51 protein-coding genes, 3 tRNA genes and 2 pseudogenes are annotated in these 43,824 nt (G+C 69.3%); 18 read left to right on the plus strand and 38 right to left on the minus strand.

The features are described from left to right. The 4 genes from OQF71_RS02995 to OQF71_RS03010 all read right to left on the minus strand — a co-directional run. Positions 1-1,488: hypothetical protein (locus tag OQF71_RS02995; protein WP_280585718.1), on the minus strand; the 1,488-nt coding region annotated here is incomplete at its 3' end. Positions 1,489-1,580: 92 nt separating this feature from the next. Further along, on the minus strand, positions 1,581-2,483 hold the full coding sequence (locus tag OQF71_RS03000) for a Vms1/Ankzf1 family peptidyl-tRNA hydrolase (protein ID WP_280585720.1): 903 nt from the start codon (positions 2,481-2,483) through the stop codon (positions 1,581-1,583). Positions 2,484-2,732: 249 nt separating this feature from the next. After that, positions 2,733-3,077, minus strand: a complete 345-nt coding sequence (locus OQF71_RS03005) for a DUF5802 family protein (RefSeq protein ID WP_280585779.1) — start codon at positions 3,075-3,077, stop codon at positions 2,733-2,735. Between the two features lie 106 nt (positions 3,078-3,183). Further along, complete coding sequence (locus OQF71_RS03010; protein ID WP_280585722.1) at positions 3,184-4,101, minus strand: NADP-dependent phosphogluconate dehydrogenase; 918 nt, start codon at positions 4,099-4,101, stop codon at positions 3,184-3,186. Positions 4,102-4,221: 120 nt separating this feature from the next. Here OQF71_RS03010 and OQF71_RS03015 point away from each other — a divergent pair, with 120 nt between their 5' ends. After that, positions 4,222-4,698, plus strand: coding sequence for a cupin domain-containing protein (locus OQF71_RS03015; protein ID WP_280585723.1), 477 nt, complete (start codon positions 4,222-4,224; stop codon positions 4,696-4,698). A 245-nt stretch (positions 4,699-4,943) separates the two neighbouring features. Further along, the gene (locus OQF71_RS03020) at positions 4,944-5,699 is read left to right on the plus strand and encodes a helix-turn-helix domain-containing protein (protein ID WP_280585724.1); all 756 of its coding nucleotides are present in this window, start codon (positions 4,944-4,946) and stop codon (positions 5,697-5,699) included. A 27-nt stretch (positions 5,700-5,726) separates the two neighbouring features. On the opposite strand, the gene gcvPB is transcribed toward OQF71_RS03020, so the two are convergent. The 4 genes from gcvPB to fen all read right to left on the minus strand — a co-directional run bounded on the left by gcvPB (position 5,727) and on the right by fen (position 10,289). Beyond that, the gene (gene gcvPB / locus OQF71_RS03025) at positions 5,727-7,157 is read right to left on the minus strand and encodes an aminomethyl-transferring glycine dehydrogenase subunit GcvPB (RefSeq protein WP_280585725.1); all 1,431 of its coding nucleotides are present in this window, start codon (positions 7,155-7,157) and stop codon (positions 5,727-5,729) included. Beyond that, positions 7,158-8,486 carry an aminomethyl-transferring glycine dehydrogenase subunit GcvPA gene (gcvPA, locus tag OQF71_RS03030; protein ID WP_280585726.1) on the minus strand — a complete coding sequence of 443 codons (1,329 nt, stop codon included), beginning with the start codon at positions 8,484-8,486 and terminating at the stop codon, positions 7,158-7,160. Between the two features lie 172 nt (positions 8,487-8,658). Further along, positions 8,659-9,039, minus strand: coding sequence for a glycine cleavage system protein GcvH (gcvH, locus tag OQF71_RS03035; protein ID WP_280585727.1), 381 nt, complete (start codon positions 9,037-9,039; stop codon positions 8,659-8,661). Between the two features lie 272 nt (positions 9,040-9,311). Then, positions 9,312-10,289, minus strand: coding sequence for a flap endonuclease-1 (gene fen, locus OQF71_RS03040; protein WP_280585728.1), 978 nt, complete (start codon positions 10,287-10,289; stop codon positions 9,312-9,314). Positions 10,290-10,535: 246 nt separating this feature from the next. Between fen and fer the strand changes: the two genes are divergently transcribed. Further along, positions 10,536-11,183 (plus strand): ferredoxin Fer, encoded by a 648-nt coding sequence (gene fer / locus OQF71_RS03045; RefSeq protein ID WP_280585729.1) that lies wholly within the window; start codon positions 10,536-10,538, stop codon positions 11,181-11,183. 36 nt (positions 11,184-11,219) lie between these two features. Here fer and OQF71_RS03050 read toward each other — a convergent pair whose 3' ends face one another. Both OQF71_RS03050 and OQF71_RS03055 read right to left on the minus strand, forming a co-directional pair. Next, positions 11,220-13,361, minus strand: a complete 2,142-nt coding sequence (locus OQF71_RS03050; protein ID WP_280585730.1) for an OB-fold nucleic acid binding domain-containing protein — start codon at positions 13,359-13,361, stop codon at positions 11,220-11,222. A 149-nt stretch (positions 13,362-13,510) separates the two neighbouring features. Then, on the minus strand, positions 13,511-14,125 hold the full coding sequence (locus OQF71_RS03055) for a YIP1 family protein (protein ID WP_280585731.1): 615 nt from the start codon (positions 14,123-14,125) through the stop codon (positions 13,511-13,513). 139 nt (positions 14,126-14,264) lie between these two features. Between OQF71_RS03055 and OQF71_RS03060 the strand changes: the two genes are divergently transcribed. Continuing rightward, on the plus strand, positions 14,265-14,738 hold the full coding sequence (locus OQF71_RS03060; RefSeq protein ID WP_280585732.1) for a type IV pilin: 474 nt from the start codon (positions 14,265-14,267) through the stop codon (positions 14,736-14,738). 29 nt (positions 14,739-14,767) lie between these two features. Here OQF71_RS03060 and OQF71_RS03065 read toward each other — a convergent pair. Further along, positions 14,768-14,899: pseudogene (locus OQF71_RS03065) on the minus strand (gfo/Idh/MocA family oxidoreductase); the annotation flags it as partial. Position 14,900: 1 nt separating this feature from the next. Here OQF71_RS03065 and OQF71_RS03070 point away from each other — a divergent pair. Then, on the plus strand, positions 14,901-15,323 hold the full coding sequence (locus tag OQF71_RS03070) for a hypothetical protein (RefSeq protein WP_280585733.1): 423 nt from the start codon (positions 14,901-14,903) through the stop codon (positions 15,321-15,323). Here OQF71_RS03070 and OQF71_RS03075 read toward each other — a convergent pair. From OQF71_RS03075 to OQF71_RS03085, 3 genes are all read right to left on the minus strand, one after another. Continuing rightward, entirely contained in the window at positions 15,320-15,922 is a 603-nt protein-coding gene (locus OQF71_RS03075; protein WP_280585734.1) for a hypothetical protein, read from the minus strand. The genes OQF71_RS03070 and OQF71_RS03075 overlap by 4 nt on opposite strands. Before the next feature lie 264 nt (positions 15,923-16,186). Next, the gene (locus OQF71_RS03080; protein ID WP_280585735.1) at positions 16,187-17,362 is read right to left on the minus strand and encodes a Gfo/Idh/MocA family oxidoreductase; all 1,176 of its coding nucleotides are present in this window, start codon (positions 17,360-17,362) and stop codon (positions 16,187-16,189) included. 23 nt (positions 17,363-17,385) lie between these two features. Next, complete coding sequence (locus tag OQF71_RS03085; RefSeq protein WP_280585736.1) at positions 17,386-18,357, minus strand: sugar phosphate isomerase/epimerase; 972 nt, start codon at positions 18,355-18,357, stop codon at positions 17,386-17,388. A 165-nt stretch (positions 18,358-18,522) separates the two neighbouring features. Between OQF71_RS03085 and OQF71_RS03090 the strand changes: the two genes are divergently transcribed. Continuing rightward, positions 18,523-19,410, plus strand: coding sequence for a PspA/IM30 family protein (locus OQF71_RS03090; protein ID WP_280585737.1), 888 nt, complete (start codon positions 18,523-18,525; stop codon positions 19,408-19,410). 26 nt (positions 19,411-19,436) lie between these two features. Here OQF71_RS03090 and OQF71_RS03095 read toward each other — a convergent pair whose 3' ends face one another. The 3 genes from OQF71_RS03095 to OQF71_RS03105 form a co-directional block, all read right to left on the minus strand. Next, positions 19,437-20,486, minus strand: a complete 1,050-nt coding sequence (locus tag OQF71_RS03095) for a dipeptide epimerase (RefSeq protein ID WP_280585738.1) — start codon at positions 20,484-20,486, stop codon at positions 19,437-19,439. Then, a complete protein-coding gene (locus tag OQF71_RS03100) occupies positions 20,483-21,568 on the minus strand; it encodes a DUF1611 domain-containing protein (protein WP_280585739.1) in 1,086 nt (361 codons plus the stop codon). The genes OQF71_RS03095 and OQF71_RS03100 overlap by 4 nt, the downstream gene beginning before the upstream one ends. Positions 21,569-21,909: 341 nt before the next feature. After that, positions 21,910-22,227, minus strand: coding sequence for a DUF5785 family protein (locus tag OQF71_RS03105; protein WP_280585740.1), 318 nt, complete (start codon positions 22,225-22,227; stop codon positions 21,910-21,912). Positions 22,228-22,424: 197 nt separating this feature from the next. Between OQF71_RS03105 and OQF71_RS03110 the strand changes: the two genes are divergently transcribed. Then, the gene (locus OQF71_RS03110; RefSeq protein ID WP_280585741.1) at positions 22,425-23,594 is read left to right on the plus strand and encodes a glutathione-independent formaldehyde dehydrogenase; all 1,170 of its coding nucleotides are present in this window, start codon (positions 22,425-22,427) and stop codon (positions 23,592-23,594) included. A 63-nt stretch (positions 23,595-23,657) separates the two neighbouring features. Here OQF71_RS03110 and OQF71_RS03115 read toward each other — a convergent pair whose 3' ends face one another. After that, positions 23,658-23,795, minus strand: coding sequence for a hypothetical protein (locus OQF71_RS03115; protein ID WP_280585781.1), 138 nt, complete (start codon positions 23,793-23,795; stop codon positions 23,658-23,660). A gap of 190 nt (positions 23,796-23,985) precedes the next feature. Between OQF71_RS03115 and OQF71_RS03120 the strand changes: the two genes are divergently transcribed. Next, the gene (locus tag OQF71_RS03120) at positions 23,986-24,138 is read left to right on the plus strand and encodes a hypothetical protein (protein ID WP_004046465.1); all 153 of its coding nucleotides are present in this window, start codon (positions 23,986-23,988) and stop codon (positions 24,136-24,138) included. Between the two features lie 24 nt (positions 24,139-24,162). Here OQF71_RS03120 and OQF71_RS03125 read toward each other — a convergent pair whose 3' ends face one another. From OQF71_RS03125 to mvk, 5 genes are all read right to left on the minus strand, one after another. Beyond that, positions 24,163-25,284, minus strand: a complete 1,122-nt coding sequence (locus OQF71_RS03125) for a GTP-binding protein (RefSeq protein ID WP_280585744.1) — start codon at positions 25,282-25,284, stop codon at positions 24,163-24,165. A 723-nt stretch (positions 25,285-26,007) separates the two neighbouring features. Continuing rightward, entirely contained in the window at positions 26,008-26,334 is a 327-nt protein-coding gene (locus tag OQF71_RS03130; protein ID WP_280585746.1) for a hypothetical protein, read from the minus strand. After that, positions 26,331-27,386, minus strand: a complete 1,056-nt coding sequence (locus OQF71_RS03135; protein WP_280585747.1) for an Mrp/NBP35 family ATP-binding protein — start codon at positions 27,384-27,386, stop codon at positions 26,331-26,333. The genes OQF71_RS03130 and OQF71_RS03135 overlap by 4 nt, the downstream gene beginning before the upstream one ends. A gap of 46 nt (positions 27,387-27,432) precedes the next feature. Further along, positions 27,433-28,176, minus strand: a complete 744-nt coding sequence (locus tag OQF71_RS03140; protein ID WP_280585780.1) for an isopentenyl phosphate kinase — start codon at positions 28,174-28,176, stop codon at positions 27,433-27,435. An 89-nt stretch (positions 28,177-28,265) separates the two neighbouring features. Beyond that, on the minus strand, positions 28,266-29,282 hold the full coding sequence (gene mvk, locus OQF71_RS03145) for a mevalonate kinase (protein ID WP_280585749.1): 1,017 nt from the start codon (positions 29,280-29,282) through the stop codon (positions 28,266-28,268). A 130-nt stretch (positions 29,283-29,412) separates the two neighbouring features. Between mvk and OQF71_RS03150 the strand changes: the two genes are divergently transcribed. Together OQF71_RS03150 and OQF71_RS03155 are read left to right on the plus strand one after the other, a co-directional pair. Continuing rightward, entirely contained in the window at positions 29,413-30,018 is a 606-nt protein-coding gene (locus OQF71_RS03150; protein ID WP_280585751.1) for a mechanosensitive ion channel domain-containing protein, read from the plus strand. Between the two features lie 25 nt (positions 30,019-30,043). Beyond that, positions 30,044-30,388 (plus strand): DUF4870 domain-containing protein, encoded by a 345-nt coding sequence (locus tag OQF71_RS03155; RefSeq protein WP_280585752.1) that lies wholly within the window; start codon positions 30,044-30,046, stop codon positions 30,386-30,388. Positions 30,389-30,479: 91 nt separating this feature from the next. On the opposite strand, the gene rpsB is transcribed toward OQF71_RS03155, so the two are convergent. The 13 genes from rpsB to OQF71_RS03220 all read right to left on the minus strand — a co-directional run bounded on the left by rpsB (position 30,480) and on the right by OQF71_RS03220 (position 36,712). Further along, positions 30,480-31,283 (minus strand): 30S ribosomal protein S2, encoded by an 804-nt coding sequence (gene rpsB, locus OQF71_RS03160; protein WP_280585753.1) that lies wholly within the window; start codon positions 31,281-31,283, stop codon positions 30,480-30,482. A 16-nt stretch (positions 31,284-31,299) separates the two neighbouring features. After that, the gene (gene eno / locus OQF71_RS03165) at positions 31,300-32,502 is read right to left on the minus strand and encodes a phosphopyruvate hydratase (protein ID WP_280585754.1); all 1,203 of its coding nucleotides are present in this window, start codon (positions 32,500-32,502) and stop codon (positions 31,300-31,302) included. Next, positions 32,502-32,681 (minus strand): DNA-directed RNA polymerase subunit K, encoded by a 180-nt coding sequence (locus OQF71_RS03170; RefSeq protein ID WP_144796561.1) that lies wholly within the window; start codon positions 32,679-32,681, stop codon positions 32,502-32,504. Before OQF71_RS03170 ends, eno begins: the two co-directional genes overlap by 1 nt. A 2-nt stretch (positions 32,682-32,683) precedes the next feature. Then, positions 32,684-32,878 (minus strand): DNA-directed RNA polymerase subunit N, encoded by a 195-nt coding sequence (locus OQF71_RS03175; RefSeq protein ID WP_280585756.1) that lies wholly within the window; start codon positions 32,876-32,878, stop codon positions 32,684-32,686. Positions 32,879-32,890: 12 nt separating this feature from the next. After that, positions 32,891-33,289, minus strand: coding sequence for a 30S ribosomal protein S9 (locus OQF71_RS03180; RefSeq protein ID WP_280585757.1), 399 nt, complete (start codon positions 33,287-33,289; stop codon positions 32,891-32,893). After that, positions 33,283-33,732, minus strand: a complete 450-nt coding sequence (locus OQF71_RS03185) for a 50S ribosomal protein L13 (RefSeq protein ID WP_280585758.1) — start codon at positions 33,730-33,732, stop codon at positions 33,283-33,285. The genes OQF71_RS03180 and OQF71_RS03185 overlap by 7 nt, the downstream gene beginning before the upstream one ends. Then, entirely contained in the window at positions 33,729-34,082 is a 354-nt protein-coding gene (locus tag OQF71_RS03190; protein WP_007999944.1) for a 50S ribosomal protein L18e, read from the minus strand. The genes OQF71_RS03185 and OQF71_RS03190 overlap by 4 nt, the downstream gene beginning before the upstream one ends. Positions 34,083-34,121: 39 nt before the next feature. Continuing rightward, positions 34,122-34,206: transfer RNA gene (locus OQF71_RS03195), tRNA-Leu, on the minus strand. Between the two features lie 167 nt (positions 34,207-34,373). Next, the gene (locus OQF71_RS03200; RefSeq protein ID WP_280585759.1) at positions 34,374-35,126 is read right to left on the minus strand and encodes a DNA-directed RNA polymerase subunit D; all 753 of its coding nucleotides are present in this window, start codon (positions 35,124-35,126) and stop codon (positions 34,374-34,376) included. Position 35,127: 1 nt separating this feature from the next. Beyond that, positions 35,128-35,517, minus strand: a complete 390-nt coding sequence (locus OQF71_RS03205; protein WP_004046448.1) for a 30S ribosomal protein S11 — start codon at positions 35,515-35,517, stop codon at positions 35,128-35,130. Positions 35,518-35,523: 6 nt separating this feature from the next. Beyond that, complete coding sequence (locus tag OQF71_RS03210) at positions 35,524-36,051, minus strand: 30S ribosomal protein S4 (protein ID WP_280585768.1); 528 nt, start codon at positions 36,049-36,051, stop codon at positions 35,524-35,526. Continuing rightward, positions 36,048-36,569 (minus strand): 30S ribosomal protein S13, encoded by a 522-nt coding sequence (locus OQF71_RS03215; RefSeq protein ID WP_280585769.1) that lies wholly within the window; start codon positions 36,567-36,569, stop codon positions 36,048-36,050. The genes OQF71_RS03210 and OQF71_RS03215 overlap by 4 nt, the downstream gene beginning before the upstream one ends. Positions 36,570-36,626: 57 nt before the next feature. Beyond that, positions 36,627-36,712, minus strand: a tRNA-Ser gene (locus OQF71_RS03220). A 262-nt stretch (positions 36,713-36,974) separates the two neighbouring features. On the opposite strand from OQF71_RS03220, the gene OQF71_RS03225 reads away from it, so the two are divergent. From OQF71_RS03225 to OQF71_RS03250, 6 genes are all read left to right on the plus strand, one after another. Beyond that, positions 36,975-38,015 (plus strand): zinc-binding dehydrogenase, encoded by a 1,041-nt coding sequence (locus OQF71_RS03225; RefSeq protein WP_280585770.1) that lies wholly within the window; start codon positions 36,975-36,977, stop codon positions 38,013-38,015. Next, the gene (locus tag OQF71_RS03230; RefSeq protein ID WP_280585771.1) at positions 38,005-38,337 is read left to right on the plus strand and encodes a hypothetical protein; all 333 of its coding nucleotides are present in this window, start codon (positions 38,005-38,007) and stop codon (positions 38,335-38,337) included. Before OQF71_RS03225 ends, OQF71_RS03230 begins: the two co-directional genes overlap by 11 nt. 95 nt (positions 38,338-38,432) lie before the next feature. Continuing rightward, entirely contained in the window at positions 38,433-39,011 is a 579-nt protein-coding gene (gene cmk, locus OQF71_RS03235; protein ID WP_280585772.1) for a (d)CMP kinase, read from the plus strand. A gap of 65 nt (positions 39,012-39,076) precedes the next feature. Next, entirely contained in the window at positions 39,077-40,054 is a 978-nt protein-coding gene (locus OQF71_RS03240; RefSeq protein WP_280585773.1) for an RNA-guided pseudouridylation complex pseudouridine synthase subunit Cbf5, read from the plus strand. A 22-nt stretch (positions 40,055-40,076) separates the two neighbouring features. Next, positions 40,077-41,339: a succinylglutamate desuccinylase/aspartoacylase family protein gene (locus OQF71_RS03245; RefSeq protein WP_280585774.1), complete on the plus strand. Its 1,263-nt coding sequence runs from the start codon at positions 40,077-40,079 to the stop codon at positions 41,337-41,339. Between the two features lie 46 nt (positions 41,340-41,385). After that, positions 41,386-41,456, plus strand: a tRNA-Pro gene (locus tag OQF71_RS03250). A gap of 8 nt (positions 41,457-41,464) precedes the next feature. Here the strand turns inward: OQF71_RS03250 and OQF71_RS03255 are convergent. Next, positions 41,465-41,664, minus strand: a pseudogene (locus OQF71_RS03255) (hypothetical protein); the annotation flags it as partial. 151 nt (positions 41,665-41,815) lie between these two features. Here OQF71_RS03255 and OQF71_RS03260 point away from each other — a divergent pair. Continuing rightward, positions 41,816-43,321: a replication factor C large subunit gene (locus tag OQF71_RS03260; RefSeq protein WP_280585775.1), complete on the plus strand. Its 1,506-nt coding sequence runs from the start codon at positions 41,816-41,818 to the stop codon at positions 43,319-43,321. Positions 43,322-43,343: 22 nt separating this feature from the next. On the opposite strand, the gene OQF71_RS03265 is transcribed toward OQF71_RS03260, so the two are convergent. After that, the gene (locus OQF71_RS03265) at positions 43,344-43,568 is read right to left on the minus strand and encodes an ATP-binding protein (protein WP_280585777.1); all 225 of its coding nucleotides are present in this window, start codon (positions 43,566-43,568) and stop codon (positions 43,344-43,346) included. On the opposite strand from OQF71_RS03265, the gene OQF71_RS03270 reads away from it, so the two are divergent. Continuing rightward, positions 43,551-43,824, plus strand: a 274-nt coding sequence (locus tag OQF71_RS03270; protein WP_280585778.1) for a hypothetical protein, incomplete at its 3' end; no start/stop codon positions are given. The two genes, OQF71_RS03265 and OQF71_RS03270, sit on opposite strands and share 18 nt — an antisense overlap.

A 43,824-nucleotide genomic window follows, 5' to 3' on the forward strand; every position in this document is an offset into this window, starting at 1 on the left:
CTCGCCGGCCGGCGGGACGCCGGCGTCGGCTTGCGCGTAGCCCTCCGGCGCCGGCGTCTCGCTTAACGCCTCGGCGTGGGCCGCGCGGTCCCACGCCTCCGTCGTCTCCCGCGTCGTCGTCAGGCGCTCGGCCTCGACGCGGAGCGCGGCCGCCGTCTCGGCGTCGGCACCCTCGGCCGCGGCGGCCTCAATGGCGTCGAGCACGTCCTCGTTCGTGATCGGCTCCTCCGCCGCGTTCAGCTCGCGGAGGACCGTCGAGAGCGAAGCGCTCCCGTCGGTCGCCACCCGGAGGCGTCGGTCGATCTCCCCCGCGACGAGCGCGCCCTTCGTGTAGTCGGGGTTCCGTTCCCACGTGTCGGGGGCGGCGAGGACCGCCGAGGCGTCGGGGTCGCGCTCGCCGCGGGCCAGCGTCCGCTCGAACTCGTCGAAGTCGGCGGCGCCGCGGTCGAGCGCGAACAGCGCGGCGTAGTAGGTCGCGCTCGCCTCGGTGATCCACCGACCGCTCGATTCGGTCCGGTACGCTTGGCGGGTGTGGACGTACTCGTGGGTCCAGACATCGTCGGCCGTGCCCGCCGGCTCGGTGTCCCGGACCCATAGGTCGCCGGCGCCGACCTGAAGCCCGCGCACGCCCCACCCGACGCTGTCGGTGGGGGCGGCGACCGCGAACACCGTCTCGTCGCGGGGACCCACCTGCAGCGCGGTCGACGCCGATTCGAAGACGCTGAACACCGCCTCCGGAGTCGCTTCTAGGTCGGCCGCCGCGGGGACGATCAGCCGGTAGCGCTGCCCGCCCGCCTCGCGGACGTGCTCCTCGTAGGGGCCGAGAAACGCCATCGCCTGCGAGGCGGCCCCCTCGCCGTCGACGGCGTTCTCGCGCGTCAGCCGGACCTGGCCGTCGTACTGGCCGGTGTACGACCAGCTCGCGCTCGTCCGCGGCGTCCGGACGAGCGCCCATCTGCCGGTGTCGACGAACCGATAGGTCCCGCGGGCGCCGAGCGGCCCCGCCTCCTCGACGGTGTCGTTGGCGTCCATCGCGTAGGTGAGAGAGGGGGCCGCCGTCTCGCCGTCCCACTCCCACGTCGACCGGTCGGGGCCGGCGTCGGCGGCCGGCTCGAAGCCGTCGGCCTCGACGGCGGCGTCGTTCCCGCTGAGCAGGGTCACCCGGAGCGCCGTCACTCGGTCGGGGATCGCCGCCCGCGTCGTAACCCCGACCGTCCCGGGCTCGCCCGTCGTGTACAGTTCGTTTCGCAGGCGGATCGCGTCGGCGTCGCCGACCTGATCCGCGTCGGCGCCTCCGACCGCTCCGGACGAAGAGGGGCCGACGGACCCGTGAAAGGCGGTTCCCCCGATATCGGCGGGGGCGTCCGCGGTAGAGCGGTTGTTGACCGCTGCGCCTCCGGCGACCCCCAGCGCGGCGACGAGCAGGACGGCGACGAGCATGACCGCGGCGACGGACCGAATCGCGAGGTCAGAGCCCGACCGTATCATGGATCCACTACCGTGCGACGCGGACATAGGCCTGTTCCTCGCGGTCGCGACCGACTCCGTGTCGGCCCGGACGAATCAGGGAAGGGTCCGCGTCAGATCGCGTGGATCCGGGCGGTCCAGAAGTCGCGGAAGGCGTCGTCGAGCGCGGCCTTCGGCTTTCCCGTCGCGTCCGAGACGTCGGTCAGGTCGGCGTGGTCGCGGACCTCGCCGAGCACGCTGCGCTCGCCGACGACGATAAGACGGTCGACGTCGTCGGCGACGGCGGCCAGTTCCCGGTTCGCCTTCTTCAGGTGGTCGTCGATCTGGCCCTCGCGGCGGCGCTCGAAGCGCCCCTGTGAGAAGCCGCCCTTCGAGTGCGCCTCCTTCACGTCGGAGGTGAACCCCTCGAAGGCGACGCGCTCGGCGCCATCGTACGTGCCGAGCGCGAACGTGTCCGAGCGGACCACCGCGAAGGCGAACCGGCCCGTCGGGCGGAACCACGCGTCCTCCAGTCGGAAGGCGTCGTCCCACCGATCGAAGGAGTCGGGCTCGATCGGAGTCGAGAGCGCCGCGCTCACGGCGCCCGAATCGTCGGCGAGGAGGATCGCGGGCGCGGCCCGCCGGACGAGACGAGTGCGGTCGCCGAACCACTCGGAGACGGTCGTCGGGACCGCGTCGTCGCTCGGGACGAACGCGGTGAGCAGTCCCTCCGGGTCGTCGCTCTCGAGCGCCCGGAAGCGGTCGAGGATGTCGGCCAAACGCGGGCCGCGGGCGTCGCTCACGCGGCGGAACTCCACGGACGCCTCCTCGCTCTCCGCCCGACCCAGCCGCTCCTCCAGCGACTCGATCCGGTGTTCGAGCTCGTTGACGCGCTCCTCGGCGCGCTGGCGGTCGGCGACCGCGTCCGATCGGCGCTCCTCCTCGGCCCGGGCGCGGCGTTCGAGGTGGCGCTTCTCCTCCTCTACCTCCGCAATCTTCTCTTTCAACTCGGCGCGCCCGAGCAGCCTGTCGATCATACCGAATCCGCGACCCGCGACGACCTAAAAGGTGCGTCTGTGGCGAGACGAACGCCGGAACTGTTTATAAGCCGTCGCGGTGGCGCGTGAGGCTGCGGTACCGTGCAGTGCTGGGTGCGACTCAAAAGGGAAGCCGAGCGCGGCCGAGGCTTTGGAAGTGCTCACCGTCGGTCAGTACCCAACCGCTTATAAGCGATCGATCGGGGCGCAGACGCCACGCAAACCAGAATCGACAGAACCGTTCCCGTACTACGCGTTCGTGTGCGGCTCCCAACCCTCCCACCGCAACAGCGTCTCCGCCCGATCCGCGTCCGCCAACAGGACGTTCTTGCGGTCCGGGAGCGTCTCGTCGGCGAGCTCCTGGGGGAGCGCGAGGGTCCCGCTCGGCACGTCGGCGTCGCCGCCGACCGGGATATGCCCGCCGCCGACCTTCATCACGAGGGGTGCGTCGAGTCGCTCTACCCCGTCGCCGTCGGCGTAGAGCTGCTCGTTGACGTGCTCGTGGTCGGCCCGCTGGATGACGGCGCGGTCGCCGCCGTGGGGCTCGACGTACAGTTCCCCCAGGTAGTATCCGCTCGAAAATCGCTCGAACATGCTGTGCGTGATATCCTCTGGCACGGTAGTATATAAGCGTTGCCCGACACGCGATCGGATCTGAGAATCGGCGACGAACCGTGTGAAAACCGAAGACGGCCGACCGCTACTCCCCGTCAGATTGCCGCGCGACCTCGTGGCGCCCGAAGCCGTATCGGAGGCGGTTCGCGAGCCGTCGCGAGAACCGGCCCTCGTTCCGCGAGTCGAACCGCTCGGCGAGCGCCTGATAAATGAGGGGCACCGGCACCTCCTGTTCGAGCGCCTCCTCGACCGTCCACGTCCCGGTGGACCCGCCGGCGACGTGGTCCGCGACGTCGCCGAGGTCGGAGCCCTCCTCGCGGAACGCCTCCTCGCAGAGCTCCAGCAGCCACGACCTGATCACGGCGCCGTTGTTCCACGTCCGCGCGATCGACTCCATGTCGAGGTCGAAGCGGCCCTCGGTGAGCAGCTCGAACCCCTCGCCGTACGCCTGCATCAGCGCGTACTCGACCCCGTTATGGACCATCTTCACGTAGTGGCCCGCCCCGGATTCGCCCATCCGGTCGTGGCCGTCCGGGCCGGTCGCGACCGCGTCGAAGACGGGGACCAGCGCCTCGTACGCCCACTCCGGACCGCCGATCATCAGCGAGAAGCCCTCCTCGGCGCTGGCGGGGCCGCCCGAGGTGCCGCAGTCGAGGTAGGCGGCGTCCGTCTCCTCGCCGCGCCGGACCGACTCGTGGAACCGGGAGTTGCCGCCGTCGACGACCACGTCGTCGTCGTCGAGGTGCGGCTCCAAGTCCGCGAGGGTGGCGTCGACGGCATCGCCCGCGGGGACCATGAGCCAGATCCGCTTGCCGTCTGGGTCGCCGTCGTCCAGTCGATCGCAGAGGTCTTCGACCGAGTCCGCGGGCTCCGCGCCCGCCTCCGCCGCGGTCGCCGTCGCCTCCGCCGAGAGGTCGAACGCGACCACGTCGTGGCCCGCGTCGAGCGAGCGATTCACCACGATCTGCCCCATCCGCCCGAGTCCGATGACGCCGAGTTCCATGCGCGAGGGGTGGCGACCGCCCGCCGTAGTGGTTCCGGTTCGGTGGCCGCCGCGAACCCCGCGCGACGCTCGCCGACCGACCTCCGGAACCGTTTTTGCGACGCTCCGCGACCACGACCCATGCCGCGTGTTACCGAAAGAGACCTCGACTGGACGGAGACGGACCGCGGCGAGACCCGGTTCCGCCGGAAGCAGCTCGCCGAGGCGGCCGGCGGCGAGGGGATCGGCTGTAGCCTCTACGAGCTCCCCGCCGGCGCGAAGTCGTGGCCGTACCACTACCACACCGCCAACGAGGAGGCGATCTACGTCCTCGCCGGCGAGGCGACCCTGCGACACGACGGGGAGACGCACGCGATCGAGGCCGGCGACTACGTCGCGTTCGCGGCCGACGAGTCCGGCGCGCACCGCGTCGTCAACGAGGGCGACGAGCCGGTGCGGTACCTCGCGCTGTCGACGATGAAGGAGCCCGACGTGACGGTGTACCCCGACTCGGAGACGTTCGGCGTCTACGTCGACTCGCCGCCGGGCGGCCGCGAGGAGCGCTCCCTGGAGGGGTACTACGAGATCGGCGACGACATCGACTACTGGGAGATGTAAGCGCCGCCCGAGCGGTCGGGCGACGCCGTCTCCGTGGGCCGCGCCCGGGGGCGTCCGACTTCGGTCCGCCGGTCTCGACGAGGCGCCCGGAGAAGAGGAGCCGCGGGAGGGCCACGGAACCGCGAGTCGCCGGGCGCTATTTAACACCGAAACGCATGAAGGGATAGCCGGAGGGGTCGAGACACCGTAGCGTCTGTACGAATGTCCCGAGAGGACGCCAGGACGACGGCCACGGGGTGGAACCGATGAGCCGAACGCGGTTGCGTCTCGGCCTCCCCGAGGACTCCTGGCTCGGGGAGGTCTCGCGGTCCCTCCCCGACGCGACGCTTCGGGTGACGGGGACCATGGCCGCGAAGGAGGGCGACATCACCGCGCTGACGGCGACGGGAGGTAACCACGTCGACATCGCCGACACCCTCCGCGAACGCGACGACGTAGATCGGATCGAGGTCGTCGAACGCCGAGGAGCGGAGACGGTCGCCGGCGTCACCGCCCCGGCGCCGTCGTACGTCGCGGCCGCGCGGCGGGCCGGCGTTCCGGTCGAGTCCCCGGTCGAGGTCGCGGACGGGCGGGCGACGCTCGTGGTAGCCGACGACCGCGAGCGGCTCTCCGCGTTCGGCCGGCGGCTCGCGGCCGCGGGCGCCACCGTCGAGTCGGCCGGCGGGAACGAGTCGGAGCCGATCCTCACCGAGGCCCAGCGCGAACTCGTCCGGGCCGCGGTCGAGGCGGGGTACTACGACACGCCGCGGGAGTGCACGCTCACGGAGCTCGCCGCCGACCGCGACATCGCCAAGTCGACCTGCAGCGAGACGCTTCACCGCGCCGAGGGACAGGTGTTACGCCGGTTCATCGAGCGGAAGGCGCCGTTCGACGCCGACGGTTCAGCGACCGGGTCCGCGCCCGCGATCCCCTCCTCGTCGGTCGGCGAGACCGACGACGGGGTCGACGGCGACGCGCCTCGCGGCTCCGAAAGGGCCGGTGTGACGGCGACGGAGCCGTAGTCGGCGGAGGAGTCTTCCCGCGGCGACCTACTCCTCGTCGAGCGCCTGCCACGAGAGCCGCGGGTTCCGCGCCGCAGCGACTTGGTCGATGCGGCCCGCGGCGGTCCGGTTCGGGGCCGCGTCGAGGGCCTCGTCGGTGTCCGCGTACGCGAGATTGAACGCCTCCGCGAGGTCGTCGAGCGAGGATTTCCCCTCGATCTCGGTCGGCTCCGTCAGCATCGCTTCGGGCACCATCTCGGGCCACTTCGTGGTCGGCGGGTGGACGCCGAAATCGAGCATGCGCTTGGCGACGTCTGCGGCGTCGCGCTCCCCTGCAGTCGCCGCGAACTCGTGGTGGAACGGGCCGTGGGGAACGTCCAGATCGATCCGCTCGGCGAGGTAGTTCGCGTTCAGCACCGCCTTCGCCGCTGTGTCCGAAAGCCCCTCGTCGCCGAGGCGGGCGATATACGCGTACGTCTTGACGAGGACGAGCCAGTTACCGGTGAACCCGTGGACCTTGCCGATCGTGTGGTCCGGCTCGAAGCGCTCGTACCCGCTCCGCTTCTCGTTCTCGCGGACCTGCGGAGCGGGGAGGAACTCGGCCAGCTCGTCGACGACACCGACCGGGCCGGCCCCGGGGCCACCGCCGCCGTGGGGCGTCGCGAACGTCTTGTGAACGTTGTAATGCATCACGTCGAACCCCATGTCTCCGGGGCGGCCGCGGCCGAGCAGGGCGTTGAGGTTCGCGCCGTCGTAGTAGAGCAGCCCGCCCGCGTCGTGGACGATCTCGGCGATCTCCGTGATGTCGCGCTCGAAGAGCCCGACCGTGTTCGGGTTGGTGAGCATGAGCGCGGCCGTGTCGTCGCCGACGGCCGCCTCCAGCGCCTCGACGTCGACGCGCCCGTCGTCGCCGGAGGGGAGCTCGACCACGTCGTAGCCGGCGGTCGCGGCGGTCGCGAAGTTCGTCCCGTGCGCGGAGGCCGGGATCACGACCTCGGACCGGTCGTCGCCGTGGTGCTCGTGGTACGCCTTCGCGACGAGGATGCCGGTGAGCTCGCCGGCCGCGCCCGCCGGCGGCTGGAGCGTCACGGCGTCCATCCCGCCGATCTCGGCGAGGTGCTCCTGCAGGCGGTACTGGAGTTCGAGGTTCCCCTGCGTCGACCGCTCGGAGCGGTCCGGGTGGACCGCCGCGTTCGGGTCGGCAGCGACGTCCTCGGTGAACTTCGGGTTGTACTTCATCGTGCAGCTCCCGAGCGGGTACGGCCCGGAGTCGATCGCCCAGTTCATCTGCGAGAGGCGGGTGTAGTGGCGGGCGATCTCCGGCTCCGAGGGCGCGGGGAGGGTGAGCTCGTCGCGCGTCAGGTCGTCCGGGAGCGGCGAGTCCGCGGTCACGTCGACCGTCGCTTCGCCCTTCTCGGAGAGGAGCGGCTCTCGCACGTCCTCGGTCTCGCGCTCGTAGTTGGCCTGGTCGTGGATCACTCAGATCACCTCCTCGAACGCGGCGACGAGGTCGTCGGTCCGACCCGCGTTCAGGTCCGTCACGCACACCTGCAGGCGGTGCTCGCCGACGACGTGGACCGCGAACCCCGCAGTCTCGAGCTCCGCGGCGATCGCCGCGGCCGGCTGGTCGACGCGCACGACGAACTCCCGGACGTGGTGGCGGTCGTGGACGGGCGCGACCACCCCCTGCAGCCCGTCGATCCGGTCGGCGAGCGCGGCCGCCTCGCGGACGCAGTCGTTCGCGAGGTCGACGAGGCCGTCCGGACCGAGCGCCGCCGCGTGCATCGCCGCGCGGAGCGCGACCCACGCCTGGTTCGTGCAGATGTTGGAGGTCGCCCGCTCCTTCCGGATGTGCTGTTCGCGGGTCTGGAGCGTGAGCGTGTACGCTCGGTCGCCGTCCGCGTCCTCGCTCGCGCCGACGAGCCGCCCCGGGACCTGCCGGAGGAACTCGTCGCTACAGGCGAAGATACCGAGTCCCATCCCGTAGGCGGTCGGGAGCCCGAGCACGCCCGCCTCGCCGACGACGACGTCGGCGCCGACGCTCGCCGGCTCCTCGAGGACGGCCAGCGAGACGACGTCCGACCCGAGGACGAACAGCGCGTCGGCGTTCGCCGCGAGGTCGCCGACCGCCCCGAGGCGCTCCTCGAGACAGCCGCGGACGGTGGGGTTCTCGGCGTACACCATGACGACGTCGTCGCCGACGCGGTCGGCGATGGCGTCGACGTCGGCGTTGCCGTCGACCATCGGGTACGACTCGATCGTCAGGTCGGCGCCGTCGCAGTAGTTCGCGAGGACCGCCCGCTTCCCCTCTCGGAGGTGCTCGGGGACGAGGACGACCTCGCCCGAGGTCGAGCGGACGCGGTCCGCGAGCGTCGCCGCCTCGCCGAGCGCGGTCGCGGCGTCGTACATCGAGCAGTTCGCGACCGGGAGCCCCGTCAGCTCGACGAGCATCGACTGGTACTCGAACAGCGCCTGCAGGAACCCCTGCGAGATCTCCGGCTGGTACTGGGTGTAGCTCGTGAGGAACTCCGCGCGGTCGGAGAGGTGGTCGACGACGCTCGGGACGTAGTGACCGTAGTGGCCCCGTCCGAGGAACTCGGTCAGCTCGTCGTTCCGGCCGAAGATCCGCGAACACTCCGTGCGGACCTCCCGCTCCGTGCGCGATTCGATCCCGAACTCGCCGTCGAAGGCGACGTCGTCGGGGATGTCGAACAGCGCCTCCTCGTCGTCGACGCCGACCGCCGAGAGCATCGCCGCGGTCTCGTCGTCCGTGTGCGGCGCGTACGGGGTACCGTCCGTCCCGCTCATCGGATCGCCCCTGCGCGGCGATTCGGTCCCGCACGTCCGCCGTCGCTCTGTCGTCCGGTGCCGGGTCGTCCGTCGAAAGGTGAGATGGTCATGGTCGTGTGTCCGTTGGTGTGTCCCGCGCCCGGGAGTTCAGTCGTTCCGCGCTCCGCGATCGTTCCGCGCTCCGCGATCGCTAGGCGATCTGCGCGTCGTACTCGCCGGCGTCGAGAAGGTCATCGGCCTCTCCGCCCTCGGTCGCGTCGACCTCCAGCATCCAGCCGTCGCCGTACGGGTCCTCGTTGACGAGCTCCGGCCGGTCGAACAGCGCCTCGTTGACGGCGACGACCTCGCCCGAAACGGGCGCGTACAGGTCCGAGACGGCCTTGATCGACTCGACGACGCCGAACGCCTCCCCGGCGGTGACCGCGTCGCCGACCTCGGGGAGTTCGACGAAGACGACGTCGCCGAGCTCGTCCTGCGCGAAGTCGGAGACGCCGACCCGGACGGTGTCGCCGCTCGTGGTCCACTCGTGCGATTCCAGGTACCGTAACTCGTCGGGAACTTCGAAGCTCATTGGTGAAAGGGGTCGTCGCGGATCACTCGGTCGGGCGGGTGCGAACCGGCCGACACCCACCGGCGCGCCGCGCGAGGCCGGCGGGTCCGTCCCCGCGGGGCGTCGGCCGGCGAAACTTTCGGTCGAGAGATGGTCCGCGACACGTGTGGCTTATTCTTCCCGCGACGGGGAGATAAAAGGTATGTTCGCGGCCACCGCGTCGCCGGCTCACTAGCCGTCTATCCCGCGACGCGACGAAGCGCGGAAGCGTCGAACCCGACACGGCCCGCCGTTCACGACCAGCGGTCGAGCCCCGTCTGGACCTGCGACTCCCTGATGCGCTCGAAGCCGCGATCGACCTCGTCGGCGGCGACCCCCCACTCGTCGACGACGTACGCGCGGGCGGCCGCCACGTCCGGGTTCACGTCGGCGTCGACGTCGACGTCGGTCGCCGGCGGGTTCATGAACAGCTCGCGGATCTCGGCGGCGTTCGGGATCTCGGACCCCCGAGCGTCGAGAACGGCCCACAGGTCACCGTGCTCTCTGACTGCTTTCACGGCGGTCTTCGGTCCGACGCCGTGGACGCCCTCGTTGAAGTCGGTCCCGCACAGCATGGCGACGTCGACGAGTCCCTGTCGGTCGAGCCCGAGTTCGTCGAGGGTCGCCGCGAGCGCCATCAGCTCCGGGTCTCCCTTGCTCGTGAGCTGTCGGAGCGTCGTCGGGGCGCCGAAAAGCAGGGTGTCGTAGTCCTCGCTGCCGGCGTGATCGACCGTTCCAGTCGCCGCCATGTGCGCGCACTGGGCCTCCCCCTCGGCCGGGGCCTCGACGATCGGCACGTCAAGTAGCCGCAGCAGCTCGCGGGTCGTCTTCTGGATCGTGTCGGTGAGCCGCTGAGTGCGGGCCTCCAGCCGGGCGGCCTCCACGGCGTCACCGCGCTCCGCGGCCGCCGCCCGCCGGTCCTCGGCTCGTTCGCGCTTCTCGCGCCGGTCCGCGATCTCGTCTGCCTTCAGGTCGGTGACGGCGCCGTCGAACACCATCACGGGGACCAAGTCGTGCTCGAAGAACTTCGGGAGCCCCTGGACGACGCCGATCAGGTTCGCGACCTCGACGCCGTCTGCGGTGGTGTACGTCTCGTCGGCCGTCCACTTTACCGTCGTCGTGAGGTACCGGTACAGCCAGTTGTGCGCGTCGACGGCGACGACGCTTCCCTCGATCTCCTCGAAGGCGACGTCCCGGATCGCCGCGAGGTCGCGCAAGTCCGCGTTTCCCATCAGTCGATCTCTCGGCGTCGCGGCTCTTAAACCATCGACTCGCGGAACGGCTGTCCACGTGCGGGAGCGTCCCGCGTCGGCCACCAACGTGCGGGAGCGTCTCGCGTCGGCCACCAACGTGCGGGAGCGTCCCGCGTCGGCCACCAACGTGCGGGAGCGTCTCGCGCCGATCGCGCCGATCCGACGCCCCGAACTGCCGGCTTGTGGGGCGTTTATGTGTGTCAGCCGACTACGATCCGGTAGCGAATGGTCTCGCCGTTCGAGGTGTTGAGAGTCGACGAGGACGCGGACGAGGCCGCGATCGAGCGCGCCTACCGCGACCGAGTGAAGGAAGCCCACCCGGACCAGGGCGGCACAGTCGAAGAGTTCCAGCTCGTCAGGCGCGCCTATCGCGAGCTCGACGAGCAGGCGCGAAACGGGAACGGCGACGACGCCACCGATATCGATATCTCTGAGGACGAGGGCGACGCCGACGAGGTGGAGCCGGTGCGCGTCGAGTTCCTCGATTACGACGCACTCGCGGACTACGGCTGGTCGCTCGATGACGACGAGCTGTTCCGGAAGGCCTCGCACGCGGACCTCGGCGCGGCCGAGCACGGGCGTCTGCTCGTCCAGCCGGACGAGAGCCTGCTTGAGGCGGCCGAGAACCGCGGGTTCGGGTGGCCGTTCTCCTGTCGCGGCGGCGCCTGCGCGAACTGCGCGGTGTACCTCGTGGAGGGCGAGCTCTCGCAGCCGGCGAACCACATCATGCCCGACGAGCTCGCGGAGCGAGGGTTCCGGCTCTCGTGTAACGGCTACCCGCTGAGCGACGAGCTGAGTGTCGTGTTCAACGTGAAACACCTCGCCGAGCTCGACGACCTCATCCTCCCGCCGGGGCCGTTCACGCGGCGGTGAACGCGGTCGGCCGGCGTGATCGAGTCGCCGTCTCGATCAGAACGACTCGGCGACGGCGGCGACGACGGCGTCCTCGACCGCGTCGCGCTCTCCCGAGAGGAACTCGATCTTGCCCTCGCGGAGCCCGGCCGCGGTGACGTCGGCGCCGGGCGCGAGCTCGGCCGCGCGCTCGGCCACGTCGCGGACCGAGACCTCCGCGCTCGTTCGGACGTACAGCTCGTCGGTGCCGATGCCGACCGTCGCGTGCGCCCCGCCGTTCGCGCGCCGGCGGTGGAGGTCGTCGAGCAGGAGCGGCGTCGGCGGGAAGTCGTAGCGGTGGGTGTAGCCGTCGGTGTCGAGCACGTCGAACTCGACGCCGTCGACCGCCTCGGTGACGACGTTCGCGGTCGCGGTCCCGACCTCGGTCTCCAGCTTCTCGCGGAACTGCTCGGAGACGTGCGCGGCGAGGTTGCCGCCGTCCTCGAAGAGGAGGTCGGCGACGAGCTCGCGCTTGTCCTGGTACGACTGGTAGTACGCCTCTAAGGCGACGGCCTCGCGGAGCTCGGCGACGCGCTCGACGTCGTAGCCCGCGTCGCGGGCGAGATCGACGTAGCGGTCGGGGGCCTCTGCCCAGTAGCTCACGGCCGGGAGGTGCCGCAGGTCCGCGCGGACCTCGTCGTTGACCGCGGAGGCAAGCGAGGCGACCAACGCGCCCGTCGAGAGGTCGCCCTCGATCGACTCGATCTCCGGGGAGACGAGCGTGTCGACGGCCTCGCGGGTCTCGGGGTCAGCGACCTCGGCGTCGACGACGACCGCGTCCACGCCGTAGACGGAGAGCAGGTCGATGCCGTCGGCGGACTCGACCGTCGAGCCGGTGCCGACGAGTAAGAAGAGCGGGAGCTTCTCGTCGTGCCGGTCGCGGTCCTGCAGCATGCGGGTCGCGTCGTTCGTCGCCGCGTCCATCCCGTACACCGGGTCGTCGAGCGGGCGGCGGGTGAAGTAGTGGTACTCGGCGTCGCTCTTTGCGTGCTCGTCGCGGATCAGCGGGAGCACGGCGCGCTCGACCGCCGCGCCGGCGACGTAACCGTCGGCGGTGGCGGGGTGACGCACGACGATCGGGCGCGATTCGAGGACCGCGCGCCGGATCGCTTCCGCGGCGTCGAGCAGCCCGTCGGCGAGCTGCGCGACCGTCTCGTCGCCCGCGAGCGGCTGGAGCCCGTCGGGACGCGCCTCGTCGGTGAGCGCCTCCGCGAGCCGGCGGCGAACCGCTTCGGCCGCCTCGCCCTCCAAGAGAACGAGCGCCTCGGACTCGACCTGCACGTCGCCCCGGTGGCTCTCGACCTCGCCGTCGATCCGCACCACGTCGCCGACCTCGACGTTCGGATGCGCGCGGACACCCGGCTCGACGAACGCCGCCACGTCGACGACGCCGGTCTCGTCGCGGACCTCGAAGACGGTGGGGCCGCCGGTCTGTCGCACCCCGACGACCTCGCCGTCGATCCGCACCCCGTCCCCGACGGCCTCGGAGAGGATACCGATCTCGACGCGCTCGCGGTCGTCGTCGAGGTCGTCGTCGCTCTCGGCGGCGGGTCCGGTGTCCTCGGCGTCGGTCTCGGGCTCGTCGGTTCCGGATTCGTCCGTCACGTCGTCCGTCTCCGCCTCGCTCGCCGCCGACAGTTCCGCGCCGTCCTCGCTCTCGGCGTCGGCAGCTTCGTCGTCAGCCGCCTCGGTAGCTCCCTCGCTCTGGGCTTCGTCGGTCGACTCGTCGGCGTCGGCCCCACTCGCTTCGTCCGCGTCCGCATCGTCGTCGTCCTCCTCCGGCAGGTGCTCGGTGTCGCCGTCTTGGACGAGCACGCCGCGGAACTCGCGGTCGGCCTGGCGGATCGACCACGCGAGGTCGATATTCCCGTTGTCGCGGACGCCTTTCACCTGCACGAACACCTCGTCGCCCGGCTCCCAGTCGAGGCTGTCGAGCCGTCGGTCGAGTTCGGAGCGGTGGAGCAGCCCTGTCACGCCGGGGGCGAGGTCGATGAACACGCCGAACTCGGCGTAGCCGTCGACGACGCCGCGGTAGAATCGATCGGGTACGAGCTGATCTGGTGCGTTCCCGCGGAAGTCGAACACGACATCCTCTTGGTGCGGTTCGCAGATGCGACCGCCACCGTCGACGTCGACGCCACAGATGATACAGGATCCCATTTGAGTACACCGAGAGCCTCGGGCCTAAAACGGTTGTCGAAAGCCTCGCGGGAGCTACTCGACGGAAACGGCCGCCGCGGCGACCGCCGGGCGATGAGCGGCCGAGACGGGCCCGGGCGCCCTATCGGTCGATCGGACCGCCGCGCGGCTCACGCGAAGAGCGTTCGAACCGACGCGATCACGCGGTAGCCGACGCCGTAGCCGAGCAGCGCCGGCGGGGCCCCGGCGACGAACGTGCGCGGCCAGGAGGTCCCGTGGACGACTCGGAACCCGATCAACAGCAGCGCCGCCGCGTACGCGCCGCAGGCGATCCGCAGCGCCGGGATCGGCGGGCCGGCGAGCGCCATCGGCGAACTGGCGTATGCGACGACCTGTACGGTCTCGCTGACCCCGCCGCGGTCGCGCAGTCCGAGCCCGTCGTCGATCTCGACGCTGGCGACGATGACGCTCACCGTCGCGACCGCCGCGGTCAGGTGGAGCCCCACCGGGGCCGCGAGCGCGATCACGACGAGGAAGACGACGAGCGCAGAGACGGGCACGGACGCCACGATCCCGGGAACTACGGACGGAGCGGCGACCATCCAGCCGAGTGCGAACGCGGCCGCGACGGCGACGGCGAACGTCAGCGCGGGCGCCTGGTCTCCGGGCGACACGCCGTTGGCGAAGAGGCGGCCCGGCCGGACGAGGGCTTCGGCCCACGCGCGAGCGATCCCGCGCGGTCCCCGCGCTCTCCCGCCCGCCCGATTCTCGATCCACGATGTCACGTGCGCCTTTCGGCCGGGTGGAATAACGGGGTTCCGGTTCGGAGCGGCCCTCGGCGGGGACGACAGCGGGCTCGCTCGTTCTCCAGTCTGATAAGCGGCGGGTAAATGTTTATACGAGGGCGTACTGAGCGGTAGTCGAATGCGCGCGTTTCGGAACGACGAGCGGGGATTCACCCCGATAGCCGGCACGGGACTGCTCGTCGGTATCGTCGTCCTCCTGTTGGCTATCGTCGGGGCCGCGATGTTCGGCCTGATCGACGGGGTCGCGCCGCCGGACGCGGAGTTCCAAGTCGAGCGGGAGGGGAGCGAACTCGTCGTCGCCGCCGCCGGGCCCGAGCCCGTCGCCGCCGAGGAGCTGTACGTCCGCGGCGAGGACCCCGACGGCGAGGTCGAGTTCGGCGCGTGGCCCGGCGACGGGATCGTCGAGCCCGGCGACCGCGTGGTCGTGCCGAACGCGACCGGGAACGAGCAGTTCGACGTGGTCTGGGAGCCGGTGGCGTTCGACACCCACGAGACCCTCGGCACCTACAACGGCGAGGATTCGGCCATAAGCGAGTGGGCCGAGGAGGAGCCGGGGGCAGACCCGCTCGGCGGCGGTGGCGGCGGGTTCTGACGAGCGCGAGACCGGACCGAGCCGCGCAGCTACTCCACGCTCACCCACTCGCCGCGCTCGACGGAGCGCTCGATCGCGTCGAGGACCTCTTGGACCGCGTACCCCTCAGCGAACGACGGCGAGAACTCGTCGCCTTCGGCGGCCGCCGAGAGGAACTCGAAGGTGAAGTTCCTCATCGGCCACAATCAGGATTCGCGGGTGATGGAAACGACCTACCAACACCTGTCGGATGAAGAGTTCAACCTCGCTGTGGAAGAGTCGCACGGGTATGAAGTGGAGGAAGACGACTCGGCGCTGACGCCGGCGACGTGTATCACCTGTGACGAACCGCTGCCGGGGTCGGCGAAGGCGTGTCCGAGCTGTGGGACGGTATACACACCGGACGCACAAGACGCGAAGGCACAGATCACGGAAGGGGTCAAAGAGTCGTACAAGCAGGCCGATCCACAGGACGCTGAAACGATGGAAGAGATCGAGGCGGTCGAGTCGGCGCTCGATGAGAACATGGACGCGATTATGGAAAGCGACGAATTGATGAACAAGATCGCAGACCGGGTCGCCGAGCGAATCGACGACGGTACCTAATCCATCGTTTCCTGAAGCCAGTTCTGAAGATCCTCCCCGGTAATGTCGGTGTTCCTTCGCAGGGTGTGGAGTTGGTCCATCGTAAGAGAACGATCGCCGTTCTCATATCGCCGCTCAAGTTCGTCGATATCGGGATCGTCGCTCGGAGTTTCCACCGGTTCTGTCTCGATTGTTAGCTCGAAGTTGGTGACGCGCTCGCCGCGCTGTTCCGCGACTTGTTCCACGGCCTCTCGGAGCATAGTTTCAAAATCAAAGTGGATTCTCGGCTGTGGGTTGGTGTATTCTTCCGGGAAGTATTCCCTCACGACACCCTCGCCGTAGCTTTCCTCCGCGCGTTCGATATCCTCTTCGGTCGGTAGGGTTGCGGCGTCGGTCTGTGTGATAACGGGGCTTGCGTCGGTGATCGCGGTGTACAAGAACGCGAGCCACGAGCGAGAACCCATCTGGATCTCTTGAGTGAGCCGGAGCTTCTCAGGGTCTAATTCACGAAGCCCGGTGGATGTGGTAATATCCCGCTTCTTGGCAGTACGAATCCCCCTCGTTAACGTCGCCGATTTCGAATCTCCACTCCGATATCTTATCGTCGTATGGGTTCCCACACCCCGGGCACCGCGGCTTATTCTTATCCGGATCGGACATATTCCACACAGGGTGTTCGGTGGTACTTAGTCGTCAGGTAGATTGTAGTCGATGTAGTGGGTGGGGATCGAAAAGTCGCACAAGTGTGGGTAGCGACCGGTAATATAGGTGGATCCGGTGGAAAGAAGGTTTCCAACAGGGGCCGACTACAACGGCTACAACCGACCCGGACGGGCGGGGATTCAACACACCGCGGTGTGCTTTCGAGCGTGCCGGCTCGGGGGCTACAGATCCACCCACCGCCCGCGTTCGTCGGACTCTGTGATCGCCCCAAGGATTTGCTGGACCTCATACCCATCCTCGAAGGTGGGGAACGTGTCCGGTACATTTCCTGTGGACACGGCGCGTAAGAACTCGTAGTTCTCGTGGACGAACGTGTGCTCCCAGCCGATGACGTGGCCGGGGGGCCACCACCGGTCGACGTACGGGTCGGTCTCGTCGGTGACGAGGACCGTCTGGTAGCCGCGGTCGCCCTCGCGGAGCACCTCCAACTCGTTGAGCCGCTCCAGGGAGAACTTCAGGCTCCCCTTCGAGCCGTGCACCTCGATCGTGTGGTCGTTCTTGTGACCGGTCGCGAACCGGGTCGCCTCGAACGTCCCCGTCGCCCCCGACTCGTACGCGACCTGCGCGGAGTAGGCGTCGTCGACGGTCACGTCGCGGTACTCCTCGACGGCGCGGTCGTCAACGTCGTCGCCGTCGCCGTCCTCCCCCGAGTCGCCGTCGGCGTACACGGGGCGCTCGTCGACGAACGTCTCTAGGTGGCCGGAGAGGCGGTCGATCCCGCCCACTTCGTCGCCGACGAGGAAGCTCGCGAGGTCGATCGTGTGGGCGCCGAGGTCGCCGAGCGCGCCGGAGCCCGCCATGTCGGCGTCCATGCGCCACGCCCACGGCGCCTCGGGGTCGACGAGCCAGTCCTGGAGGTACCGCCCGCGGACCTGCCGGATATCGCCGAGCTCGCCGTCCTCGATCAGTCCCTTCGCGTAGCGGATCGCCGGGACGAACCGGTAGTTGAACGCGGTCCCGGCGGGCACGTCGGCCGCGGCCGCGGCGTCGCGCATGGCCGCCGCCTCGTCGAGCGTCGGCGCGAGCGGCTTCTCGCAGAGGACGGGGACGCCGGCCTCCAAGGCCGCGATCGACGGCTCCGCGTGAACGTGGTTCGGCCCGAGGTTGTAGAAGACGTCCACCTCGTCGAGGGCGTCGCGCCAGTCGGTCGCGGTGTGCGCGAAGCCGAAGCGCTCCGCGGCGTCCGCGAGCGCGCCCTCGTCGCGCCCGACGAGCGTGTGGCGCTCGATCGGGGGCGCGTCCGGGAAGAACATCGGCAGTCGCGCCATCGCGTTCGCGTGCGCCTTCCCCATGAATCGATACCCCAAGACGCCGATTTTGAGTGGATCTCGTGTCATCGTGGTTCGTGTCCCGTCCGCGGTCACTCCGCCCAGTAGGCGTCGCCCGGTCGCGCCTCGAACACCGCTCGATCGAGCACGTCGACCGCCTTCTCCAACCCCTCGCGCGAGGAGGTGAGCGAGTCCTCGTGTTCTATCGAGAGCGCGCCCTCGTAGCCGACCATCCGGAGCGTCGAGACGACGTCCTTCCAGTGGCCCTCGTCGTGCCCGTAGCCGATCGAGCGGAACAGCCACGAGCGGTCGGGCTCCTCGGCGTAGCCCGTCGTGTCGAGCACGCCCTTCACCCTGGCGTTCGCGTCGTACACCTTCGTGTCCTTGGCGTGGAAATGGTGGATCGCGTCGTGCTCACCCAGGAAGCGGATCGCCTCGGGCACGTCGATCCCCTGCCAGTAGAGGTGCGAGGGGTCGAAGTTGGCGCCGATCCGCTCGTTCGTGGCCTCCCGCAGCGCGAGCATCCCGGTGGGTTCGTAGACGAGCATGTTCGGATGCATCTCGATGGCGACGTCGACGCCGTGGTGGTCGGCGTGTTTCGCGAGGTCCGTCCAGTACGGGATCGCGACCTCGTCCCACTGGTACTCGTGGGCGTCGGCGTGCTCCGTCGGCCACGGCGCCGTGATCCAGTTCGGCGTGGAGTCGCCGGGCGCCCCCGCGGGGAGTCCGGAGAAGCAGGTGACGGTGTCGACGCCGAGTGCGCCGGCCAATTCGATCGCCTCCCGGAGCTCGCGGTCCGCCGCCGCGGCGCGCTCCTCGTCGGGATGCAGCGGGTTGTTGTGGGTCGCGAGCGCCGAAATCCGGAGGTCATGCTCGTCGAGCAGGCCGAGCAGGTCCTCGCGGGCGGCCTCGTCGGCGAGGTGCGCCTCGCGGTCGACGTGGTCCTCGCCCGGCCACCCCCCGACGCCGAGCTCGACCGCGTCGACCCCGATGGAGTCGAGATACGCGGCCGCGTTCTCGATCGATTCGCCGCCTAACGGAACCGTCAGTACGCCGATGTCCATGCGCGAAATAGTACAACACCCCGAATAAATCTTCAGGTGGTGGCGACCGACGGGAGCCGACGGTCGAATCCCGCCCCCGTTCCGGGCGTTTTCGGCCTCCTTTCGGCCCGACGCGAGGCCGCGAACCACATGAGGTTTTAACGGGTGGAACGCGTATGACGGAGTATGGGAATCCTCTCGCGCGCCTCCTACGTCATCCGCTCAAAGGTGAACGCCCTCCTGAACCGGGCGGAGGATCCGACGGAGTCGCTCGACTATTCGTACGAACAGATGCGCGACGAGCTCCAAGACGTCAAACAGGGGATCGCCGACCTGACGACCCAGAAGAAGCGCCTGGAGATACAGAAGCGTAAGCTCGAAGAGAACGTCGAGAAGCACAACCGACAGGCCCGCGAGGCGGTCCAACAGGACCGAGACGACCTCGCGCGGAAGGCCCTCGAAAAGAAGAAGTCGAAGATGAGTCAGATCGAGGAGCTGGAGGGCCAGATCGCGAAGTTAAACGACACCCAAGAACAGCTCGTCGAGAAGAAGAACAAGCTCCAGAACCGCATCGAGGAGTTCCGCACGAAGAAGGAGACGATGAAGGCCCGCTACGAGGCCGCGGAGGCGTCCACTCGCGTCTCGGAGGCGATGACCGGCGTCGGCGACGAGATGGAGGACGTGAGCCGCTCGATCGAACGCGCCGAGGAGCGGACCGAGGAGATGGAGGCGCGCTCGGAGGCGATGGACGAGCTCGAGGACTCCGGCGCCTTCGAGGACGCGCTCTCGGACAAGGACAGCATCGACCGAGAGCTCGAGAGCCTCTCGACGAACAGCGAGGTCGACGCCGAACTGGAGACGCTGAAAGGCGAACTCGGGAAAGGGGAGCCAGCGAACGGCGGCGCCGAGGCGAGCACCGACGAGGAGATCGACGACGAGCTGGCGGACATCGAGTCGGAGATCGACGCGGACGAGCTTGAATCGGACCTCGACGACGGCGACGCCGACCTCGACGAGGAGCTCGACGTCGAGCTGGAGGAGTCGGAAGTCGACGCCGACGAGCCGAAAAACTGACGCGACGGGTCGTTGAAACCGACGCGCTACTGCCCCGCACTCGGCCGCGCGCCCGTCCCCGCCCACTCTTGCTCTCCGAGTCGGAGCTCGCCGCCTTCCATCCCGATCCCGTCGTACGGATCCTCGGCGAGCAGCAGCGAGCCGTCGAGGTCGGCGTAGTCGAGCAGCGGCGCGAGCTGCGCGGCCGCCGCGATCGACGCGTTCGATTCGATCATGCAGCCGCACATCACCTCGAGTCCGTGAGCGCGGGCGGTCGCGATCATCCGTCTCGCCTCCAGCAGGCCGCCCGTCTTCATCAGCTTCAGGTTCGCGATGTCGCAGCGGTCGGCGATCGCGGGGACGTCCGAGAGCGTGACGCACGACTCGTCGGCGGCGATCGGGAGCGCGGACCGCTCGTAGACGAACCGGAGCCCCTCGGGGTCCTCGGCGGGCACCGGCTGCTCGACGAACGCCACGTCCCGTTCGGCGAGCATCTCGCTCTTGTCCACCGCCTCTCGGGGCGTCCACGCCTCGTTGGCGTCGACGCGGAGTCGGGCGTCCGGCGCGGCGTCTCGGACGGCGTCGACCAGCTCTCGGTCCCGGTCGGTTCCGAGCTTGATCTTGAGAACGGAGTAGCCGGCCTCGACCGCGTCAGCTGCCTTCTCGCGCACGCGCTCCGTCTCGTCGAGCCCGATCGTGTAGGAGGTCGCCGGCGCGGTCGACGGATCGAGGCCCCAGAGCCGGTGAAGCGGGACGCCGAGCCGCTTCGCGGCGAGGTCGTGGACGGCGATCGAGACGGCGGCCCGGGCGGCCGGGTTGTCGCCGACCGCGTCCCCCATCCGCGACTCGATCTCGTGGAGGCCGTGCGGGTCGCCGACCGCTTCGACGACCGAGAGGAGCTCCGGGAGCACCGCCTCGACCGTGGCGGCCGTCTCGCCGTAGTGGGCCGACGGAGCGGCGCCGCCGACGCCGGTCATCCCGGCCTCGTCGGTAATCTTCACGATAACGTTCTCGGCCTCGGTCTGGGTACCCCGCGAGATGGTGAACGGGTTCTCCAAGGGGAGTGAGACGCGTTCGAACTCGGTCTCGAGGCTCATTCGCCGTCGGTCCCTCCGTCGGGGGCTGCCGCTCCGAGCCCCGCGCCGACGATCCCGTCGACGATCGCCTCGGCGCCGTCCCTGACCGGGTCGGCCGCGGGGGTTCCGATCTCCTCGCCGAACGCGGCGACCGCGTCGGCGGCCGCATCGTCGTCGTCGACGTCTTTGGTGTTGAGCGCACCGGCGACGACGCTCGCCTCGTTGACGGGGGCCGCCAGCCCCTCGTAAAGGTCGACGTAGTCGGCGAGCGGGGGGAGCGAGAAGGACTCGTAGCCGTGGACCGCCTCGCGGCCCGCGGCGTGACAGAGGACGAGCCCGTCGGTCATCGAGCCGTGGAGGATACCGCAGGTGACCGCCGAATAGGCGGGGTGGACGATGCTCCCCTGCCCCTCGACGACGAGGAGGTCGCGGTCGTCGCCGACCGCGACGAGCATGTCCTCGACCGCGCCCGCCGTGAAGTCGGAGACGACGCGGTCGATCGGGTTCCCCCACCCGGCGATCATGATGCCGGTCTGGCCGGTCGGGACGAACGCGGCGTCGATCCCGCGCTCGCGGGCGGCGGCGACGACCTCCAGCGAGGCGGTCATCTTCCCGACCGAGCAGTCGGTGCCGACCGTGCACACCACGTCGGCGTCGACGTCGCCCGAGCCGCCGGTCGCCACGGTGAGGTCGTCGTCGGGCTCGCGCACGTCGAAGAGGTCGACGCCGTGCTCGGCCGCCAGTTCGGCGAGCTCGTTGTCCTCGTTCAGGAAGTAGTGGAGCCCGCTGACCACGTCGCAGCCGGCCTCAATCGCGGCCTCGACGTCCGGGCGCCACGACTCGTCGAAGCCGCCGCCGATCGGTGAGATCCCGATATATAAAGCGTCGACGTCGCCGCCGGCGGCCGCGTACGCCTCGTCGAACGACTCGACGATCGGCGCGTCCGTGACGTCCGGCACGTGGTCGCGTACGCGGTCGCCGGCGCAGTCGCGGTCGAGGACGGCGCACACGTCCTGGTCGCCGTAGCGCATCACGCCGAGCGCGGTCTTCGCGCGGTCGGGGAACTTCTCGTGGGCGAGGACGGCGATCCGCTCGTGGTCCATGGTGGGTCGGTCGCCCCGGGCATTCTTAAAAGAGTCGGGGGCGGTCCGCGAGTCGATCGGCGGCGTCGTCGTCCGAAACCCCGAAACGGTGTCGAGAATATTTATAAACAACTGCGGTGGCGCGCCCCGGTGAGCGGCCCGAAGGGCCGCGAACCGCGAGGGCGAAGCACGACGACGCAAGCACCGCAGCGAGTCGCGCGAGTCCTCGCGGCTGAGGCTTTGGAGGTGTTCACAACTGCTCTGGACTCTCTTATAAACGGACGGCTAACGCGTGAGGGACGCGTCCCGCGTTTCCAGCGGTCATATATAAACTAACGACGCCGGGGTCGATATCCGCGTATTCAGGCGCTGCCGTCGACGAACTGTTCGGCGCCCTCGTAGAACCAGTAGCCGTTCTCGCGCATCACGCGGCCGAGCTCCTGATGGAACTCGACGAAGTCCGCGAACTCCTCCTTCTCGACGCCCTCGAAGATCTCCTCGACGGAGACGACCGTCTCGAAGTCGATCCGGATCGGGTGGTCGCCGTACTGCTCGACGTACGCCGCCGCCGACAGCGGGAAGTCCTCCTCCTCGTCGACCTTCTTCGCGAGCACCGCGTGGCCGTACTGCCGCATGCCCTCGCTGCCCTGCTCGCCGTCGGGGTCGTGTGGCCAGTCCATACCCACCGTTTACCGTGCCGCAGGAAAGTCGTTGCGCTCCGTCGGACGCCTCGCGCGGCATCGCGCCGCCGCCCGTGTCGATATTTCGAACGCGAGAGATATGCTGATTAAGTGAACTGTAACACAATTTATTAACTGTATCTATAACAGAAAAACATTTAGAACATGTGAAATCAATCGTTAGGTTGGATCGGACTATGAAAGCAGTAGTATACCAAGAGCCGTACGACGTGGCCGTCGAAGAGGTAGAAGAGCCGGAGATCGAACACCCGAACGACGTCGTCGTCGACATCACGACGTCCTGTATCTGCGGCTCCGACCTGCACATGTACGAAGGTCGAACCGCGGCCGAGGAGGGTATCGTGTTCGGTCACGAGAACATGGGGATCGTCTCGGAGGTCGGCGAGGCGGTCTCGACGCTGGAGGAGGGCGACCGCGTGGTCATGCCCTTTAATGTCTCCTGCGGCTTCTGTCAGAACTGCGAGGAGGGGTACACGGGTTTCTGTACCAACGTCAATCCCGGCTTCGCGGGCGGCGCGTACGGCTACGTCGCCATGGGGCCGTATCCGGGCGGACAGGCCGAGAAACTCCGCGTCCCGTACGCGGACCACAACGCGCTGAAACTGCCCGAGGGACGGGAACACGAGGACGCGTTCTCGCTGCTCGCGGACATCTTCCCGACGGGGTGGCACGGCACCGAACTGGCGAACCTCCAGCCCGGCGAGTCCGTCGCCATCTTCGGCGCCGGCCCGGTCGGACTGATGGCCGCCTACAGCGCGAAGATCAAGGGCGCCGCCGAGATCTACGTCGTCGATCAGGTGCCGAGCCGACTGGAGTTGGCCGAGGAGCACTGCGACGCGCACGCCATCGACTTCTCCGAGGGTGACCCCGTCGACCAGATCATCGAGATGCACGGCGGGATGGTCGATAAGGGCGTCGACGCGGTCGGGTATCAGGCGACCGACCCCGAAGACGTCGACACGGACACGGAGGACTACTCCTACCAGCCCGCCAAGGAGAACCCGGCGGTCGTGATCAACAACCTCATCCGCGTGGTCCGACCGACCGGCGAACTCGGCATCCCCGGCCTGTACGTGCCGGAGGACCCGGGCGCGCCCGACGACATGGCCGCCCAAGGGCGGCTCGGCATCGACTTCGGGAAGTTCTTCGAGAAGGGACTCAAGTGCGGCACGGGTCAGTGTAACGTCAAGTCGTACAACCGGTACCTCCGCGACATGATCATCGAGGGGCGCGCCGACCCGAGTTGGGTGGTCTCGCACCGCGTCGACCTCGAGGAGGCGCCGGAGATGTACGAGGCGTTCGACGCCCGCGAGGAAGGCGTCACGAAGGTCCTGCTCGAACCCTGAGTCGACGAGGCGCCGCCTCGTCGTTGCAGTTCCCGTTCCGATTTTTTCACGCCGCGTCGACCGTCAGGCCCGGAGCCACGCTTTCGGATGCTCCACCCGGAGGTGCGACTGATACCGCGAAACGAGCTCCGGATACCCGTCGGCGACGCAGTGCCAGTCGCAGTGGTCACAGCGTCGCTCGACCGCCTCGTCGCCTTGCACGTGTCCGCCCCGCCTGTATGTGACCATGGTGAGGTGTCGCCGCGGTCGACTCGCGCCGATAGGTACCGTACGTCACGAACCGGGTTCACTCTGTCGGCGGCGTCGGGGCGTGCTCCCGCCGGCGGTCGCGGATCGACTCTCTCCCGGCACCGCCGAAACCGGTATGTCGGTCCTCCGCGTTGCGTCTCGTATGTGCAAGTACTGTAACTGGGCGTTCCACGACGGGTGGGGCGAGCTGTTGAAGTACGACGACGTCTATCAGTCGGCGGTCGGCGCCGAGACCGAATCCACCCACGGGTTCCACGAGGACTGGGACGACCTGCAGGCGGAACTCGGTATCTGACTCGGGCCGACCGGTGAGGTCGGCTCAGATCGGGAACGCGTCCGCGCTCTCGACCGCGTCCGGGTCCGATACCGCGAGGTCGTCGAGTTCCCGTCGAATCCGCGCTTCGTTCATCTCGCTGCCGATGAACACGAGTCGCGTGCGGCGGTCGTCGTCGGGCCCCCACTCGCCGATCGGTCCCGCCTGCACCGAGGGGCCGGCCTGACTCACGCCGATGACCTCGTCGGTGCCCGCGACGTTCGCGACCCCCTTCGCCCGAACGATGGCGCCGTCCCAGTCGTCGAGCCACGCCGCGAACGGCTCCGGATCGAGTTCCTCCGCGGAGCGATAGACGAACGAGTCGACCCCGTGGGCCGCGGCGGCGCCCTCGTCGTGGTCGTGGCCGTGATCGTGTTCTCCATCTCGTCCGTGTCCGTCCGCCCCGCTCTCGGCGATCGCGCGCTTCCACCCTGGAGACTGCTTGGCCGTCTCGAAGTCGAACCGACCCGTGTCGAGCACCTCCCCCGGGTCGACCTCGGAGTAGCTGGTCCGGATCCGCTTCGCCCGCGGGCCGAGCCGGTCGGCGACCGACTCGATCTCGTCGAGCACGTCGTCGGGGACCATGTCCGTCTTGTTCAACACGAGCACGTCGCAGAACTCGACTCCCTCGACGAGCACGTCCGCGAGCGGGCGGTCCGCGGCCGGTTCCCCGTCCCCCGGGAGGGTTTCCCCCGCGTCGAACTCCTTCCAGAACCCGTAGGTGTCGAGGACCGTCACCATCGTGTCGAGCCGGAAGCGCTCCGTCGGGTCGACGTCGGAGTCCTCGGTCCCTTCCGTGAACGCCCGAGCGATCGGGATCGGCTCGGAGATGCCCGACGACTCCACGAGCAGGTAGTCGAACTCGCGAGACTCCGCGAGCGCCGCGGCCTCGCTCAGCAGGTCGTCCTGCAGCCGGCAGCAGATGCAACCGTTCGAGAGGTCGACGATCCCCTCGTCGTCGTTCTCGCGCGCGACGAGCTCGGCGTCGACGTTCACCTCGCCCATGTCGTTCAGGATGACGGCGATCCGCCTGTCGCCGGGATCCGCGAGCAGGTGGTTCACCATCGTCGTCTTCCCGGCGCCGAGGTACCCGCTGAGAACGGTCACGGGAATCCGATCGTCGGTCATGTGCGTTACCGTGAGACGTGCTACCAGTATGAAACGATCGATCGGCGGGGTTCCCGTCGTCACAAATTTCACGTTCACGGAGGCGCCGGTGCCCGAGCACGTCGAAGCCCGCCACAACGACGAGACGGTGTTAGTAGAGCGGGTGTGACTGACTGAGTGGTGCCGAAAACCGGTCTCAGGGGGTATAAACGGACCGCGGTGGCGCGTGCCGACGAGCGCCCGTAGGGCGTGAGTCGCACGCGCGAGGGAGTCGCGAGCGACGTGGGCGACCGAAGGGAGCCCCGAGTGAGCGACGAGGCTGGGGAGGCGTGAGGCCGCGGTCCCGCGAGCGGCGCGAGCGGGAGCACGGAAGTCGCAGCCCGCGCAGCGAAGCGAGCAGGAACGTCTTCCGGTGATGCGGTCGGGGCGGGACTCGAAGGGGCAGTCGCGAGGACTGCGCAGGCGACGCAAGCACTAGAGGGAGCGAGCGGCGCGAGCGACCGAAGCGCGCAGCGAGCGTGCGCAGTCCTCGCGGCTGGGGCTTTGGAGGTGTTCATCACCGATCCGTCAGCAACTATTTATAAGCGAGCGGCTGGGGCTCTGAAAGCGTTCTGCGTCGAGCCACCGGTGGTCGTACAGCCGAGCGGCTGGGGCTTGGGAGGCGGTCACCGCAATACTCGTAGCGGTCGTTTAGAAGCGATCGTCGAGGACCTCTCAGCCGGCTCCCCCACCACCAACCGCCCCCTATCGCTCGATCCCGCCCTGCGCTTTGATCTGCATGATGTGCCGGACGTTCAGATAAATCTCCTCGGGAGACGTCTGCTCGTCGGGGTCGTATAAGTCCGAGACGCGATAAAGGATCGCCGAGAGCTGCTTGCTCTCGGAGCTGTCGCCCCGCACGTCGCCCGCGATCTCGCGGAGGAACGTGCGGAGCTCGTCGTCCTCGGGGAACTCCCCCGCAGCCGCGTCCGCGGCCGACTCCGGGACGACCGGGTCGACGCCTGCGGCGTCGAGGGGGTCGGCGGGGTCGTCGTCCTCACTGCGCTCGCGCTCTCCGTCCTCCCCGCTCATCGTCCCTCGGTCACCCCGCGGCGGCGCACCACCCCGGCGTTGTTCGCGACGTTCTCCACTATCACCCGGAACGCGTCCGCGGTCTCGCCCTCCCCCAAGACCACCGGCTCGCCGTCGTCGCCGCCGGTCCGGACCGCGGGATCAAGCGGGACGCCCCCCAAGAAGGGGAGTTCGTGCTCCTGCGCGATCGCCTTTCCACCGCCGGAACCGAAGATCTCGTGGAAGCCGCCGCAGTCCGGACACCGGAAGCCGGCCATGTTCTCGGCGATTCCGAGCACGTTCGTATCGTGCTTGCCGAACATCCGGAGCCCCTTCACCGCGTCGTCGAGCGCGACCTCCTCCGGCGTCGTGACGATCACGGCGCCCGTCAGCGGGAGCGTCTGGAGGATCGTGAGCTGGGTGTCACCGGTGCCCGGCGGCAGGTCCATGATCAGGTAGTCGAGTTCGCCCCACTCCACGTCCTCGACGAGTTGAGTGATGATCTTGTGGACCATCGGCCCGCGCCAGATGACCGGGTCGTCCTCGCCGGTGAGGAAGTCCATGCTCATCAGTTTCACGCCGAAGCGCTCGGGCGGGACGATCGTCTCGCCGTCGGTCTGCGGGCGCTCCTCGGCCGAGACCATCCGCGGGACGTTCGGCCCGTACACGTCGGCGTCAAAGAGCCCGACCCGCGCGCCGAGCCCGGAGAGCCCGGCCGCGATGTTGACGGCCATCGTCGACTTGCCGACGCCGCCCTTCCCGGAGGCGACCGCGATCACGTTCTTCACGCCCGGCAACACCTGCTCGTCCGCGTCCAATTCGTCCGGGATCGACGCCGAGAGATCCACCTCGAATCCCGTGTCGGCGAGCGCCGCCCGGACGTCCTCGGCGATCGCCGACTCGTGCGGCGAGAACGGCGCGCCGAGCGCGAGCGACACGCGGACCGTCCCGCCGGCGCCGTCCTCGCCCGCCTCGACGGCGACGTGGTTCACCAGCCCGAGCGAGACGATGTCGTCCCCGAGGTCGGGGTCCCGCACGTCCGCGAGCCGCTCCCGGATATCCGCTTCGTTCATGCCCGGAGGGAGGGCGGTGGGGCGAATAAGGGTTCTGTACCCCGAATCAGTCGACCCGCGTGCCGGCGTCTTCCCCCCGTAGGAACGGTATCAGTCCGTCGGCGCCGAACACGTACGCCGGCGCGCCGAGCGCCAGGAGCTCACGGACCTTCGCCGCCATCCCGCCCGAGACGTCGGTCGCGTCGCTCGCGCCGAGCGCGTCGGCCACCGCGTCGAACGAGTCGATGGCGGGGATCACCTCGCCGTCGGCGTCGAGGACGCCGGGAACGGTCGAGCAGACGCCTACGCGGCGCGCCCCGAGGCCCGCGGCGAGCTCGACGACCAGTTCGTCGCCGGAGACGACGGTGACCCCCTCTCCCGCGGTCGCGACGCCGTCGCCGTGGAGTACGGGAACGAACCCCTCGTCGAGCAGCGTCGCGGTCGAGCCGCGCGGCAGGTCGAGGTCGCCGGCGACCCCGTCGGGGCGAGCCGAGAGCGACAGCGGGTGGACCGGCACCGCGGGCACGTCGCGGTCGTGAAGCCGGTCGAGGACCGCCCGGTTCAGCGTCGTCATCGCCCCGTGGATGTCCATCACCCCCGCCGGGTCACGCGTTCCCGCGCTCGTCGACACGCCGTGCTCGCTGGCGTGATGATGACCGAAGCTTCCGCCGCCGTGGACGACGACGAGCCGCTCGACCGAGCCCTCGGCGAGGGCCTCGGCGATCGCGTCGCAGGCGGCCGCGAGGGCGTCGTCGTCGAGCGTCTCGGGCCGGTCCTTCTCGGTGATCAGGCTCCCGCCGAGCTTGAGCACGACGGGGGGCGCGGGGTCGGAGTCGGCCGCGTCGTCGGCCTCGCGGGCGGTGTCGTCGGCGTCCGCCCCGGACGCACCGCGGTCCGCGGTCACGACTCCACCACCCGGACGCCCTCAGTCGCCAACTCGGCGCGGAACGAATCCTCACACCCCTGCGTGAACGAGAGCGCGGTTTCCGTCGCGTCGCTGGCGTCGAGCGCGACGATACAGCCGCCGCCGCCCGCGCCCGTGAGCTTTGCGCCGTGCGCGCCCGCGTCGCGAGACGCCCACACCATCGCGTCGAGCGACCGCGCCGAGACGCCGAGCGCGGCGAGCAGGCCGTGGTTGAAGTCCATCAGCTCGCCGAGCTCCGCGAGTAGCTCCGGCGACGGCTCCGTCTCGGGGACGGCGTCGGCCAGCAGCGCCTCACCGGTCCGGACGAGGTCGCCGATCGACTCGACGGTGTCCGCCGCGAACCGGTACTCCTCGCGGAGCTCGCCGACGCCGGCCACGAGCTCGCCGGTGTCGCCGGCGCCCCCGTCGAAGCCGACGACGAACGGCAGGTTCGGCGCCTCGATCGGTTCGCAGTCGTCGCCCTCGACGCGGACCGCACCGCCCATCGTCGAGCAGAAGGTGTCCGCGCGCGACGCCTGCCCGTCCTGCACCTCGAACTCCGCGCGGTACGCGCGGTCGGCCAATTCGCGGCGGTCGAGCGGCTCCCCGAGCGCGCGGGTCGCGGCGTCGATTCCCGCGACCACGACGGCCGCCGACGACCCTAGCCCAGCCCCGAGCGGAATATCGCTTTCGACGGTGATGTCAAAGCCCGCGTCGGGGGCGTCGGCGGCCGAGCGCGCCTGCCGGACCGCGGCGTCGACGTACCCCATCGCGGCCTCGACCAGCGGCGTCGGCACGTCGACATCGGGGCGGTCGCCGGTGCCGCCGGAGTACTCCACCGTGAACCCGTCGAGCGAGAGGTCCTCGGCCTCGACGCGGACGTGGTCGTCGGCCCGCGGCTCGGCGGTCACCGTGGCGCGTCGCTCGATGGCGGCAGGTACGGCCGGCTCGCCGTACACGACGGCGTGTTCGCCGAAGAGATACACCTTCCCCGGCGCTTCACAGACGGTCATACGAACTCCCTCTCTCCGCGGGCTTACAGGCGTTGCGCTTGTCGGGTCGCCGTCGGCAGTTCTCGAAGGTGGGACGGCAAGAGGCTCCTCCCCCGCCACCTTTTCGGCGTCGGCCCCCGTCCCGTTCGCCATGACGCAGATCTCGTCGCTACTCACGCGGTCGGTCGCGAACTTCGTCGACGGCGTGGCTGTCGCGATACCGCGGCTGCTCTCGGGGGTGGTCTTCCTCACGCTGGCGTACGTGACGGTCCGGATCGTCCTCGTGATCGTCAGGTCCTCGATCGAGCGCGTGTACGTCGGCAACCGCGAGCTCGTGGGCGATCTCATCGTCACGCTGGTGGCGATCTTCCTGTGGTTCGGCGTCGCCCTGACGTTTCTGAAGGTGCTCGGAATGGGCGACATCGCGGCGAGCCTCGGCACCGCCGTCGGCTTCATCGCGCTGGGCGTCTCCTACGCGCTCTCGGAGATGATAGAGGACACGGTGGCCGGCGTCTACCTCCTCCGCGACCCCGACTTCAACGTGGGATACCGCGTCGAAGCGAAGGGCGTGACGGGGATCGTCGCCGCCATCGAGCTCCGGAAGACCCGGATCGACACGGACGACGGCGACCGGGTCGTGCTCGCGAACCGAGAGATAGAACCGCGCTGGACCCACGACGTGCCGGAAGCGGACACCGACTCCACCGACGGACACGAGGAGTCGCCGACCGGCGCGGAATCCCGAGACAACAGTTAATTAGCGGGGCCCGGATCTCGCCTCCATGTCCTCCACACCGGAGACGAGAGACGTCAGTACCGCCGACGGCGACACGACGATGGCGGCTATCACGCACATCCTCGCGCTGTTCACGTGGCTGATCGGGCCGCTCGTCGTCCTGCTCGTGACCGACGACGAGTTCGTGAAGGCGAACGCGCGGCGCGCGATCGACTGGCAGATCTGGTTCACGCTCTACTCGATCGTCGCCGCGGTCCTGATCGTCGTCGGCATCGGACTCCTGCTCCTCCCGCTGCTCGGACTCCTCGATACCGTCTTCGTGATCGTCGCCGCGGTGAAGGCGGCCGACGGCGAGACGTGGCACTACCCGCTGACGATCGACCTGCTGTAGGTCGCGATCGCGACGCCCGTCGTCGCGGCGAACGCCGTGGCTACGGGATCGAATCGCGCGTCAAAAAGTCGAACTCGACGTCGAAGACCGGTTACAGTTCGTCCTCGAAGTCGTCGAGGGCGAACACGGTGTCGGCGCCGCGGCGGTCGAGCGTCTCGTTGGCGAGGAGCCAGTAGACGACCGACAGCGCGCGTCGACCCTTGTTGTTCGTCGGGATGACGAGGTCGACGTTCGACAGCTGGTTGTTGGAGTCGCACATCGCGATGACCGGGATACCGACGGTGATGGCCTCCTTGACGGCCTGTGCGTCGCCGATCGGGTCGGTCACCACGACGACGTCCGGCTCGATGTAGCCGGCGTAGTCGGGGTTCGTCAGCGTGCCGGGAATGAAGCGCCCCGTGCGGGCGCGGGCGCCGATGGCGTCCGCGAACTTCTCGGCCGGGAATCGACCGTACTGCCGCGAGGACGTGACGAGGATCTGCTCGGGGTTGTAGTCCGAGAGGAAGTCCGCCGCGGTGCGGATCCGCTGGTCCGTCGTGCTCACGTCGAGCACGTACAGGCCGTCGTCGCGGACGCGGTGGATGAACCGCTCCATGTCGGCCGTCTTCTGCTGGGTCCCGATGTGGACACCGGCGGAGAGGTAGTCCTCGACGGGGATCAGCAGGTCGACGTCGTCGTCGGGCATGACGTCGTCGTCGAACGGGGAGGCCTCCTCCTCGTCGGCGGCGTCGCCCGCCTCGTCTGCGTCTCCGGTCTCGGCGTCGGCGGGTGCCTCCTCGGCAGCCGCGTCGGCGGTCGGTTCCTCGGTCGTGTCGGCCTCCTCCTCGACCGCCGCGTCGACCGCCTCGGTCTCCGCGTCGTCGTCGAGTTCGACCGCGTCGTTGTCTTCGCTCATGCGTGGTGTGGGCCCGTCATACCGCGTCGTCCGCGATGCGGACCAGTTCGTTCAGCTTGGCGGTGCGCTCGCCGCCGACCGTGCCGGTCTTGATGTAGCCGGCGTCGGTCGCCACGGCGAGGTGTGCGATGGTCGTATCCTCCGTCTCGCCCGAACGGTGCGAGATGACGGTCTCGTACCCGTTGCGGGCGGCGAGTTCGACCGCGTCGAACGCGTCCGACAGCGTCCCGATCTGGTTCGGCTTGATCAGGATGCTGTTGGCCGCGCCGACGTCGATCCCCTCTTGGAGCCGCTCGACGTTGGTGACGAACAGGTCGTCGCCGCAGATCAGCGTCCGGTCGCCGACCCGGTCGGTCAGCGCCGCGAACGCCTCGTAGTCGTTCTCATCGAGCGGGTCCTCGACGTACGCGAGGTCGTACTCGTCGACGAGGCCGGCGACGTACTCGACCTGCTCGTCGGTCGATTTGGTCTCGTCGCCGTAGACGTACGCATCGGCGTCGTCGTCGTACAGCTCGGCGGCCGCCATGTCGAGCCCGAAGCGGATCTCGAAACCCACCTCGTCCTCGACGCGGTCGACCGCCTCCTCGACGACCTCGAACGCGTCGGCGTCCGAGATGGGGGGCGCCCACGCGCCCTCGTCGCCCTTCGCGGCCGGCACGCCGCGCTCGTCGAGCACGTCCGCGACCGCCGCGTGGACCGCGGCGTTCGCGAAGACGGCCTCCGAGACGCTGGGCGCGCCGACCGGCGCCGAGAGGAACTCCTGAATGTGGGTCGCTTCCTTGGCGTGCTCCCCGCCGCCGACGACGTTGCCGAGCGGGATCGGGAAGTTCTCGCCGCGGAACGCGCCCCCGAGGTGCTGGTACAGCGGTGCACCGAGCACGTCGGCGGCGGCCTTCGCGGCCGCCATCGAGATCGCGACCGCGCTGTTGGCGCCGATCGCGGAGAAGTCGTCCGTCCCGTCGGCCGCCCGGAGGGCGTTGTCGACGGCGCGCTGGTCGCCCGCGTACAGCCCCTCCAGCCGCGGAACGGCGTGTTCTCGGGCTTTCGCGATCGACTCGCTGGCGGGCAGTTCGATCGCCTCGTACTCGCCGGTGGACGCCCCGCTGGGCGCCGCCCCGCGGCCGAAGCCGCCGGACTCGGTGAGCACGTCGGCCTCGACGGTCGGGTTCCCCCGCGAGTCGAGCACGCGACGCAGCGAGACGCTGGTGATGCGGGTCATCAGTTGGACTCCCTCCGGACCGTGAAGGGGAGCGCGCCCGCGTCGTACTCCTCAGCGGCGACGAGGATGGGCTCCGTCTGGTCCGTGTCGATCAGCACGGGCGCCCCGTACGACACCTGCAGCGCTCGCGCGCCGAGGATGCGTGCCTTCTCGTATCGATTGTATCGCTGTGTTGACATTGTTACTGGTACGGGGAGACGACGTCGACGAGGTCGCGATGGCTGACTATCATCCGGCGGCAGCAGTGCCGGTCGACTCCGAGGTCGTCGAGCACGTCGCCCGGGTCCTCTTCGCCCTCGCGGGCGCGGTCCTTGAACTCCTCCCAGTGTTCGCCGATGACGTTGCCGCACGTGAAACACCGGACGGGGATCATCATGACTGGATCACCTCAGCGGTAGGACTTCTGGTAGCGGGCACGCGCGCCGGGTCCGCCCCACTTCTTGGGTTCGGACTGACGCACGTCGTTGACCAGCAGCGTGCGGTCGAAGCTCATGTACGCGTCGCGCAGCTCGGCGTCGCCGAGGTGCTGGACGAGACCGCGCGCGATGGCGGTCCGCGTCGCGTCGGCCTGGCCGCTGAAGCCGCCGCCCTCGACGTTGATGTCGATGTCGACGCCGTCGCGGAGCTCCTCGCCCGCGATGCGGAACGGCTCCATCATCTTGAGCCGTGCCTGTTCCGGTTCGACCAGCTCGACTGGCTGGGAGTTGATGCGAACGCGACCCTCGCCGTCGCGCACGGTGGCGCGGGCGACGGCCGTCTTCTTCTTGCCTGAGGTGTTAGTTACCATGTGACGTTGGCTCCCAGAGACTCGGAGATTGCCCCGAGCGTCGTGAACTTGATGTTCGAGAGGCGGTCGAGCGAGGTGCCGTCGAGGACCACGCTCTCGAGGTCCTCGTCGCGCTCGTAGGGGTTGCCCACGTAGACGCGGACGTTCGAGAACGCCTCGCGGCCGTCCTCCGTCTTGTACGGCAGCATGCCGCGGATGGCACGCTTGAAGATCCGGTCGGGACGCTTGGGGTAGTACGGCCCGCTGTCGGAGCCGAGCTCCGCACGGGTGTGGTACGTCTCCATCGTCGCCTCTTCGTTACCGGTGATGACCGCGCGCTCGGCGTTGACGACGGCGACCGTCTCGCCGTCGAGGACGCGCTGGGCGACCTTCGACGAAACGCGACCGAGGATGCAGTCGCGGGCGTCGACGACGACGTCCGCGTCGATTTTCGCGAGACTCATCGAATCACCCGGACGTTGCTGCCTTCGGGATTCTGTTCGACAAACTGTTCAAGCGACACCGCTTCGCCGGCCTGATCGATCTTCGTGCGGGCGGTGCCCGAGAAGTCGACGGCGGCGACGGTGACGTTCTTTTCGAGCACACCGCTGCCCAGCACCTTGCCGGGGACGACGACCGTCTCGTCTTCCTGAGCGTACCGCTCGATGCGACCCAGGTTGACCTCAGCGTGCGTGCGCCGTGGCTTCTCCAGTCGGTCGGCGACATCCTGCCACACGTTGGCACCGGAGTCACGCGAGACCGACTTCAGATCGGCGATGAGGTTCTGTAGTTTCGGATTCGTCTTGCTACTCATAGCTGTCTCTCCTGTGGTGGAGAGTTAGTGAAAACGGAGTGCAGGGAGCAGGATTTGAACCTGCGGACCTCTACAGGACAGCGCCCTGAACGCTGCGCCGTTGGCCTGACTTGGCTATCCCTGCGTGCACTCCTGCGTAATCCGGCTCCCTTCAAACCACTTTCGGTCCCGCCGTCGGAACGACCCGACGCGGGCCCGGAGCGACCCGACGCGTCGTCGGATCGGGACGCGGCGCCGCGGCTCCGTACAGGGGCGAGCGCCGGCCGCGTGATTCGAAGGTCCGTCATTACGTTAGACCGCGACTTTCGTCTGTAGTTCGTCCGCGCGCTCCTCGATGGAGTCGATCGCACGGAGCAGCAGTTCCTCGACGCTGAACGACCCGTCCGTCTCGATGTGGAAGACGAACGCGCCGGGGACGTCATCGACGCTGACCTCCTTCCCGGGGAACCGCTCCGAGAGGTCGTTGTCGAACTCGTCGGTGAGCTCGATTTCCCCCTCGGGCGTCTCGATGACGCCGCGGAGGATCCGTGGATCGTCGTCGTCGAACTCACCGAGGTCGCCCTCGACCGAGACGCGCTGGAGGTGGCGGTAGCCGACGGAGACGCCGCCCTGGTGTTTGGCGTGGTCCTTGCCGGTGTTCAGCACCGCGTCCGCCTCGAACTCCAGCCGCTGTCCCTCCTTCAGCTCGATGATCGGCACGTTGTCGTCGGCGACCTCGACGAGCGGGTCGGCGCTCTCGATGTCGCCGGAGTACGCCGTCGCCGGCCCCTCGACATCGAGCGCGAGGGTGACCTCGTCGCCGACCTCGAAGTCGTCGAGCGGCGTCTTCAGGGGCACCAGCCCCAGCCGAAGCCCGATCATCTCGTCGAACATGACGGAGGAGTTCTCGACGAACCGGACGGTGTCGATCGAGAACGTCGGGACGTCGGCGATCATCGCGCGGCGGATGCCGTTGGCGAACGCCGGGGTGAGCCCGCGGATCAGTACCCGCGCGCTGCGTTCGTCCCGTTCGACGTACTGGACGTCGAAGTCGTCTTCCGTCATATCAGACTCGCTTGTTCTTGGGCGCCTTCGTCCCGTCGTGCGGGATTGGCGTGACGTCCTCGATCCGGCCGATCTCGACGCCCGCACGCGAGAGCGCGCGGATCGTCGCCTGCGCACCGGGACCGGTGGACTTGTTGAGGTTGCCGCCGGGGCCGCGCACGCGAACGTGCACGCCCTCCAAGCCGGCGTCCTTGACGCGCTCGGCGACGACCTCCGCCATCTGCATGGCGGCGTACGGCGACGCCTCGTCGCGGTTCTGCTTCACCACGGTGCCGCCGGACGACTTGGCGATCGTCTCGGCGCCCGTCTCGTCGGTGACCGTGATGAGCGTGTTGTTGAACGACGCGTACACGTGGGCGATGCCCCACTTTCCGTCCTCGGATTCACTCATGGTTGGTTACTCCTGTGACTCCGCGCGCTCGGGGTGGAGATCGTCCGCGAGCGGGCTCGTCTCGTCGAAGGCGATGACGCCCTCGTCGTCCACGTCGACCTTCACCGAGGGGCGCGTGACGCGTGCGCCGTCGACGGTGATGTGGCCGTGAACGATGAACTGGCGGGCCTGCTGGGTCGAAGACGCGAACCCCTGCCGATAGGCGACCGTCTGAAGACGGCGCTCGAGCAGGTCGGTCACGTCCAGCGAGAGGACCGCGGAGATGTCGTCGTTGTCGCCGAGGATACCGATGCGGCGGAGTCGTGTAACGAACTCCGCGCCGGCCTCTTGGGCGGCGTCGACGTCACCCTGGGCCTCGCCGAGCAGGCGACGCGCCTCGCGTCGCATGCTGCGCAGCTCGGACTGTGCGCGCCAGAACTCCTCTTTGTTCTTCAGGCCGTACCGCGAGAGGAGGTCGGACTCCTCGGCGATGCGCTCGCCCTGGTACGGGTGGTTCGGCGTCTCGTAGCCCTTCGTGTTCTTGCCGGTGCTCATTCCTCGTCACCCGCTTCTTCTTCCGCCATCTCCTCGCGGATCTCCTCGACGTTGACGCCGATTGTGCCCTCGGACCGCCCCGTGGACTTCGTGCGCTGGCCGCGTACCTTCTGGCCGCGCTTGTGGCGAACGCCCTTGTACGATTCGATGACCTTCATCCGGTTGATGTCGTGGCGACGCTTCTCGCTGACGTCGGTGCCGACGAGGTGCGTCGTCTCTCCGGAGTAGAAGTCGTTCTGTCTGTTCGTCATCCACGACGGGACGTGGTCTTCGAGGTTCTCGGCGATGTCGACCACCGCGTCGATGTCACCCTCGTCGAGGAGCCCGAACGTGGCGTTCTTATCCACGTCGGCCTTCTCGGCGACCAGCCGCGCCGTGCGCGTGCCGATGCCGTCGAGTTCGGACAGGCTTCGCTCGACCGTCTTCGTCCCGTCGAGGTCCGCGCCCCCGATCCGGACGAAGTACTGGAGGTCTTCCTCCTCCTCCGGCGAGTCGTCCTGTGGTTCTTCCGTGCTCATGTGTTGGTTGTGGTGAGCCCTACCGGCGCGAATCCGGCGGTGCTCGGTCCGTTCGAGCGTTGCGGCGGGGATTTGAACCCCGGAGGCAGTGACGCCACAGAGTTAGCAACCCTGCGCCTTGGGCCGGGCTTGGCTACCGCAACTCGCGTCGTATCATCGCCCTCGTGGACTCGGGACCCGGCGCCCCTGCAGTTCGTGCATCCGTACGGTCCCGCTTTCGCTACTTAAACATCACGGAAGGACGGGGCGAGTGCGTCCCGTTCGCACGGGTGTGAAGAGTTAACACTGGAGATCGGGGATTCACCGAGTGCGGCAACGGGGATCCCGTGCAGCAACGGGGATACCGTGCGGCACGGGGGTTCCGTTTGGCGTACTGTTTAGTAGGTGCCGCGGGTGATCAGATCCATGAAGGCAGTCCAATTCGATTCACACGGCGACCGCGACGTGATCGAGTACGGCGAGTTCCCGGACCCCGACCCCGGTCGCGGCGAGGTCCTCGTCGACATCAAGGCGGGCGCGCTGAACCACCTCGACATCTGGACGCGTCGCGGGATGCCCGGAATCGACCTCGAGATGCCCCACATTCCCGGGAGCGACGCCGCCGGTGTCGTCGAGTCGGTCGGCGAGGGCGTGACGCGGTTCGAGCCCGGCGACCGCGTCGCCGTGAGCGCCGGCGTCTCCTGCGGCGAGTGCGAGTTCTGCCGCCACGGCGAGGAGTCGCTGTGCCCCTCGTTCCACATCATCGGCGAGCACGTCCGGGGCGTCCATGCCGAGCTCGCCGCCGTCCCGGCCGAGAACCTCGTACCGGTTCCGTCCGGCGTCGACTGGGAGACCGCCGGCTCCGCCTCGCTCGTCTTCCAGACCGCGTGGCGAATGCTCCAGACCCGCGCCGACATCGAGGCGGGCGAGAAGGTACTCGTGCTCGGCGCCTCCGGCGGCGTCGGCCACGCTGCCGTCCAGATCGCCGACCACGCGGGCTGTGAGGTGTTCGCGACCGCCTCCACCGAGGAGAAGCTCTCGCACGCCGAAGACTGCGGCGCCGACCACGTCATCGACTACGAGGCGAACGACTTTGCCGACGAGATCGCCGAACTCACCGGGAAACGCGGCGTCGACGTCGTCGTCGACCACATCGGCGAGGCCACCTACCCGAACTCCCTGCAGTCGATGGCGAAGGGCGGCCGGCTCGTCACCTGCGGAGCGACCACGGGCGGGAACCCGGACGCGGGACTCAACCGGATCTTCTGGAACCAGCTGTCGATCCTCGGCTCGACGATGGCGACGCCCGGCGAGGTCGACGACGTCTTAGAGCTCGTCTGGGACGGGACCTTCGAGCCGCACGTCCGCGACACCCTCCCGATGAGCGAGGCCGCGCGCGCCCACGAGATGATCGAGAACCGTGAGGGATTTGGCAAGGTAGTGGTTAGGCCGGACAGTGAGATCTGAGACCGACGCCGACGCGAACGGGACCGCCGACGGCACGACCGACGGCGGCTACGTCCACGTCCCGGACGGCGAAAGCGACGGCGAGAGTCCGGCCAGCGGAGAGCCGGAAGCCGACGGCTTCGGCCGGAAGGGATGGGCGCTGACGGCCGTGCTGTTCACCTGCGTCCTCGTCATCCCCGGCGTCATCTACGTCTACCCGTACGCCGCCGGCTGGTTCGGGCTCCCGTTCTTCGCGACGTACCTCGCGCTCCCGTTCGTCCCCGCCGTCCTGCTCGGGCTGGTCGCCGTCTGGTCGATGACCGCGGCGGTGCGGGACCGGTAGCGGGAGGCGGTCGCCGTCGCGGACCCGACAGCGGGACGGGCCCCCCGCGAGCGCCGAACGACAACCGTTTTGAACGCAACCCGCACAGTGGCTATATGTTGATCACCGTCTCCGGCCCGCCGGGCAGCGGGAAGAGCACGAACGCCGCGGGGCTCGCCGACCGTCTCGGCGTGGAGCACGTCTCCGGCGGCGACATCTTTCGCGAGATGGCGGCCGAACACGACATGACGCCGGTCGAGTTCAACGAGTTCGCCGAGGAGGAGCCGCAGTTCGATCGCAGGCTCGACGGCCGCCTCCGCGAGATCGCCGCGACCCGCGACGAGCTGGTTTTAGAGTCGCGGCTCGCCGGATGGCTCGCCGCCGACCACGCCGACTTCCGGTTCTGGTTCGACGCCCCGCTCTCGGTCCGCGCCGAGCGGATCGCCGACCGAGAGGGGAAACCCGTCGACCGGGCGCGAACCGAGACCGAGCGGCGGGAGGAGTCCGAACGCAAGCGGTACCGCGAGCTCTACGGCGTCGACATCGACGACCTCTCCATCTACGACGCCGCCTACAACACCGCCCGCTGGGGGCCCGAACGCTTCCTCGACGTGCTCGTCGCCACCGTCGACGCGTACGACCCCGCCGCCGACGAGGGGAAGGCGCCGATCGAAGGCGTGAGTTACGATTTCTGAATCCGCGACGATACGGCATCCACCAATGACAGACACAGCCGACCGATGACAGACACAGCCGACCGATGACAGACACAGCCGACGAATCCGCCGACCCCGCGGACGACCCCCTCCGACTCCCGCCCGGCGAGCGCTCGGTGCCCGAGCTGCTTCGGTTCGGCGTCGTCAACGTCGACAAGCCCGCGGGCCCCTCCTCGCACCAGCTCTCCGCGTGGGTCCGCGACGCGATCAACGACGCGCTCGCGACGCTCGACCCGGCGGGCGAACAGATCGACGGCGTCGCCCACGCCGGCACCCTCGACCCGAAGGTCACCGGCTGTCTGCCGACGCTCACCGGCGACGCGACCCGGGCGGCACAGGTCTTCCTAGAGGGGGGCAAGGAGTACGTCTCGGTCCTCGAACTCCACGGGTCGCCCCCGGGCGACTTCCGCGAGGTCGTCGACGAGTTCGAGGCGGAGATCTACCAGAAGCCGCCGCGGAAGAGCGCGGTCACTCGACGGCTCCGGACCCGGACGATCCACGAGCTCGACGTGCTGGAAGTCGCGGACCGGCAGGCGCTCCTCCGGATCCGGTGTGAATCGGGGACGTATATCCGAAAGCTGTGTCACGATATCGGTCTCGCGACGGGCGTGGGCGCCCACATGGGCCACCTCCGCCGGACCGCCACTGACCCGTTCGGCGACGGGGACCTCCGCCCCTTACAGGACCTCACCGACGGGCTCGCCTGGGCGCTCGAGGGCGACGAGTCGCTGCTTCGCGAGGTCGTCCGGCCCGCGGAGGACGCGCTGGTGCACCTCCCGTCGGTCACGATCGCGCCCTCGGCCGCGCGCAACGTCGCCACCGGCGCGCCGGTGTACGCGCCCGGCGTCATCAGCGCGGACGGTGTCGATACCGACGAGAGCCGAGAGCAGAACGGGGGCGGCGAGCCCCCGCTCGTCGCGTGCCACACGCCCGACGGCGTCGCGGTCTGTCTCGGTCGACTCGTCGGCGATCCGGACGCCGAGTCGGGCGTCGTCGTCTCGCTGGAACGCGTGCTTTTATAATCGCGCTCTCGCGCCTCCGGGTATGGACGACCACGAGGAGACGGGGAGCGGCGAGCGCGACGACGAGGCCGGTACGCGGGCGGCGCTCGGTACCGCGAGCGCCGCCCCCGGCGAGGTCGCCCGCGGCTGGTTCGAGGTCGCGGAGCTGCCCACCGGCGCCGCCGAGCGGCTCCCGGTCGTCGTCGCGAACGGTCCGGAAGACGGGCCCGTGCTGTGGCTCACGGGCGGCGTCCACGGCGACGAGGCGACCGGCGTCGCCGCCGTGCAGGACGCGATTTCGACGATAGCGAGAGACGCCCTCGCGGCGCTTTCCGGGACGATTGTCGCGGTGCCCGTCGTCTCGCCGGCCGGCCTGCGGCGGAACGCGCGGCACACGTACTACGCCGACGAGGACCCGAACCGGCACTTCCCCGACGCCGACGCGGAGTCCGCTCGTCCGCCGAAACTGCAGGAGCGGATCGACGCTCGGCTGTACGCCGCCATCACGGGCGGGGCGGTCGAGGACGCTACGGGCGTCGCCGGGCGCGACGATGCCGACCGCGACGACGCCGACCGCGAGCCGGTGGATCCACCGATCGCCGAGTCCGCGGGGACGGGGGTGGTCGCCGACGCGCTGATCGACTGTCACACCGCGGGCGTCGGCAGCGAGCCCTTCGCGATCCGCGACCGCGTGCTGTACGGGGAGCGCCGCAGCGAGGACGACGCGGTCGCGCTCTCCGACGAGATCGGTCGGCTCGTCGACGCCTTCGGCTTCCCGACGGTGCGCGAGTACCCGGCCTCGGAGTACGTGGACGAGCGCCTCCATCGCTCGACCGCGGGTGCCGTGCTCAACGAGGCCGGCATTCCGGCGTTCACCGCTGAACTGGGGGCACACAGCGTCGTCGACGACGGGTTGGTCGAGGCGGGCGTCGCCGGGATCTCCGCGGTCGCCGCCGAACTCGGTCTCCTCGCGGCCGGAGAGGTTCCGGAGGACGTGGGGCGGCCCGCGGACCACCTCGGTCCCGCGCCGGTCGAGTTCCCGGTGCGTCGCTTCCGCGGTCCGACGACCGACGACTCGGGGATCCTCCGGCACCGCGTCGCTGCCGGGGAGACGTTCGCTGAGGGCGACATCCTCGCCGACGTGGTCTCCGCGACCGGGGAGGAACGGGGAACGGTCCGCGCCGACCGCGACGGCTACGCGCTCGGGCGGACCGAGGGGCTGGCGGTCTACGAGGGCGATCCGATCGGCAGTCTCGCGGTGCGCGACGACGGCGACCTCGTGGTCCCGCGCGAGGACGACGCGTGAAGCGAAGTCCTTAATTACCGCACTCACATTTTTTCGCGTGCAGACAGGGACCGTGGGGTAGTGGTATCCTATGCGGATGGGGTCCGTATGACCTGAGTTCGACTCTCAGCGGTCCCACTTACTTTTCAGACCGAGAGCGGTGCCCGCGTCGGGAGTCGTGACCGCGGGCAGATCTCCGCCACCAGCCGTTCCAACTGTTCCGGCGGCACCGCGCCCCGGACCGTGCGCCCGTCGTACTCGAACGTCGGGACGCCGCCGACCCTCGGTCCCGGGCCTCGGAGAACGCGTCTCGGAGCCGCTCGCGTCGGTCCGCGTCCGCGACCGCGCCCCGTGTCTCGTCGCCGGCGAGTCCGACGGCGAACCATCGTCTCCAGCGGCGAGGTGTACGAGGAGGCGCCCCGCGGCTCGATCTGAAGAGTGGACGCGAGGAGTGACTCTCCGGAACCACTAAACGCCGCACCGACCTACCGCCGATAATGGTCGACTGGACGGAGAAGTACCGCCCGAGCACCCTCTCGGAGGTCCGCGGCAACGACAAGGCTCGGGACGCGTTCGCGGACTGGGCACGCTCGTGGGACGACCACCGCGAGGCCGTCGTCCTCCACGGGAGTCCGGGCGTCGGGAAGACGAGCGCGGCCCACGCGCTCGCGAACGACATGGGCTGGGAGACGGTCGAGCTGAACGCCTCCGACCAGCGCACCGCTAACGTTATCGAGCGCTTCGCGGGGCGCGCCGCGCGCAACGCGACCCTCGGCGGGAGCGCCGCGGGCGGCGGCGCGGCCGGCGGCGACACGGCCTCTCGCCAGCTCGTGATTCTGGACGAGGCCGACAACATCCACGGCAACTACGACCGCGGCGGGGCCTCGGCGATCACGAAGCTGGTCAAGGAGTCGGGCCAGCCCATCGTCCTCATCGCCAACGACTACTACGACATGGCGCGCGGGCTCCGCAACGCCACCCAAGAGATCGAGTTCCGCGACGTCTCCGCGCGCTCTATCGTCCCCGTCCTCCGGGATATCTGTCGGAAGGAGGGGATCGAGTTCGAGTCCGACGCCCTCCAGCAGATCGCCGAGCGCAACCGCGGCGACCTCCGGGGGGCGATCAACGACCTGCAGGCGGCCACGGAGGGTCGCGACGCGATCACGGTCGAAGACGTGGTTACCGGCGACCGCGACAAGGCGCTCGGACTGTTCCCGTTCCTCGACGCGGTGCTGAAAGAGGAGTCCGCGGAGGAGGCCCTCCGGTCGGCGTACGCCGTCGACGAGACCCCCGACGACCTCACGAAGTGGATCGAGAACAACGTCCTCGACGTGTACGAGCCGACCGAGGCGGTCCGGGCGTACGACTTCCTCGCGAACGCCGACGTGTGGCTCGGCCGCGTGCGCGCCACGCAGAACTACACCTACTGGCGCTACGCGACCGACAACGCGGCCGCGGGGGTCGCCGCCGCCCGCGACGGGACGAAGGGCGGGTGGACCCGCTACGGTCGTCCGCAGTTCTGGAGCTCCTCGGACGCGACCGCCGACGAGGTCGTCGGACAGATCGCGGCCGCCAGCGGCTGTAGCGTCGCGACCGCGCGACGCGAGGTGCTCCCATTTTTACAGGCCGTCACCCACCACTGCAAGCCCCGCGAGTCGACGGTCGCGATGGCGGCGGCCTACGACCTCGACGAAGCGGGCGTCGCCTTCGTCACCGGCTCCGGCGAGTCCACCAACAAGGTCGCGTCGGTCGTCGAGGACGCGCAGGCGCTCCGCGAGGAGCGCATGGAGGACCACGCCGAGGGCGCGTTCGCCGGCGGGGCGCGTGTGGCGGAGGAACCGAAAGGCGACGCGGAGTCGGGCGGCGGTGTCGGGAGCGCCGCGGGATCGAAAAACGGTGGAAACGGGGGGCTCGCGGACAACGGGACCGCGGACGACGACGCCGACGAGGCGGACGATGAGACCGAGGACGACGGGCAAGCCGGACTGAGCGACTTCGTTTGAGGACGCTGCGTCGCCCCCGGCGCTACTTCGTCGACGAGCCGTCGGATTCGGTCGCGACGTTCCCTCGGTCCAGTTCGGGCGAGCCGACCTCGTCGACGACGTCCACCCCGTGGAACTCGAAGCGCGCGCCGCCCGCCCGCCCCTCCGTCGCCGACACCGACCAGCCGTGGGCCTCGGCGACGCGCTCGACGATCGCGAGGCCGAACCCGGTGCCGTCCTCCACGGTCGAGTGGCCGGGCTCGAACATCGACTCCCGCTCCGAGGGGTCGATCCCGGAGCCGTCGTCCGCGACGTAGAACCCGTCCGGGAGAGAGCCGACGACAATCCGGAGGGACGCGTCCGCGGCGACGGCGTCGCCGATCGGTCCGTCATCGGCGCAGTCGAGCGAATCGGCGCCGTCGGCCGGGTCGCCGAACGTCGCGCGGATGATCTCGTTGCCGGAGTACGTATCGTCTCACACGGACACCTCGCCAGGGGGGGGGTCGTCGGGGGGCGCGTGGTGG

The sequence above is a fragment of the Halorubrum sp. Boch-26 genome (genome assembly GCF_029889805.1).
GTDB lineage: Archaea > Halobacteriota > Halobacteria > Halobacteriales > Haloferacaceae > Halorubrum.

Coding starts and splice junctions, on each gene's coding strand:
- OQF71_RS03000 (WP_280585720.1), bottom strand. CDS start 2,483: ATGATCGACAGGCTGCTCGGGCGCGCCGAGTTGAAAGAGAAGATTGCG.
- OQF71_RS03005 (WP_280585779.1), bottom strand. CDS start 3,077: ATGTTCGAGCGATTTTCGAGCGGATACTACCTGGGGGAACTGTACGTC.
- OQF71_RS03010 (WP_280585722.1), bottom strand. CDS start 4,101: ATGGAACTCGGCGTCATCGGACTCGGGCGGATGGGGCAGATCGTGGTG.
- OQF71_RS03015 (WP_280585723.1), top strand. CDS start 4,222: ATGCCGCGTGTTACCGAAAGAGACCTCGACTGGACGGAGACGGACCGC.
- OQF71_RS03020 (WP_280585724.1), top strand. CDS start 4,944: ATGAGCCGAACGCGGTTGCGTCTCGGCCTCCCCGAGGACTCCTGGCTC.
- gcvPA (WP_280585726.1), bottom strand. CDS start 8,486: ATGAGCGGGACGGACGGTACCCCGTACGCGCCGCACACGGACGACGAG.
- gcvH (WP_280585727.1), bottom strand. CDS start 9,039: ATGAGCTTCGAAGTTCCCGACGAGTTACGGTACCTGGAATCGCACGAG.
- fen (WP_280585728.1), bottom strand. CDS start 10,289: ATGGGAAACGCGGACTTGCGCGACCTCGCGGCGATCCGGGACGTCGCC.
- fer (WP_280585729.1), top strand. CDS start 10,536: ATGGTCTCGCCGTTCGAGGTGTTGAGAGTCGACGAGGACGCGGACGAG.
- OQF71_RS03050 (WP_280585730.1), bottom strand. CDS start 13,361: ATGGGATCCTGTATCATCTGTGGCGTCGACGTCGACGGTGGCGGTCGC.
- OQF71_RS03060 (WP_280585732.1), top strand. CDS start 14,265: ATGCGCGCGTTTCGGAACGACGAGCGGGGATTCACCCCGATAGCCGGC.
- OQF71_RS03080 (WP_280585735.1), bottom strand. CDS start 17,362: ATGACACGAGATCCACTCAAAATCGGCGTCTTGGGGTATCGATTCATG.
- OQF71_RS03085 (WP_280585736.1), bottom strand. CDS start 18,357: ATGGACATCGGCGTACTGACGGTTCCGTTAGGCGGCGAATCGATCGAG.
- OQF71_RS03090 (WP_280585737.1), top strand. CDS start 18,523: ATGGGAATCCTCTCGCGCGCCTCCTACGTCATCCGCTCAAAGGTGAAC.
- OQF71_RS03095 (WP_280585738.1), bottom strand. CDS start 20,486: ATGAGCCTCGAGACCGAGTTCGAACGCGTCTCACTCCCCTTGGAGAAC.
- OQF71_RS03100 (WP_280585739.1), bottom strand. CDS start 21,568: ATGGACCACGAGCGGATCGCCGTCCTCGCCCACGAGAAGTTCCCCGAC.
- OQF71_RS03105 (WP_280585740.1), bottom strand. CDS start 22,227: ATGGACTGGCCACACGACCCCGACGGCGAGCAGGGCAGCGAGGGCATG.
- OQF71_RS03110 (WP_280585741.1), top strand. CDS start 22,425: ATGAAAGCAGTAGTATACCAAGAGCCGTACGACGTGGCCGTCGAAGAG.
- OQF71_RS03120 (WP_004046465.1), top strand. CDS start 23,986: ATGTGCAAGTACTGTAACTGGGCGTTCCACGACGGGTGGGGCGAGCTG.
- OQF71_RS03125 (WP_280585744.1), bottom strand. CDS start 25,284: ATGACCGACGATCGGATTCCCGTGACCGTTCTCAGCGGGTACCTCGGC.
- OQF71_RS03130 (WP_280585746.1), bottom strand. CDS start 26,334: ATGAGCGGGGAGGACGGAGAGCGCGAGCGCAGTGAGGACGACGACCCC.
- OQF71_RS03135 (WP_280585747.1), bottom strand. CDS start 27,386: ATGAACGAAGCGGATATCCGGGAGCGGCTCGCGGACGTGCGGGACCCC.
- mvk (WP_280585749.1), bottom strand. CDS start 29,282: ATGACCGTCTGTGAAGCGCCGGGGAAGGTGTATCTCTTCGGCGAACAC.
- OQF71_RS03150 (WP_280585751.1), top strand. CDS start 29,413: ATGACGCAGATCTCGTCGCTACTCACGCGGTCGGTCGCGAACTTCGTC.
- OQF71_RS03155 (WP_280585752.1), top strand. CDS start 30,044: ATGTCCTCCACACCGGAGACGAGAGACGTCAGTACCGCCGACGGCGAC.
- rpsB (WP_280585753.1), bottom strand. CDS start 31,283: ATGAGCGAAGACAACGACGCGGTCGAACTCGACGACGACGCGGAGACC.
- eno (WP_280585754.1), bottom strand. CDS start 32,502: ATGACCCGCATCACCAGCGTCTCGCTGCGTCGCGTGCTCGACTCGCGG.
- OQF71_RS03170 (WP_144796561.1), bottom strand. CDS start 32,681: ATGTCAACACAGCGATACAATCGATACGAGAAGGCACGCATCCTCGGC.
- OQF71_RS03175 (WP_280585756.1), bottom strand. CDS start 32,878: ATGATGATCCCCGTCCGGTGTTTCACGTGCGGCAACGTCATCGGCGAA.
- OQF71_RS03180 (WP_280585757.1), bottom strand. CDS start 33,289: ATGGTAACTAACACCTCAGGCAAGAAGAAGACGGCCGTCGCCCGCGCC.
- OQF71_RS03185 (WP_280585758.1), bottom strand. CDS start 33,732: ATGAGTCTCGCGAAAATCGACGCGGACGTCGTCGTCGACGCCCGCGAC.
- OQF71_RS03190 (WP_007999944.1), bottom strand. CDS start 34,082: ATGAGTAGCAAGACGAATCCGAAACTACAGAACCTCATCGCCGATCTG.
- OQF71_RS03200 (WP_280585759.1), bottom strand. CDS start 35,126: ATGACGGAAGACGACTTCGACGTCCAGTACGTCGAACGGGACGAACGC.
- OQF71_RS03205 (WP_004046448.1), bottom strand. CDS start 35,517: ATGAGTGAATCCGAGGACGGAAAGTGGGGCATCGCCCACGTGTACGCG.
- OQF71_RS03210 (WP_280585768.1), bottom strand. CDS start 36,051: ATGAGCACCGGCAAGAACACGAAGGGCTACGAGACGCCGAACCACCCG.
- OQF71_RS03215 (WP_280585769.1), bottom strand. CDS start 36,569: ATGAGCACGGAAGAACCACAGGACGACTCGCCGGAGGAGGAGGAAGAC.
- OQF71_RS03225 (WP_280585770.1), top strand. CDS start 36,975: ATGAAGGCAGTCCAATTCGATTCACACGGCGACCGCGACGTGATCGAG.
- cmk (WP_280585772.1), top strand. CDS start 38,433: ATGTTGATCACCGTCTCCGGCCCGCCGGGCAGCGGGAAGAGCACGAAC.
- OQF71_RS03240 (WP_280585773.1), top strand. CDS start 39,077: ATGACAGACACAGCCGACGAATCCGCCGACCCCGCGGACGACCCCCTC.
- OQF71_RS03245 (WP_280585774.1), top strand. CDS start 40,077: ATGGACGACCACGAGGAGACGGGGAGCGGCGAGCGCGACGACGAGGCC.
- OQF71_RS03260 (WP_280585775.1), top strand. CDS start 41,816: ATGGTCGACTGGACGGAGAAGTACCGCCCGAGCACCCTCTCGGAGGTC.
- OQF71_RS03265 (WP_280585777.1), bottom strand. CDS start 43,568: ATGTTCGAGCCCGGCCACTCGACCGTGGAGGACGGCACCGGGTTCGGC.